Source organism: Viridibacterium curvum (assembly GCF_039544165.1).
Lineage (GTDB): Bacteria > Pseudomonadota > Gammaproteobacteria > Burkholderiales > Rhodocyclaceae > Viridibacterium > Viridibacterium curvum.
Map to the genome: position 1 here is coordinate 561,830 of NZ_BAABLD010000002.1, position 57,671 is coordinate 619,500.

Consider the following 57,671-nt stretch of genomic DNA (forward strand, 5'->3'; position numbering starts at 1 on the left):
TAGCCTCCCCGCTTCCGGTACGCCGCGAGACCATGGAGACCGCCGCGATCGTCACGCGCATGGCGCCGAGTTTTGTGCGCTTCGGCTCCTTCGAGCATTGGGCTTCGCGCGACCGCAACGAAGAACTCAAGACGCTCGCCGACTACGTGATCGACCACTTCCGCCCCGCCCTGCGCGACGAGCCCGAGCCCTACGCCGCCCTGCTCGCCGACGTCGCCCGCAACACCGCCATCATGATTGCGCACTGGCAGGCGATCGGCTTCATGCACGGCGTGATGAACACCGACAACATGAGCATCCTCGGCCTCACGCTCGACTACGGCCCCTTCGGATTCATGGAAGCCTTCGACGCCACCCACATCTGCAACCACTCCGACGAACAGGGTCGCTACGCCTTCCACCGCCAACCCGCCATCGCACACTGGAATCTCTACGCCCTCGGCGGTGCGCTCGCCAGCCTCGTTGGCGAGCACGACAAGATCCGCGACCTCATTGACGGCGCCTACATACCCACCTACGAACAGAAGTTCATGCAGCTCGCCTGCGCCAAACTCGGCCTGGCTATGGCCCACGAAAGCGACGAAGACCTGCTGCGCGCCACATACAGCCTGCTGCAGGACCAACGCATCGACCACACCATTTTCTTCCGCGCACTCAGCGGCCTGCCCGCGCAAGTCGACGAAGCGGATCGATCACGTATCGACGCCCCGCTGCGTGACCACTTCGTCGACCGCGAACAGGGCGATGCCTGGCTCGCCCAATGGCGCGCACGCCTCACACTCGAATCACGCAGCGACGCCGAACGCCAACAAGCCATGCTCGCCACCAACCCGGCATACGTGCTGCGCAACTGGATGGCCGAAGGCGCCATCGTCAAGGCACGCCAAGGCGACTACAGCGAGATCGCCCGCGTGCTCGACTGCCTGCGCCAGCCCTTCACGACGCGCGAAGGTTTTGAGGATTTTGCGAAACTGCCGCCGGATTGGGCGAATGGCATTGAGGTGAGTTGTTCGAGCTGACAACCGCAGTCACGCACTACGTCATTCCCGCGGACGCGGGAATCCATAGGGCCTTTGCATCAGCAAAGGCGGAGGTTGCTGCTTAATGTCCCCAGATGCTCTTGCCTGCGGCAAGCCTGTGAATTCCCGCGTCCGCGGGAATGACGGGTTCGAACGCCTCGGCGTGCTTTGCGTCAGGCTGATGAATCGCCTAACAAGGCCAACAACCCCGCCTCATCCAGCACCGTCACCCCCAACTCACGCGCCTTGTCGAGCTTGCTGCCGGCCTCTTCGCCGGCCACGACATAGCTGGTCTTCTTCGACACCGACCCGCTGACTTTGCCACCGTGCGATTCGATCAACGCGCCCGCTTCATCGCGGCTCATGGTGGGCAGCGTGCCAGTCAGCACGAAGGTCTTGCCGGCCAGTGCGCTGGACGCGGCTTCCATGGCATTCGGATTCGGCAGCTTCAGTCCAGCCGCGACAAGCTGTTCGACGACCTCGCGGTTATGCGACTCGGCAAAGAAATTGACGATGCTCTGCGCGACGATGGGGCCTACATCGGGCACTTCGAGCAGGGCTTCGGGCGTCGCGTTCATGATCGCGTCGATATTGCCAAAGTGGCGTGCGAGATCCTTGGCTGTTGCCTCGCCGACATTGCGGATGCCCAGCGCAAAGATGAAGCGCGCAAGTGGCGCATCCTTGCTCTTCTCGATCGCGGTGAGCAGGTTCGCAGCAGACTTCTCGGCCATGCGCTCAAGATTCGCCAGTGACAGCAGACCCAGCTTGTAGAGATCAGCCGTGGTATTGACGATGCCGCCATCGACGAGCTGGTCGACGAGCTTGTCGCCGAGGCCTTCGATATCCATCGCACGGCGTGCCGCAAAGTGCAGCAAGGCCTGCTTGCGCTGGGCCGGGCAGATCAGGCCGCCAGTGCAACGCGCGACGGCTTCGTCCTCGCCGCGCACGACCCTGGAACCGCACACCGGGCAAACCGGATAACGCGCCAGCAGATCGAAGCGTGGCAACTCGCCTTCGCGACGCTCAAGCACCGGGCCGACGACTTCGGGAATCACGTCGCCCGCGCGACGCACGATGACCCAGTCACCGATGCGCACGTCCTTACGGTCGACTTCGTCCTGGTTGTGCAGGGTCGCATTGGTGACGGTCACGCCGCCAACAAACACCGGCGCGAGCCGTGCCACTGGCGTAATGGCGCCTGTACGACCGACCTGCACCTCGATGTCGAGCAGCTGCGTGATCTCTTCCTGCGCCGGATACTTGTGTGCCACGGCCCAGTTCGGCTCGCGGTTGCGGAAGCCCAGCTCGCGTTGCAGGGCCAGACTGTTGACCTTGTAGACGATGCCGTCGATGTCGAACGGCAGGCTGTCACGCAAACCAGCCATGCGCTGGTGAAATTCGACCAGACCCGCAGCGCCCTTTGCGATGACGCGGTGTTCACACACGGGCAAGCCAAACGTTGCGAGCGCATCTTCGAGTGCCGCGTGGGTCGCTGGCATATCGCTCCAGCCCTGCACTTCGCCGAGACCATAGGCAAAGAACGACAGAGGACGCTGCGCGGTGATCGCCGGGTCAAGCTGGCGGATGGCGCCGGCTGCGGTATTGCGTGGATTGATGAAAGTCTTTTCACCTGCTGCACGCTGGCGCTCGTTGAGCTTCTCGAAGTCATCGCGGCGCATGTACACCTCGCCGCGTACTTCGAGCACCGCCGGCGCGTCGCCCATCAGCTTCAGCGGAATGCCACCAATGGTGCGCACGTTGTGGGTCACATCCTCTCCCACCTCACCATCGCCACGCGTTGCCGCCTGCACCAGCACGCCAGACTCGTAACGGAGATTCATTGCGAGGCCATCGAACTTGAGCTCGGCCGCATATTCGATGGCTGGCGCATCGTCGGCACGCTCCAGCTTGCGACGCACGCGGGCATCGAAAGCAATCGCTCCACCCTCAGTCGTGTCCGTCTCGGTCTCGATGGACAGCATGGGCACGACGTGACGTACCGGCGTCAGCTCCTTGAGCGGGGCGCCACCGACCCGTTGCGTCGGCGAATCAGCGGTGCGCAGCGCAGGATGCGCCGCCTCAATGGCCTGCAGCTCGCGAAACAGGCGGTCGTACTCGGCGTCGGGCACCAGCGGTGCATCGAGCGTGTAGTAGGCGTGTGCGTAGCGGTGGAGGGTGTCGCGTAGCTCGGCAGCGCGTTCAACAACAAACAGATCCGTCATTCAGACCTCAAACTAATGTTGGGCGATGTCGCGCGCGTTAGTTACTCGACCGGCTCTCGGTCAGCGGATTCATCGCGTTTGTGCGAACGCTTGCCGAGCGCGCCGAAGTAGCCAAACAATGCCAGCGCAGGTAGTGCAAACACGCCGTACAAAAACAACCTGGACAAGGTACTGCCGAAAATCCATTGCAGATGCTCGGCCATGAAACGTCAGCGGAACAGACGCAAAGCCACTTCACTCCCCGCCGGAATGCCCTGTGCCTCCATCTGCTGATCGAACTGTGCGATCTGGCCGCGGATGAGGCTCAGCGAGCGGTCGGAGAGCAACACCCGGTTGTCATCGACCATGACGCCCCCCAGCGCGACAGCAAGCTGTTGGGCGAAGGTGGTCACGCGGTCGAACACGGCGACTGGATCGGGGGCACGCGGCACGTCGATCGCGAGCGTGATGCCAGTGGTATGCAGGTGGCGCAGCTGCTCGGCGGAGAACATCGCCGTCTCCTGGTTGGAGAGCGTGAACAGCGTGCGCTCATCGTCATCGCGGGCATGGTATGCCCCGTCGCCCATCAGGACCAGACCGGCGGCCTCGGCCAGACCGCGGATCTTGGTGCCGGGGAAGCTGCCTTCCTTGGCGACGACGTTGACGGCAATCTGAATGTCGACGTCCGCACAGAAACGATCCAGCTCCTGCGCACGACTCATCACTTCGGCGCGGGACGGCAAGCGTGGCACGGCGAGAAACTGGTCGCAGAGCTGCTGTACCTGGTCATAAAAACGGGTCAGGTCGGCCTCGGCGATGGCGCCGCGACGGTCAACCAGCTGCAGGGCGGCACTGGCGCGGTTGAGGCTGGCGCTGCTGCGCGCATCGATCGGCATCCATTGGTTATCGCTGTCGTTCCAGCCGAACCAGCGCAAGGGCTTGGAGAAACCAGCCAGCAAGGCTTGTTGGGCAGTGAACAACGCGCCCGCCGACAAGCCAGCAGGGGCCTCAACAGTGACGACGCAGTCGATGGCTTGCGACTCGACGGGCATGGCCGGCGTCGCAGCCTTGGCGGGAGTTGCGGGCCGTGACTTGCTGACGGCCGGCGACGGTGCGCGCGGGGGCATCGGAGCGGGCGTGGCGTTCGGGCCTTCACCCTCGGCAGCGTTGCCAGGCAAGCTGGGTTCCATGCGACCGCCCGGAGCTGGCGGAATGGGAGCGACGTCGTCACCATCGAGCAGGGCATCGCGCTCGGCGGGGCGGAAGATCTGTTCGGCATGGCGACGCGCACGGCGTTCCTGCCAGAAGTTGTAACCGACAACCACGATGACGACGAGGCCACCGGCGGCGATCAGGGAAAGCTGGAAATCACTCATTCTGTCTGGACGACTTTCAATTAACGGGTTCTGCAGCGACCGGGGCGGCTGGCTCAGCCAGTTTCATTGCCGCGTCGATATCGACTTCGACGATGCGCGACACCCCTTGTTCCTGCATGGTCACGCCCACCAGTTGCTGGGCGCGCTCCATCGTGATCTTGCTGTGGCTGATGAACACGAACTGCGTCACGGCCGACATGCGTTTGACCATGTCGCAGTAGCGTTCGGTATTCGTATCGTCGAGCGGTGCATCCACCTCGTCGAGCATGCAGAAGGGCGCGGGATTGAGCTGGAACATCGCGAACACCAGTGCGATGGCCGTCAGGGCCTTTTCGCCGCCCGACAACAGATGGATCGAGGCGTTCTTCTTGCCTGGCGGGCGGGCCACGATCTGGATGCCGGCATCAAGGATTTCGTCGCCGGTCAGCACCAGTGCGGCTTCACCACCGCCAAACAGCTGCGGGAACAACTCGCCGAAATGACGATTGACCGTATTGTACGTCGCCGACAGCTGTTCACGGGTTTCACGGTCTATGCGCCGGATCGCGGCCTCCAGCGTCTCGATGGCCTGCATGAGGTCGTCGTACTGGGCGTCCAGATAACCCTTTCGCTCGCTTGTGGCGGCCAGTTCATCAAGTGCCGCAAGGTTCACCGGGCCGAGCTCAGCCATTTCGCGCGTCAGGCGCGACACTTCACGCACAAGGGCCGTTTCGCGCACGTCTGCCAGGGCTTCGGGTGCCACGCTGTCAGGCTGTATGGCGAGCTCGGCAAGGCGCTCCTGCGCTTGTGCCACCAGCATTTCGGCTGACTGACGGGCCAATCTGGCCGCCGCCAAAGCCTCGCGCAGGGGTTCCAGCCCCTGTTCTGCGCGCAGGCGCTCTTCATCGCTGCTGCGCAGTTGCGCCCCCAGGGACTCCAGGGCGTCGCGGCGTGATGCCAGCTCGCCTTCGCGTGCCGTACGCAGCTGCAAGGCTGTTTGCAGTGAGGTCTGCAGCGCAGAGTCGTCCAGCGCCGCGGACTCGCTGGCCAGTTGTGCGGCTTCCTGTTCGTTGCGGGCAATTTCTTCCTGCACCAGCGTCTGGTTACGGGTGATGTCAGCCAGTCGGGTACGGCATTCGCGCAGAGCGAATTCCGCTTCCTGCAGACTGCGTTGCTGACGTTCGCTGAGCTCGCGACTGCGCGACCGGCCCTGCTCCGCATCGGCCAAGGCGTGCTCAGCGGCCGAAAGCGCCAGATGTCGGGCATTCACAGCCAGGCGATGCTGCTCCAGCGCTGCCCCACTTTCTGCCTGGCGTGCGGTTTCTGCGGCGAGGGTCCGTTCGATTTCGCTACGCTCCTGCATGAGCTGTGACGAACGCTCCTCGAAGCGCTTCTGCGCCTCCTGCAATCGCACCAGCGAGAGCTGGGCTTCATGCGCTGCCTGCTGCAAGCGAGCGGTTTGCTCGCGCTGTGCGACGAGCCCGGCCTGCGCGGCCTGCACCGCAGCCTCAGCCTGGTGGAGCGCGGTGCGGCGAGCCTCCAGTGCGTGCTGGGCGGTGATGAGTTCGGCGTCCAGTTGGGCGATCTCGCGTTGGCGCTCCAGCACACCATGAGTCTTTGCGTCCGGGGCGAACAACACCAGCTCACCTGCCGTCAGCATCTGCCCACCTGCATTCACCAGCACAACACCGGCAGCCAGCGGGGCCTGCATGAAGGGCGCCAGATCGTCGGCCAGATAGACATTGACCAGCCAGCGATCGAGCACAGCGGCGACGCGTGGCGATGCAGTGCTGACCTGGGCTCGCAGCGGGCGCAATCCTTCTGGCGCCATCTGCACGGACAGTGATGTTTCGCCCTGCTCACGCAGCACAACCGTCGTGGCCGGCACAGGCTGGCCGAGCACCTTGCTCAGGGCGGATTCAGCCAGTGGGCCGCGCGCGGCAAGGCGCTCCCGAAGCACAGCCTCCAGCGCCAGCTCGGCACCGGCTTCAACCTGCACCTGTTGCCAAAGCGGGTCACTGTCGGCGAGGCCACATTGCCACAGCCAGTCCGCCAGATCACCCTGGTCGCGCAGCTTGGCCTGCAAGGCGCGCAAGGCATCCAACCGCGCTTGCAAGCGGGTGGCCAGTTGTCCAGCAGTGTTCAGCTCGCCCTGCGCCGCACGCTGAGTCTGCTGGGCCGTTTCCAGCTCGCCCTGCGCGGCCGCCACAGCCCCATGCAGCGCAGCCTGTTCGGCAGTCAGCTGCTCGACAGCTTCGCGCGCGCTCTGCAAAGCCAGCGTATCAGGCGGGGTCAGCTGTGCCAGCTCGCTGGCCGTGCGCTCCCTGCGCTGTTGCAAACCTTGCAAGGCACGCTCGCTGGCCGCCAGACGCGCCGTCTCGACCTGAACCTGCTGCTCGGCCTGCGCCAGGGCTTGCCGCGTGGCGTCCAGCGCGGCCCTTGCCGCCGCCAGACGCAACTCGGCGTCCGGCAATTCACCCTGGGTGCCCGCCACGGCTTGCTGTGCCGCAGCCAGCGCCTGTTCGGCGGATGCGGACTGGGCCTGCCAATTTTCATGATCGACGGTCAGCGCAGCCGCGCGGCCCTGCCACTGCGCACGCGTTGCGGACAGCTGCTCACTCCGGGCAGTCAGCCTTGCAGCCGCTTCGCGCAAGGCACGCAGCTCGCTCTCGATGCGCGAGACCTCGGCGGCAATCGCATACACGTCGCCTTGCGCCATGCCGACTGCCTCGGCCAGGCGGGTGTGCTGTTCGCGCAGCAGGGCAATGCGGGCCTCACTGAGCCGCAGGGCTTCCTGTGCGGCCTCCAGGCTGCGCCCGCTCTCGGCGATGCGGGTGTCTGCGCCCTGAAGCGCACTCTCGCCTTCACGCAGCTTCCACACCCACAGCAGGGCCTGACGCGCCGAGAGCGTGTCCTGCAGACTACGGTATTTCGTCGCCAGTTCGGCCTGTGACGACAGGCGCACGATCTGCTGGCCGAGCTCGGCGCGCAGGTCTTCGAGGCGTGCGAGGTTGTCGCGCGCATCGGCGAGGCGCCCCTCGGTCTCGCGGCGCCGTTCCTTGTACTTGGTGATGCCGGCGGCTTCTTCGAGGAAAGCGCGGACCTCTTCGGGCCGCGCCTCGATGACGCGCGAGATCATGCCCTGCTCAATGATGGCGTAGGCGCGCGGGCCAAGGCCGGTACCGAGGAACAGGTCGATGACGTCCTTGCGGCGGACGCGGACGTTATTGATGAAGTATTCGGACTCGCCGCTGCGTTCGACAACGCGCTTGACGGCGATTTCGCTGTACTGCGACCACTGACCGGCGGCACGCCCATCAGCGTTGTCGAAGACCAGCTCCACGCTGGCCCGAGACACCGGCTTGCGCGACGTCGAACCATTGAAGATGACGTCCTGCATCGATTCGCCGCGCAAGGCGGACGCGCGCGATTCGCCGAGCACCCAGCGCACGGCATCGATCAGGTTGGACTTGCCGCACCCATTGGGCCCGACAATGCCCACCAGTTGCCCTGGCGTCAGGACCGTTGTCGGGTCAACGAAGGACTTGAAACCGGCCAGTTTGAGCTTGGAGAGACGCACAGCAGCGGGTCGGTAGGGGGCTGGATTGGGGAGAGCGCAGGGGGAGCGCAGCAAGGGCGCTATAATATCGCACCTTGCCCGGCGCCCCTGAGCGGGCGACGGCCAGACCTCCGGGCACACCGTCCCCCGACTTTTCCGGCCCCCGGCCCTGTCAGAGCGAGACCGAATTGAACCCCCTGCTGGACAAGCTGCACCCCTATCCCTTCGAAAAGCTGCGCGCCCTGTTTGCCGGCGCCACACCGCCCGCTGTGGCGCCCATCCGCCTCTCCATCGGCGAGCCGCAGCACGACACGCCCCGGCTGGTGAAAGACGCCCTGACCGCCAATCTGGACGGGCTGTCCACCTACCCGACGACCCTTGGCGTAGAGGCCCTGCGCGAGTCGATTGCCGGCTGGCTGCAGCGCCGTTTCAGCCTCAAGGCCGTCAATCCGGCCAGCCAGGTGTTGCCGGTCAATGGCACCCGCGAGGCCTTGTTTGCGTTTGCCCAGTGTGTGGTCGATGGCAGCAAGCCCGGCGCTCTGGTGGCGAGCCCCAATCCGTTCTACCAGATCTATGAAGGTGCAGCCCTGCTGGCTGGCGCGGAACCCGCATTCCTGAACCAGACGAGCGAAAACGGCTTCGGCCTCGATCTCGACGAGCTGTCGGACGCCCAGTGGGCCCGCGTGCAGCTGATCTACGTATGTTCGCCCGGCAACCCGACTGGTCGCGTGCTGAGCCTCGAAGACTGGCGAACGCTGTTCGAGCTGGCGGACCGGCACGGCTTCGTGATCGCAGCCGACGAGTGCTACTCCGAGATCTACTTTGACGAAGCCGCGCCGCCACTGGGTGCGCTGCAGGCTGCCGAACAGCTTGGTCGCAAGGATTTCGAACGCCTCGTGGTGTTCCATAGCCTGTCCAAGCGTTCCAACGTGCCGGGGCTGCGGTCCGGATTTGTGGCCGGTGACGCCGCCATCCTCAAGAAATTCCTGCTCTATCGCACCTATCATGGCTGCGCCATGAGCCAGAGCGTGCAGCTGGCCAGCATCGCTGCATGGAATGATGAGGCCCACGTTCTCGATAACCGCCGCCTGTACCGGGAGAAATTCGACCGCCTGGTGCCCCTGCTGTCGCCCGTGCTGGGCATCAGCCGACCCGACGCCGGCTTCTATCTGTGGGCTCGTACGCCCGACGACGATGCCGCCTTTGCCCGCGCCCTGTATGCCGCCACCCACGTCACTGTGCTGCCCGGCCAGTACCTGGCACGCGAGGCACATGGGCTCAATCCCGGCGCGGGCTTTGTGCGCATCGCCCTGGTGGCGGGCGTCGAGGAATGCGTCGAAGCCGCCAACCGCATCGTGGATTTCTGCCAGTCTTTCCGCTAAAGACCTGACCTGAACCACAACACTGCTCCAGCAACAGATTCATTGAAAGACGAGGTAGCCATGTCCCACCCCTTGCAAACCCTGATCGAAGAAGCCTTTGAGCGCCGCACGGAAATTTCGCCTGGCTGCAGCGACCCGGCCCTGAACAACGCCATTGCCGCCGTGATCGGCGATCTGGACGCCGGCAAGCTGCGCGTCGCAGAGAAGATCAACGGTGAATGGGTTACGCACCAATGGATCAAGAAGGCCGTGCTGCTGTACTTCCGCACCCATGACAATCGCGTCATCAACAGCGGCGACCTGCGCTACTTCGACAAGGTGCCTACCAAGTTCGACGACTACTCCAGCGACGACTTCCGCGAAGGCGGCTTCCGCGTCGTGCCCTCGGCAGTCGCCCGCAAGGGTTCTTTCATCGGCAAGGGCGCCGTGCTGATGCCGTCCTACGTCAACATCGGCGCCTACGTTGGCGAGAACACCATGGTCGACACTTGGGCGACCGTGGGCTCTTGCGCACAGATCGGCAAGAACGTGCACCTCTCCGGCGGCGTCGGCATCGGCGGCGTGCTGGAGCCGCTGCAAGCCAACCCGACCATCATCGAAGACAACTGCTTCATCGGTGCCCGCTCCGAAGTCGTGGAAGGCGTCATCGTCGAGGAGAACTCGGTGATCTCGATGGGCGTGTACATCGGCAAGAGCACCAAGATCTACGACCGCGCCACGGGTGAAGTGACCTACGGTCGCATTCCGGCCGGTTCGGTCGTGGTGTCGGGCAACCTGCCCTCGGCCGATGGCAAGTATTCGCTGTACTGTGCAGTCATCGTGAAGAAAGTCGACGCGCAAACCCGCGCCAAGACTTCGATCAACGAGCTGTTGCGGGACTGAGCATCCCGTGCTCTGATGCAGAACGGGCACCGTGCAGGGGCTGACCGCCCCGGTGCCCGCTTAGTGCGACCTGACGGAGGCTGTGCATGATTTTCGATCGTCTGTTCCAGTTGATGGCCGAGCGCGAGGCCTCCGACATTTATGTGACAGCTGGCGCGCCGATTCACATCAAGATCAATGGAGCGGTCGTCCCCATCAACCAGCAGGTGATGGAGCCCGTCGTCATCCAGAAGATGGGGTACGAGCTGCTCACACCCGAACAGGGCATGGCCTTCGAGAATGACCGGGAGCTGAACTTCTCGGTGCAGCGTCCGGGGCTCGGCAACTTCCGCGTCAACTTCTTCTGGCAACGCGGCAGCATGGCCATCGTGGTGCGTTACATCCGCACGGAGATCCCGACGCTCAAGGAGCTCGGCGTACCGGAAGTGCTGGCCGACGTGATCATGGAAAAGCGCGGTCTGGTACTGGTCGTCGGCGCCACGGGTTCGGGCAAGTCGACCACCATCGCCTCGATGCTGGATCACCGCTGCACCCACGCCACCGGCCACATCCTGACGGTCGAAGATCCCATCGAGTACCTGTTCCGTCACAAGCGCTCCATCGTCAACCAGCGCGAGATCGGTTTCGACACAAACAGCTGGGGCCAGGCGCTCAAGAACGCCATGCGTCAGGCGCCCGACTGCATCCTGATCGGCGAAATCCGCGATCTGGAAACCATGAAAGCGGCCATTTCGTATTCGCAATCGGGTCACCTTGTCGTCGCCACACTGCACGCCAACAATTCGCACCACGCGCTCAACCGCATCACCAGCTTCTTCCCGCTGGAGAACCGCGAGCTGCTGTATCTCGACCTCTCTGTCTCGCTGAAGTCCATCGTCTCGCAACGTCTCGTGCGCAAGCCCGACGGCTCGCGCATCCCGGCAGTGGAAGTCTTGATGAATACCCGCCACGTCGCCGACCTTATCGAACGTGGCGAGCTCTCCGGCGTCAAGGAAGCCATGGAAAAGGCGCTGGCCCCCGGCTCGCAAACCTTTGAGCAGGATCTCTTCAAGCTCTACAGCGAAGGCACCATCACACTGGATGAAGCCTTGCAGAACTCCGACTCGCCCACCAACTTCTCCTGGCTGGTCAACAACGCCCAGCACAAGGACCAGACCGCCGGCAACACGCAGGAGAAATCGGCCCTAGCCGACTTCGAACCGGCCGAAGACGACGGCGCGTCCTTCAGTTCCTTCACCCTGCACATGGAAGAGCCGAGCTGACAGTTCGGCGTTTTCTCCCTACCAAGACATGACTCAAGACATCCACAGCAGCACGCTGCAACTGGCGCGTGCGCTGATGAGCCGCCGTTCCGTCACACCGCTCGACGAAGGCTGCCTCGAACAGATCGCCAACCGCCTCGCCGCCATCGGCTTCAACTGCGAACGCATCGACAGCAACGGCGTATCGAACCTGTGGGCGCGCCGTGGCACGACGCGGCCTGTCGTCGTGCTCGCCGGCCACACCGACGTGGTGCCGACCGGCCCGCTGGAGCAATGGCATACCGACCCGTTCCAGCCAACCGAGCAGGGAGGCTACCTTTATGGCCGGGGAGCCGCGGACATGAAGACGTCGCTGGCCGCATTCGTCACCGCGGTCGAACGCTTCGTCGCCGCCAGTCCTGATCACAAGGGTTCGATCGCCTTCTTGCTGACCTCGGACGAAGAAGGCGTCGCCACTGATGGCACAGTCAAGGTCGTGCAAGCGCTCAAGGCGCGTGGCGAAGAGATCGACTACTGCATCGTCGGCGAGCCGACCTCGGTCGACAACACCGGCGACATGATCAAGAACGGCCGTCGGGGCTCGCTCAACGGCAAGCTGACGATTCGCGGCATCCAGTGCCACATCGCCTACCCGCACCTCGGCCGCAACCCGATTCACCAGGGCGCCGCGGCACTGGCCGAACTGGCCGCCATCGAGTGGGACAAGGGCAACGAGTTCTTCCCACCGACGAGCTTCCAGATCTCCAATATCAAAGCCGGAACGGGCGCGAATAACGTGATCCCGGGCGCGATGGAGCTATTGTTCAACTTCCGCTTCTCGACCGAAAGCACCGAAGCTGGCCTCAAGGCGCGTGTCCACGAGGTTCTGGATCGCCACGGTCTCGAATACAGTCTCGACTGGAGCCTTTCCGGCAATCCTTTCCTCACGGGTCGCGGCAAGCTGACGCAGGCCATGGAGAGCGCCATTGAAGCGGCGACGGGCCACAAACCTGTGCTGTCCACAACCGGCGGCACTTCTGATGGCCGCTTCATCGCCACGATCTGCCCCGAAGTTGTCGAATTCGGTCCGGTCAATGCCACCATTCACAAGATCAACGAGCGTGTGTTGCTGGCCGACATGGCGCCCCTCTCCAAAGCATACGAAGGCGCCATCGCGGCGTTGCTCAAGTAATGGCACACGATCATCACGAACATGACGACAGCTGCGGCGACGAGTGTGGCCACAACCACGATCACTCGCACGAGCACAATCCCACCGACGAGCTGGTCACCGTCCGCGATCTGATCCGCTACGCCACCAGCCGCTTCAATCGCAACAAGCTGGTGTTCGGCCACGGTCTGCAGGACGCCTACGACGAGGCGGTCTACCTCGTGCTGCATACCCTGCACCTGCCCATCGACCGACTGGAGCCTTTCCTCGACGCCTGCATCCCGACGGATGAACGCACCGAGGTGCTTGAAATCATTCACCGTCGCAGCGATGAACGCATCCCCGCCGCCTATTTGACGGGCGAAGCCTGGCTAGGCGAATTCCGATTCACGGTCGATGAACGCGTGATCATTCCGCGCTCATTCTGCGCTGAAGCGCTCGCTGATGGCCTCTCGCCATGGATTGACGACGCATCGCAAGTCACGCGGGCGCTGGATCTCTGCACCGGCAGCGGCTGTCTGGCCATCGTGATGGCTCACTGTTTCCCCAGCGCACAGATCGACGCCATCGACCTGTCGCCAGATGCGCTCGAAGTCGCTCGCATCAACGTCGAGGACTACGGCCTGCAGGACAGCATCCGCCTCATCCAGTCAGACGTATTCTCGGCACTCAAGGACGAGCGCTACGACTTGATCGTCTCCAATCCGCCTTACGTTACCGCTGCATCAGTGGACGCCCTGCCGCCCGAATACCTGCACGAGCCCGCAATGGCTCTGGGAGCCGGAGAGGACGGCATGGAAATTGTTCGCCGCATTCTCCGCGACGCCCACCAGCGCCTCACGCCCAACGGTATTCTGCTGATCGAAGTAGGCCACAACCGGGCTGAATTCGAGGCGGCATTCCCCGCACTGGAACCCGTCTGGCTGACTACAACCAGCGAAGAAGAAAAACTTCTGTTACTGCGCGCGGACCAGTTGGCAGCTTGAGCATTTTTTGGCGTCGGGCCCCTCAAGTTTTGAGGCCGCGCCGCCGTATCAGTGCCATAGCCGGTTCATAAGAGGCGTCGCAAATCCCTGTGGCGCCTTGTTCCGGCTGAAAACAAGAGGCATTCAGCCTCATGGCACGCTGGAGATACGGGATGTCCATTACCCGCAAGATTCTGTTCCTGGTCTGTACAGCCATGCTGACGACCATCATCGTGCTGGGCGTTGCACTGGCAGGCAGTTCGGGCAGCACAGGGGTGCTGCTCACGGTCGGCATCATTGGACTGGCGGTGATTGGAGGCACTGGTTGGTTCCTTGCCAAAGCGGTGTTGCAACCGCTGAATACCATCCACAAGGCCATCGCCTGCGCGGCAGACAATCTCGACTTCACGGCAGACATCCAGGCACACGGCCAGGATGAGCTCAGCGAAATCATTCAGGCCTACAACCGCCTGATCAGCAAGCTGCGCGCGAGCTTCACTGAAATGCAGGCTTCGACATCGAAAATGCTCGAAGTCACGGAAGACGTCGATCGCTCGTCACGCAAGATTGCCCGAAATTCGGTTATCCAGAGCGATGCCTCCACCAACATGGCAGCCGCTGTCGAGGAAATGACGGTCAGCATCAGCATGGTGGCACAGCAGGCACGCGATGCCAGCCAGCACACAGGCGAATCGCGCAACATTGCCGAGCACAGCTCTGAAGTGCTGCTGACGACGCTCAACGGTATTCAAGCCATCTCTGACTCTGTTCGCGATGCCGCCGGCCGCATCAAAGCCCTGCGTGCCGACTGCGACAGCATTTCTTCGGTGGCCAACATGATCCGCGAGATCGCAGAACAGACCAACCTTCTGGCGCTCAACGCCGCTATCGAAGCAGCACGCGCGGGCGAACAGGGCCGCGGCTTTGCCGTGGTGGCCGATGAGGTGCGCAAGCTTGCCGAGCGCACCGCCAAGTCCACGCAGGAAATCAGCGTACTGCTCGGTCGCATGCAGGAGAGCGCCAAAGTTGCCGTGACGAGCATGGACAAGACCGAGGAAGCCGTCGCCAACGGCGTCACCAATGCGCGCCAGGCGGGGGAATCCATCGAGCGCATCAAGGATGGCTCATCCGCCGCCGCCAGCGTCGTCGAAGACATTTCCGATGCCATCCGCGAACAACAAGCGGGTAGCACCGCCATCGCGCAGAACATCGAGCAGGTCGCTCAAATGAGCGAGCAGAACTCGGCGGCGGCCTCGCAAGCCGCGCAAGCTGTAGTCAGCCTCGCCGGCATGAGTCGCGATGTAGCCCGTCTGCTGTCGCGCTATCGCGTCGACGCCAACGCCGAGAAGAAAGTCTTGCTGCGCGTCGCCGACATCCAGAGCGATGATTTCCCGACCGTGCGCGCCTTGCGCGCCATGGGCGAAGCGCTCAGCCAGCGCACGCAGGGACGCATATCGCTCAAGGTCTATTCGGCGGGCAGCTTCGGCTCGGAGAAGGAAGCGCTTGAACAGACGCGCAGCGGCGCGCTGGACATGGCGCGAGTCAACATCTCGCCACTCAACAAGAGCTGCCCCGAAACCATCATCCCCACCCTGCCCTTCCTGTTCCGTAGCATCGATCACATGCAGCGCGCCATGGATGGCGCACCCGGTGAAGAAATCCTGGCTTCGTGCGCATCAGATGGCTTGATCGGCCTCGCTTTCTACGACAGCGGCGTGCGCTCTATCTATTCAAACAAACCGATCCGCAGCCTCTCTGATGTGCGCGGCATGAAGCTGCGCGTGCCGCAGTCCGACCTGTGGATCGCTGTGGCCAACGCCATGGGCGCTGCAGCAACACCGATGTCGATCGACGAAATCATCGCCGGCAAGCGAACCGGCCTCATTGAAGCTGCAGAAAACAACCTGCTGGCCTTCGAAAGCTTCCGTCACTTCGAAGTGTTCAGCCATTTCTCCAGTACCGAACACTCCATGGCGCCCGACGTGCTGATCTTCTCGAAGAAGATCTGGGACGAACTCAGCGAAGACGATCGCAAGATCGTCAAGGAATGCGCCAAGCAATCCGTGTCGACGATGCGTCGCTACTGGGCCGAAAAAGAAAACGCCGCCCGCAAGAATCTCGCTGCGGCCGGCACAACCTTTGTCGGCAACTGCGACAAGAAGCCCTTCCAGGACGCCATGCGCCCGGTCTACGACAAGTTCGTCATCACCGAAAAGCAGAAGTCGTTGCTGCGCAAGATTCAGGATATGCAGTAGGCGCAGCGAAGACGATCAAGCAAAAAGGCCACCGACTGGTGGCCTTTTTGCTGTCAGCGACCCCACTCAGATCAGGGCTGAGTGATCGTGATGTTCGTGAACACGGTACGGGTCGCCACATTGTTGGCAGCAAACACGCCCGCATGCACCTTGGCAGGCAGGCCAGACAGAGTGCCGATGGCGGAGCCACTGGTGGTCCAGCTCGTACCGCCATCACGCGACACATAGGCCGTAACCGTATTACCGGAACGCACGATGCGCAACTTGGTCAGCGGTACCGATGCTGCGGTACTACCGATCGATACGGCCACACCCGTGAAGTCCTGGTTCAACGATGCGCCACCGACCCCGCTCACCAGCGCAGTCGTGCGCGCCGCGTAAAACGGCTGGTAGTCCGTGCCCGCGCCGGTCGGCGACAAGCCCGACACTACGATGATGGGCGCCGTGCTCGTCGAACCATTCGAGCAATCGCAAAGCATCACGCCAAGACGGTAAGCATCAGACGAATCCACGGTGAAAGGCACCGAAATGCTTGCCACAGTCGCGGTAAAAGTGAAGTCACCCGTGAGCTCCTTGGCCACCACGGCAAAGCTCTCACCGTAGCCAGCGAACTTGCCATTGCTGGTCAGCAAACTGACTTCACTCGCCGTGCCATCGGTCAGCGTGTAGCTCAGCGTCGAATTACCCAGAGTCGTCTGCGAGGTGTCACCACGGAAGTTCCAGGTGCTGCCCAGCCAGGCTGTCGGTGCCGAACCCGAAGAAGTACTAGACGAGGCGGAGGAGGTGCTGGAAGAGCTCGCAACACTGGAAGCGCTGGAACTCGCACTGGACGTCGTGCTCGAACTGCTGGAGCTGCTCGACGCAGATGACGTCGCCGCGCTGCTGGAGGACGACGATGGCGCACTGCTGCTGGCGCTGGTTGTGCCGGCGCTCACACTGCCACCACCTCCACCACCACCGCAGCCTGCAATCATCAGCATCACCAGGCCTAGTGCTGGCGCAACCCCACGCCAGCGGCAAAAGCCGCCGGACTTTCCGTACGTACCCATCATCGACTCCGATCTCTACTTGATTTTGATTCTTGAGGTCGGACGTGTTGCGACAAACACGCAGGAATGCCGCAAAGCACATCGCACTCTTTTTCCTGATTTTTCAGCAGTTTACCCAGCAAACACGAAACCATCCAGCATTACGGTGTGCACTACGCTACACCTGCCTGTTGATCCCCGGTAACGATCTGCCACGCGCCCCCCTGATGCAGTTCCAAGGCACGCTGATGAAACTGCGCCAGGCTTGTGTGATGCCCCACGCTGAGCACGATGCTGTCGGGCAGCGCCTCAATGATCATCGCGTACAAGGCATGCTCCAGCCCTGCATCCAGGGCCGAAGTCGCTTCATCCATGACCAGCAGCCGAGGACGATTGACCAGAACGCGTCCGAAGGCCAGGCGCTGCTGCTCTCCGGGCGACAGGATCTGCGACCAATCACGCTCATCGTCGAGCAAATCGACGAGTTGGGGCAGCTGCACACGCTGCAGGACCTCACGGGCGAGAGCATCATCAAGGGCCTGCCCGGGGTAAGCCAGTGCGAGGCGCAGGCCGCCAACGGGCAAATAGGGCCTCTGGGAGAGGAATAGCGCATTCGCGTCAGTCGGTCGTGCAAGTTCCCCCCGGGTATATGGCCACAAGCCAGCCACAGCGCGCAACAACGTCGTCTTGCCCGCACCGGATGGTCCCCGGACCAGCAAGCGCTCGCCCGCCACTAATGAGAATGACAGCTCACTTATCAGCGGATCCCCCTCGGGATGCAGCACCGAGAAGCGATTGACTGTCAGACGATCTGCCACCGGCACGACACTGGGGACCGGTAGTGCGTTCACCTCGGTCATGTTTTTGACGAATCCGCTCAGGCGATCGAGCACGGCGCGGAAGATCGCGAATTTGTCATAGGACTCGCGGAAGAATGACAGCGCATCCTGCACCTGATTGAAGGCCTCCAGCGTCTGCATCAGATCGCCTAACTTGATTGCACCGCTCAGCACGCGTGGCCCTTGAATCAGCAAGGGAAAGATCACGCCAACCTGGCCAATGGTGAAATTGAATCCATTGAACTTGAGCTCCCGCCACAATGTGGCCCATGAGTTTGCAATTACGTTGCCAAAAGCCCCCTCGAGTCGCGACTTCTCGACCTTTTCCCCGCCATACAACGCAATGCTTTCGCCGTATTCACGAATACGAATCAGCAGATAGCGATAGGTCGCAGAAAACTGTTCCGCAAGGAAGTTCAGACGGATAAGGGGCCGGCCGATCCAGAAAGCGAAAAAGCTGGTGGTCAAGACATAGACATAGACGAGAAAAACCATCGCCCGCGAAACCTCATGACCCATGACGGTCAACGAACCTGACAAGGTCCACAGCAAGGTTGTGAAAGCAACTATCGACACCACGGCCTTGACGCCATCCAGAGCAAGCTCCACCGCCTTCTCGCCCAGGGTTTCTGTATCCTCCTGAATACGCTGTTCGGGGTTGTCCTGCTGCGTTTCAGCGTGTCGAGCGAGATAGTAGGCCCGGGATGACATCCAGGCATTGAGCAATTGCTCGTTGAGCCATACACGCCAGTGAATGCGAAAAGCTTTCCTGATGAAGGCGTCGAGCAGCAGGCGAACGATGTGAAGGCTGGCCAACAATGCAAACAGCCAGACACTGAGCCAGAAGACCTTGGCATCAAGGTTCTGCAAGCTGGTATAGAGGTCGTTGTACCAGAAAGAAAAAACGAGGTTCAGCCGCACGGCCATCAGCGAGACAAGCAGCATGAGCCCCAGCATCAGCAGCGGCCGCAAGCTCGTTCGAGGGGAGAAATAGGCTCCCGTGATCAGGCGAAACTGACGCCCCCAAACGGTCCAGCGCATCAACCCCAGCATGGCAGGCACAAACACAATCAACGTCAAGGCATAGGCCTTGGCTAGCCAGATGCTGCTGGCAATGAGCTCATTTCCCCAGTTCATCAAGCACTTCCAAAAATTGCGTAGGACGGAATCCTACAGAGTTTGCTCACTCCACTGAGACATCGCGCTTAGAAGATATGGCAATGCAGCGTGGAACTTTTTAGTTTGATCGCCATACTAAAGCCTTGGGCAGAGTCAGAGTCCGTCGCTGCCAAAACCAGAACATTCCCAGGAGACAGCAATGAAAATGCGCCATGCCCTCGTCGGCACGCTCGCGCTTGCACTCACAGCCAGTGCGTGGGCCGCCAACCGCCCCAAAGGATGGGTCACCATCTGCACCGAAGGCCAGACCTGCTCGGTCGCCGCCAACACCAATGTCGCCTTCGGGCGTGCCGATCAGTTCTTCTACAAGGTTCTGAGTGGCAGTTTCGCCTGTGCCGAAGCCACCTTCGGCGGCAAGATCGCTGGCGGCAAGAACGAATGTTCGACGGCTACCACCAGTGCCTCATCGTCTAGTGTGGCCAGCAGCTCTTCGTCGACCGCCACTTCGAGCAGCAGCTCCTCGAAGTCGTCCTCCTCGTCAGTGGCAAGCTCCATCAGCTCATCCTCCACGTCTTCGAGCAGTGTGGCCTCCAGCGCAAGTTCCTCGGGCATCCCGGCAGCGACCGGCACCACGATCAACAGCACGACTGTGACGATTCCGGCCAACACCACTAGAGACTATGGCTTCCAGCGCATCGGCATCGTCGCACAGGCATCAAACTGTGATGACGAAGGCCAAAAACCGGTGTTCAAGCTCGAAGATGGCGCTTCGCTGAAGAACGTCATTATCGCCGGAGGCCTGAACGGGTCAGACGGCGTTCATTGCGAGGGCAACTGCACCCTGGAAAACGTGCACTGGGAGGACGTCTGTGAAGACGCTGCCACCATGCTCGGCGGCAGCGGCAAAATCATGAAAGTCATTGGCGGTTCAGCCAGCCACGCGTCGGACAAGATCTTCCAGCACAACGGCAAGGGCAGCACCATCCAGATCACCAACTTCTCAACCTATGGTGACGTACAGCGCTTCTGGGCATCGTGCGGCAACTGCTCCAGCAATGGCGGTCCGCGCTACCTGGTCGCCACTGGTGTGACCATCAACGGCAAGGTCGTCAAGCCGGATGGCAGCGCGGGTTACCTGCTGCGCCTCAACTCCAACTATGGCGACAAAGCCACAATCCGCAGTTGGAAGATCAAGGGCTGGACCAAGGGCAATCCCAAGGTCTGCGTGCAAGCCATCGGCGTGCAGCCGGGCGAAGCCCAGACCAACCAGGGTGAGTTCTGGAACACGGCCTACTGCGACGTCAAGGAGAGCGACATCACCAGCTTCTGATCAAGATGCAGTGTGAAGAAAAACCCGGCCAAGGCCGGGTTTTTAATTGCTGATTGCGCTCAGGCTGCCTTGCGCAATTCGGTGGGCGTGTCAGCGGCTGCCTTGCGACGCGCGGGCTTGCGGCGAACCGCTCCCGGGTCAAATGCTCCATCCAGCCCACGCAATGCGTCCTTGCGGGCTTTCAGCGCCATCTTGAAGGCACCTTCTTCACCATATTTCTTTACCGAGAACTTCACACGTTTGCGACGCCCGTCCGGTAGCGGCCAGGAGGCCACCCAGAACCAGCGCTGCTTGTCTTCGGACAGGTCACGGGTTTCCGATGCGCAATAACGGCACACCCCGACCACGCCGGAGCGGTTGTTCTTCTTGACGATGTTGGAATATTCGCGCATGGAAAAAGGCGGATTGTTGCTGATGACCTCATCACGGTAGCCTTTGGCCGCCGCAAAGGACTTCTGCTTCCCACCATGCACGCCGTCGGAGAAATGCTTGCGATGAATCACGCCACGACGCTGGATAGTTACCAGCCAGCCATGCGTACGGCTGACTTCGTTATCCACGCGGCTGATTCCATAAACACTACCTCTGCTCACGTCGTTCCTCCAGATACTTTGAGGGTTATGGCGGCGATGTGAGGGATTTCGGCAAGTAGGCAGAAAACTTTAGCCAGTTCCGCGTTTCCGGGCAGGGTGCCGACAAGCGCAACACAGGGCGCCGAACCCCTGTCTGGTTCTCAAGTCCTGTGCATTTCTGGTCGGTATAAAACCAGCGGGCATCGCCGCCGGCAAGAATGCAGTGGTGTGAGATGAAGATCGAGCAATCCAGCCTTTCCATGCAGGGCGCCGCGCAGCGGCAAAGCATGGCGCGAAGCGAAACCAACATGCAGTTCACGCTGCGTGCTCCTCGCCAGGAAGCTCCGCCTCCGGCAGAACGCGTCGATATCAGCACGGCTGGACGCGACGCTTTGGGTGCCGCGAATGAAGTTGGCACGACAGAATCGAGCAAATCACCCGCAGACGAGCGTCTAAGCTTGCTGATCGCCGTGATCGAACAGCTGACTGGCCGAAAGGTCGAATTCTTCGACAGCTCCGACCTTGCCAACGTTGCGCAAACAGGTGACGCCTCCGCTGACTCCGCCGCCATTCCACAAGGCCGCACAGCGCAACCCGAACCGGAGTGGTCGTTCCACTTCGAGCATCGGGAAGTGCAAGAAACTACGGAAGCCATGCAGTACTCGGCACGCGGAACGGTCAAGACGGCAGACGGTCGCGAGATCAGTTTCGACTTCGCACTCGAAGTCAGCCGCCATGAACGCCGCAGCAGCGAAACCACCATCGATGCGGGCAACGTACGCAAAGATCCGCTGGTCCTCAACCTCGCAGGCGGCCCTGCCCTGCTGAGCGCCCACCGCATCCAGTTCGACCTGGATAGCGACGGCAAGAAGGAAGCCATAGCCACATTAGGCAGTGGCAGCGCATTTCTGGCCATTGATCGCAACGGCAATGGCGTCATCGACGACGGCAGCGAACTCTTTGGCCCACGCACCGGCAGTGGCTTCAGCGAACTGGCTGATCTCGACAGCGATAACAACGGCTGGATCGACTCCTCCGATCTGCAGTTCTCGCAACTGCAGGTATGGCGACCGGGCGGAACGTTACAGAGTCTGGGGACAGCCGGCATTGGCGCCATAGCCCTGCAGAACGCAGCAACCCCTTTCGCACTGCGCGAGGGCACAGATGACCGAGGCATGATCCGCAGCACAGGGATCTATCTGAACGAAGACGGCACGCCTGGCAGCATCCAGCACGTCGACTTGACGGTCTAGTTGCGGCAGGGCTTGATTCGGGCTTAGTTGTCTACCAGCTGCAAGTCGCCCCCACCCCCAAACCCCAGAGATGTGGTGTCGGTCGGACGCGTAGCAGGTGTTCCGGTTGCAGCAGAAAGCGCCGTTTCGGACTTTGCCAAACGGCGTGACACCGTTGATACCAGACGCTGACGGAAGTGTTCGAGACACTCTTCGGAAGTCAGCGACAAGGCAGCAGGCGAAATATCCAGGTAAGTCACCGGTGTCAGGCTGACCACCGTGGCATGCTGAAGGTGGTCGATCTCATCGAGATAGGCTGTTTCACCGAACGACTCGCCAACGCCCAACTTCGTCACCACACGACCGCCGACCGATACTTCGACCTCACCCTCGAGCAAGATTCCGAAGCGCTGGTCGTTGCTGCCTTCGCGAACCAGCTGGGTCAGTGGCTCCACCTTGCGCCAGACCGCGAAGCGCACGACCTCCCAGATCTCGATGTCGTCGAATTCAGTGAAGAACGACAGCTTGCGCACCGCCGAGAATCTCGAGTTATCAGGGGTACGCTGGTTTTCGTCATAGATCTTGTAACGGACTGCGGTCAGATCCTTGGCAAACTCGGCGCCGTTCTTGTAGCGGGAGTACAGATCTTTTTCCAGCGCTTTACGGATGACCATGTCCATGGACTCCGGGACATCCGGGTTGAGCTGACTTGCAAGTGGTGGATCGGCGTTGATGATCTTGTAGACAAGCTGGGCCGGGTTCTTGGCGCGGAATGGCAGACGCCCCGTGAGCAGGTGAAACAACACGACACCCAGCGAATAGAGGTCGGTCTTCTGGTTGAGCGGGTAGCTCTTGATCTGCTCGGGCGACATGTAGGCTGGTGAGCCCACACCCATGATGAAGGTCGAATCCTGATCGCTCTTCTTGTTCACGTTCATGGCGAGCCCGAAGTCCGTGATCTTCACGTTGTCGTTCTCATCCATGAGGATGTTGGCGGGCTTGATGTCGCGATGGACGATTCCCTGCCGGTAGGCGTAGTCCAGCGCCATGCAGCACTTGAAGACGATGCTGACCGTGCGATGCAGCGGTAGCATGCGCTCGTAGCTGCAGTACTCCTCCAGCGATTTGCCGTTGAAGAACTCCATGACGATGTACGCCTCTTCCTTCTCGATCACCGCCTCGAAGATCTTGATGATGTGCGGGTGATCGAGCTTGCGGGCAACGCCTTCTTCGGCGCGCAGCAGTTTGAGGAGGCGCCGGTTCCACTTGGCCTCGTCTTTGCCTTTTTCCTTGAATGAGATGTGTTTCAGCGCAACCGGTTCAGGGTAGAAGGGATTCTCGGCGAGATAGACCGTCGCCGTAGCGCCTTTACCCAGCTCGCGGATGATGCGGTACTTGCCAATTTTCTCAGGAAGGCTGGACATCGCGACTCTGTCAGAAAATTTCCTACAAGCAGTGTAAACCGGCCAGGCGATCCGCAATGCAAAAAAGTTCAGGAAGCTGGCTTGAAATACCTACAACGGCCCCAATGTGGCCCAGCTGAACCCGAAAGGCATAGCTGAGGATACTTCATGCAAGACACACAAGAGCCGGTACAGCCCACGGAACCGATGGATGGTGCCCCACAAGACGGCGCGGACAGTGTTTCCCCTGCCGACGAGCTGGAAACCCGCCTTCGCGAGGCAGAGCAGAAAGCAGGCGAGCACCACGACGCGTGGCTGCGGGCCAAGGCCGAGACAGAGAACGTGCGTCGTCGGGCACAGGAAGATGTGGCCAAGGCAGCCAAGTTCGCCATCGAGAAGTTCGCCAATGAACTGCTGGTGGTAAAGGATGGACTCGAACAGACCCTGTCAGTCGAGGGAGCCACGCCTGAAGCACTGCGCGAAGGCGTCGAGCTGACCCTGCGCAACCTGGTCAAGGCCTTCGAAAAGAGCGGCCTCGAAGAAGTTGCACCGGTCGGCGAAAAATTCGATCCGCACAAGCACCAGGCCATCAGCCAGATCCCGTCGGAACACCCGGCCAACACGGTCGCCCAGGTCTTCCAGAAGGGTTACCTGCTCGAAGGTCGGGTTCTGCGTCCGGCCCTCGTCGCGGTGTCCAGCGGTAGTGGCGCCTGAAACCCTATTGAAATCCGGGGCATCGGCCCTAAATGGAATCCAGGTTCCCGGTGCTGCATGAGCGGGCCGGACTACAGATTGAATTGACGGAGTATTGAACATGGCAAAGATCATCGGTATCGACCTCGGTACGACCAACAGCTGCGTGGCCATCATGGAAGGCGGCACGCCGAAAGTCATCGAAAACTCGGAAGGCGCACGTACCACGCCCTCCATCGTCGCCTACCAGGAAGATGGCGAGATCCTCTGTGGCGCACCGGCCAAGCGCCAGGCCGTGACCAACGCCAAGAACACGCTGTACGCCGTCAAGCGCCTGATCGGCCGTCGCTTCGAAGAGAAGGAAGTGCAGAAGGACATCAACCTGATGCCCTACACCATCACCAAGGCTGACAACGGCGACGCCTGGGTCGAAGTGCGCGGCAAGAAGATGGCTCCGCCGCAGATTTCGGCCGAAGTGCTGCGCAAGATGAAGAAGACTGCGGAAGACTACCTGGGTGAAGAAGTCACCGAGGCCGTCATCACCGTGCCCGCCTACTTCAACGACAGCCAGCGCCAAGCCACCAAGGACGCCGGCCGCATCGCCGGTCTGGAAGTCAAGCGCATCATCAACGAACCGACCGCAGCGGCCCTCGCCTTCGGTCTGGACAAGGTCGGCAAGAAAGACCAGAAGATCGCCGTGTTCGACCTTGGCGGCGGTACCTTCGATATCTCCATCATCGAAATCGCCGACGTCGATGGCGACAAGCAGTTCGAAGTGCTGGCCACCAATGGCGACACCTTCCTTGGCGGTGAAGACTTCGACCAGCGCCTGATCGACCACATCGTGGCCGAGTTCAAGACCATCAACGGCATCGACCTGTCGAAAGACGCGATCGCTCTGCAGCGCATCAAGGCGGCTGCCGAGCGCGCCAAGATCGAGCTGTCGTCCGGCCAGCAAACCGAAATCAACGAGCCTTACATCACCATGGTCAATGGCGCTCCGGCCCACTTGACGATGAAAATCACGCGCGCCAAGTTCGAGTCGCTGGTCGACGAACTGGTCAACGCCACCATCGAACCCTGCCGCAAGGCCCTCAAGGACGCCGGCCTGTCGGTGTCGGACATTGACGACGTCATCCTCGTCGGTGGTCAGACGCGCATGCCCAAGGTGCAGGAGAAGGTGAAGGAATTCTTCGGCAAGGAACCGCGCAAGGACGTGAACCCTGACGAAGCCGTTGCCGTGGGCGCGGCCGTGCAAGGTGGCGTGCTGCAAGGCGATGTGAAGGACGTGCTGCTGCTTGACGTTTCGCCACTGACGCTCGGCATCGAAACCCTGGGTGGTGTGATGACGCCTATGATCAAGCGCAACACCACCATCCCGACCAAGCACTCGCAGGTGTTCTCGACGGCTGACGACAACCAGCCCGCCGTGACCATCAAGGTCTACCAGGGCGAACGCGAAATGGCGGCCGGCAACAAGCTGCTCGGCGAGTTCAACCTCGAAGGCATTCCGCCCGCACCGCGTGGCACGCCGCAGATCGAAGTGTCGTTCGACGTGGACGCCAACGGCATCCTGCACGTGAAGGCCGCCGACAAGGCAACCGGCAAGGAAAACAAGATCACCATCAAGGCCAACTCCGGCCTGTCGGAAGATGAAATCCAGAAGATGGTGAACGACGCAGCAGCCCACGCCGAAGAAGACAAGCGCCAGCACGAGCTGATCGACGCGCGCAACCAGGCTGAAGCCCTGGTGCATTCGACGAAGAAGGCGCTTGCCGAACACGGCGACAAAGTCAGCGCTGAAGAGAAAGGCAAGATCGAAGCCGCACTCAAGGAGACGGAAGAAGTCCTCAAGAGTGACGACAAGGCCACCATCGAAGCCAAGGCCCAGGCGCTTGCAATGGCCAGCCAGAAGCTGGGCGAAGCCATGTATGCCCAGCAACAGGCTGCCGGGGCAGGTGCTACGGCAGAAGCCGCTGGCAAACCCGCTGACGACAACGTGGTGGACGCCGAGTTCACCGAGGTGAAGGACGCCAAGTAAGCGCCCCTCCCCGCCGACGGGCGCGCCGCCGGTTCTCGGTTGCGCGCCCGTCGTCGTATCATGGGCTGTTGTTTTTCACCGGTAGAAATCGTCATGAACGCTACGCCAGCGAACACCTCCGGCACCCTCAGCTTTGCGCCTCGCAGCGAGTTCTTCAACACGCTGAAGTCACGCGTTGATGCCTACTTCACCGACAACGGAGTGAGCACCAACGGCAACGCCCTGCTCTACAGCAAGGCGCTATTGGGTTACGGACTCATCATCGGCGGCTACATCAGCCTGGTCTGGGGGGTGAGCAGCCTGTGGGCCGCACTCGTCGCGGGTTTCCTGCTCGCACAGGGCTACATCATCGTCGCCTTCAACGTAATGCACGATGGCGCGCACGGCAGCTATTCGAAGAAGCGCTGGGTGAACTGGCTGGCTGGCGCAACGATGGATGTCATCGGCAGCAGCCAGATGCTGTGGCGGCAGAAACACAACCTGCTGCACCACACCTATCCCAACATCGACGGGAAAGACGACGACATCTCGATCGGCGCCCTGATGCGCCTGTCGCCCAACCAGCGCTGGTATCCCTGGCACCGTCTGCAGGCGCTTTATGCGCCGGTGCTGTACGCCATGCTGACCATGTACCTCGGGCTGTTCAGCGATTTCCACAAACTCATCAGCAATCGCATCGGCACCACGCCGTTGCAACAGAAGGCCGGCTGGGAGATCCCCTGGTTCATCGTGCACAAGGCCGCCTATCTGGGCTACACCCTTGTATTACCGAGCTTTTTCCACCCTTTCTCGCATGTCGTGCTGGCTTTTGTCGGCGTGCATGCGGTGTTCGGTCTGGTGCTATCGCTGGTCTTCCAGCTTGCGCACACGGTCGAAGGCACGGACTTCCCGTTGCCTGACGCGCAGCGCAAGATGGAAAACGAGTGGGCCGTGCACCAGATGAATACGACGGCCGACTTTGCGCCGACCAACTGGCTGGCGACCTACTACATGGGCGGCCTCAATTACCAGGTCGAGCATCACCTTTTCCACAAGATCAGCCATGTGCACTACCCGCAGATTGCGGCAATCGTGCGCAAGACCTGCGACGAGTTCTCGGTGCGTTACCTGTGCTTCCCCAGCGTCACGGCGGCACTCAAGGCGCATTTCAAATTCCTGCACCGACTCGGGCGACGACCCATTACGACATGACGCGTGGGCACGCCGTGCCCACTCAACCCAACAGCAGAGATACTGAAGAATGGCCAAGCGGGATTTTTACGAAGTACTGGGCGTGAACAAGGATGCGTCGGACGACGACATCAAGAAGGCCTATCGCAAGCTCGCCATGAAGTACCACCCGGATCGCAATCCGGACAGCAAGGAGGCCGAAGAGAAATTCAAGGAGGCCAAGGAAGCCTACGAAATTCTCTCTGACGGCAACAAGCGCGCCGCCTACGACCGCTACGGTCACGCAGGCGTCGACCCCTCGGCGGGCGGCGGCGGTTTCGGCGGCGGCGGTCAGGGCTTCGGTGACTTTGGCGACGCGTTCGGGGGCATCTTCGACGAAATCTTCGGCGGCGGTCGTGGCGGTGGCGGCGGACAACGTGTCTATCGCGGCGCCGACCTGCGCTACAACCTCGAGATCACACTTGAGGAAGCCGCACGCGGCGTCGACAAGACCATCCGCATCCCGGTCATGGAAAGCTGCGAGACCTGCCATGGCTCCGGCGCCAAGCCCGGCACACAGCCGAAGACCTGCTCCACCTGCGGTGGCGCCGGTCAGGTGCGTGTGCAACAAGGCTTCTTCTCGATCCAGCAGACCTGCCCCAAGTGCCATGGCTCGGGTCGCATGATCACCGACCCCTGTGGCAGCTGCCACGGCGCAGGTCGCGTCAAGAAGCAAAAGACGCTGGAAGTGAAGATTCCCGCCGGTATCGACGAAGGCATGCGCCTGCGTCACAGCGGCTACGGCGAAGCCGGCGTGAATGGTGGCCCGGCGGGCGACCTTTACGTCGAAATCCACATCAAGCAACACGCTGTCTTCGAACGTGAAGGTGACGATCTGCACTGCGAGATGCCGATCAGCTTTGCTACAGCAGCACTTGGGGGCGAAATCCAGATCCCGACGCTGGATGGCGCAGCCAGTATCAAGATCCCTGCCGAAACTCAGACAGGCAAAGTGTTCCGCCTGCGTGGCAAGGGCATCAAGAACCTGCGTAGCCACATGACGGGCGACCTGCATTGCCATGTGGTCGTCGAAACACCCGTCAAGCTGACAGACCGTCAGCGTGAGCTGCTACGTGAGTTCGAGGAGATCGGGCGCGGTGAAGGTGATCGCCAGAACCCCAAAGCTCAGAGCTGGATGGACAAGGTGCGAGACTTCTTCGCAAGCTGAGTCATGCTTCACCAGCACATCATGGCCGGCCCCGGCAGCATCAGTTGCGGGGCCGCCAGATCTGCTCAAAATTGATGTTCAGCATTGTCGACTCCCGGGGTAGCAAGGTGACAATCTTGAACTCCGGCGCTGCCGAGGTATCACGTCGCGTGGGTTCCATCTGAGCCAGCCCCTTGGCATTGATGAGCGTCGCGACAACGGGCGTGTTGGCTTGCTGCCCGCGCTTCCACACGACGCCAACCTCCCCATTGGCAAGCTTGACCAGACTCCCCGGCGGATACATGCCGACTTCCTTGATCAACAGCCCGGGAAAGGGACATTCCCTGCCCTGCCCCAAATTGATGTACACCTGTTTGGCGGCTTCTGCCGCTGGCACAGCCTTGCGGTAGGAGCGCTGGCTGAGCATCGCGGCATAGACATCTGCCGTGTGCAGGAGACTTGCCAGCAAACTTGGCGAGCGGATGCCTCTCGGGTAGCCGCCCCCCTCCTCGTCCTCATGGTGCTCCAACACCGCACGCAACCATTCTTCGTCTGGAACACCCAGCGACATCAGTAGCCTGGCTCCCTCCTCGGGATGCCCCACGATGCCCGCCCGCTGCTCCTCCGTGAGGGGCGACTTCTGGTTTGTCAGCAACTGCTGAAGCTCGATGATCGCAATGTTCTGTGTCAGTGCAGCACAGCACAAAGACATGCGTGAGTCTTCATCGAAATCGCCTCGCCGCGCCACGAGCTCACATAGCACTGCCACATGCAGGCTGTGTGCGATCGGGTAACGTTTGAACTCCTTGAGCTGAATCGCCGCCAAAGCCAGGTCAGGACTCCGCTCGCACAGATCCATGACGAGCCGCGCGAAGACCTTTACCGAATGGAAGAAGCTGCCGTCTCGAGGCTGATCTCTCATGAGCGCAGACATGCCGGCTTGCACCCCTTGCCAGACTGACAAGGGATCATAGGCCTGACGCACAGGGGCAGACTCGGCCGCCGTGTAGGCCTTGTAGATGTCGGCATCGACAAACATCCCGCGCTCCAGGAGGCGTTCGATCTGCTCATCCCGCTGTATCACGTAACCTTTGCGCAGCAAAAGCTGCCCTGAGGCGTCCAGAACGTCCCAAGGCAAAGCTTCATTCACGCGAAGCTGACTGGCGCTCAAGCGATGCATTGCAGCCACCTGGCCCTCCCGAACAATACGGTCTCTCAGCGGACTATCGGTCGAACAGGCTGACTGTTGAGAACATATTGCATGCTCAGGTGAGGCACATCACGCCACATTGCCTCGCTCCCCGTCAACGCAAATGAAAAGCGTTGATTTCCGGCGGTAAAAGCAGCACCTGTCAAAGCTTGCGCAACACGGGGAGCGGCCGAAACCAGTCCAGCCCTCCGGGCCTCAGGCCGTCACGGCGCAGGATGTCGCACAGCACCATCTTCTTCAAGCAGGACCTCCCCATTCGGCCCCCAATCCACAGAGAGAATGCCGGGCTCCTTCAGCGCGATCTCCGCACGTGCCAGCTGCTCGCGATATTGCGGATCCTGCTCGGCGCGACGCTCATCCGCCAGACGCTGCTCTTCGCGCTTCAGGCGGGTGATGGCAATACCCTCCTGCACGGCACGCACCACCTCCGACTCGTCCCAGGGCTTGGTCAAAAACCGCACGATCCCGACGTCGTTGATCGCCGCCATCAGTACGTCAAAGTCTGTCGCACCCGAGAGAATCATCCTTGTCGTATCCGGCTGCAATGTACGAAACGCATGCAAGAAGCTCAGTCCATCCATGAAGGGCATGCGGTAATCGCTCAGCACCAGATCGAAGCTGACCTGGCTGGCACGCTGCAAAGCAGCGGCTGCACTCTCAGCCGTCTCCACGACCACGTTCATCGAGACCAGCGCTGGATCGCGGCGCAACAGGCGCTGAAGCGCGGCAAGTACGTGGGCCTCGTCATCAACAATCAGGATTCTCGAACTCATGCGGCCTCCTACTTTTCCGTCCTGATCCAGACACTCAGATCTTCGTCCCGCTCTGCGTGCTCATGGAACTGACGAGCCAGCAGCTCGTCAATCACATAGTCTGCTGCGAGGAGCAAAAGCCCTTCCCGGCTCAAAATATCGCGTGCCAGCACCATCCCGGGCTCCAGCTCCGACATGCGGAGACAACGCTCTGCAGGCTGCGGGCTCTTGCCCGCCAGGCCGAGAAATGCATCGACGACCTCGGGGTCGTAGCGCGAGCCTCTCCCTGCAATGAGGTGCTCACGCGCTTCCTCAACGGTCAGACGACGGCCGAACAAGGTACCAATCTGCGCAGCGTCATAGTCGTTTGCCACCGCAAGGATGCGCGCTCCTTGTGGAATCGACAGCCCCGTTAACCCGTCAGGGTAGCCCTGCCCATCAAAGCGCTCATGATGGGACTTGATCATCGCGGCCACGTTGCGCAGATGCGGCAACGGCGTCAGTGCCAGGGCGCCATTGGCGGCATGCTTGCGCATTGAGCCCAGCATGTCTCCCGACATCTTCGAGACAGGCACGCTCATCACTGCATCGGGCAAACCAATCTTGCCAATGTCGTGAAGCAAGCCTCCGACCATGACCTCCTGTGCCTCATGCGCGGCAAGCCCAAGCTTAAGCGCGATGCGCCTTCCTGCTTCCGCAACGCGACGCGAGTGCCCAGCCAGGTGCGGGGCCCGCAGCTCAAGCAGGTTGGAGAACACCTGAATGGTCGTGAAAAGGCTCTTCTTCAGCTTCTCCTGCGCCAGCACCAACTCCTGATTCGCTGACTGCAGCTCACCAGTACGTTCGACAACGCGAGCCTCAAGGGTCTGGTTCAATGAACGCAGCTCTGCATTCTGTGCCTCCGTAAGTGCCTGCAAGCGCTCACGCTCACGCGCCAGACCGCGCAATTCGACACCCTGCCGAATGACTTGCAACAGCTCATCTTCCTGCCAGGGTTTGGTCACATACCGATAGATTCCACCCTCGTTCACGGCGGAAATCGTGGACTGCATGTCTGCATAGCCGGTCAGCAGCACACGCACCGTCTGCGGCCACTGGCGCCTCACTTCGGCAAGAAGCGTCGCCCCATTCATGCCTGGCATGCGCATGTCCGAAATGATCAGATCCGCTGGCGCCTCCGCCATCATCGCCAGGGCTTCCGGCCCGTCGTTGGCCAGACGCACCGCATATCCCAATGGGCGCAACATACGACGCAGCGACTGCAGGATGTTTGCCTCATCATCAACCAACAAGAGCGCAGGCGCAGAATCAAACCCCATTGGCCAATTGCTCGTCGACGGCGGTGTTGCCACCTCGCTCATACCCCCACCTCCTGCAAGGCCGGCGCTTCATCCGGCTGACGGCGTGGCAGCACGACACGGAACCGTGTCCCCTGTCCCACGCGTGAATCAACCTCAATGCGCCCGTTGTGCTTCTGCACGATGCCATACGAGAGCGACAGACCCAAACCCGTTCCCCTCCCTATCGGCTTGGTCGTGAAGAACGGATCGAAGATGCGGCCCAGTGTTTCCTCGCTCATTCCGCAACCGTTATCTTCGATCTCGACCCACACCTCGCTCTGATCACAGCCCGTCCGCACGACAATGCGTCCGCCCTGACGTCCCTCAAGTGCATGACCGGCATTGACCAGAAGGTTCATGAATACCTGGTTGAGCTGCGACAGCAGGCAATGCACCAGCGGCAAAGTCCCATACTCCCGCACTACCTCAGCGTGATATTTGAGCTCATTGCGTACGATATTGAGCGTGGAATCGAGCCCCTGATGCAGATCCGCCTCTTGCCACTCGGAGTTGGCATCAACGTGCGAGAAATCCTTCAGATCCTGAACAATTTTCCGGACGCGCTCAATGCCTTCACGCGACTCACGCATGAGCGCCTGGGCATCCTCCTCAAGAAAATCCAGATCAAGCTTCTCGCGCAGATCAGCGAGGCCAGCGCGCAATCCGGGATCCGATATCTGTGGCTCGGCGGTACGGTAGCGCGCAATAAGTGTCAGCATCTCGTTGATGTACTTCTCGAGACTGCCGAAGTTCGAGAACACGTAACCGATCGGATTATTGATCTCGTGTGCGACACCTGCCGCCAGCTGGCCAATGGATGCCAGTTTTTCATTCTGCACGAGCTGATTCTGTGCAGCCTGAATCTGCGCGTTAGCCTCCGCAAGCTTCATGTTGAGATCGGTCAATTCGGTGTAGCGCGTTCGCAATGACTGCTCAGCCTCTTCCCGCTTGGCGATGTCCTCTTCCAGCGCGCGTTTGGCGACCACTAGCTGTTCGGTACGCTGGCTGACCAACTCTTCGAGTTGATTGCGAGAATCACGCAGCGCCTGCTCGGCACGCTTGATCTCCGTAATGTCCACAACTGTTTCGATTGCGCCCATCACACCGCCCTGTGCGTTGCGAACCGGCGCAGCCGTGAAAAGCAGCCATCGCCCGCCATCGCCCATTTCGGGAAAGTAACTGAACGACTCCAACCCACCCTCTACGCGATCAGAGCGACTCAACGGGCCTGGGTAGACCTTGCAAGCATCCTCATACGAGAGACCATCCACAATCATGTCAGCCAGCACGGGCTGGGCATGGTCATAGAACGGCTTCCAGTGATTGCGCGTCCCGATCATGCCACTCGCCGGATACCCCACCACAGCCTCGCAAGCCCTGCTCCAATGCATCACGACATGATCGGTACTGATCAGGAATGCGGCGACCGGGTTGGCATCGAGCAGATTGCGCACCGTGCGCCGTAACTCCATCGCCTGCACCTCGGTAGCGGGGGCTGTCTCGGCCTGCGCGGCCGTCAGGACGATGGCCCGTGTGTGCTGCGAACCGCCGTCAAGCTCGTGCAGCAGAATTCGCCAACAGCGCCCCATGCCATCTGGCCGTGTCAGCAGCTCGCGCGAAGCCGAACCCACAGGCGCGTCATAGGCTGAGACCAACCACGCACGCAGGCGCGCAATGTCATCGCCGTCCGCAAGCAGGGTCAACAGATCTCGACCAATCAGTCGCTCAGCGTCTTGTCCCAACATGCGTCCAACGCGATCCGAGGCACGAATGATCGTGCTGCCATGGACAGCCACCACGCCAAACCCCAGACGATCAAGCAGATTGTCCTCACCCGTGACGGGACGACTCATTATGGTCGTCGGAGCATTCATAAGTATGACTCCATCGTCATGGCTGAACGGAGGGACCGCCAAGCCTCACACATTCGATCGGGGGCAGAGAGCATCAAGCGAAGTGATGGCTCATCGATGAAACCGACCTGCTCCAGTTCGCCCGAAGCAACAGCATTGCAGCGTGCGATGACATCGGCGACATGCACAATGCGGACAAGCAAGTCTGCGTCGGCAGGAGGAGCTGCGTGCTGTGCAATCGCCCGAACAAGGGACGGAGGAAAATGCCAGCGCACAGCCAGCGCTTCGCCAATCGCCGCATAGTGCGGCAACTCAAGCTCTGCGGCAGCGCTCGCCCAGTCACAACGCCTTGCATCGCAATATGCCGAAATTGCAGCCTGCTGATCAGGCATGCCAACACACAACGCCAAGCGCCCCAGACCATGCAATAGACCCGCGACAAATGCGTGTTCTGCAGCAGCCCCTCTCCCACCTGCCAAGGCGCGGCAGCAAACTGCACTTGCCAAAGCCTCGCGCCAGAATCCATCTGTCGCAGCAGCCACCGCACCGCTGCCACGCAGCGCTTGTGACATGGAGGCCGCGAGTATCACCGAGCGCAGACTACGCAGGCCGATCACTGTCGCGGCTTCCTGCAATGACTGCACTCGTCCGGCAAGTCCGTAGAAAGGCGAGTTGGCCACGCGCAATACCTTGCTGACCAACGCAGGGTCGCGCCCCAGTCTCGCGGCAAGCTTTGACAGGTCTACCTCGTCCGGATCGAGATCGGCAAGCAGCTCGCTTACCAACGCAGGTACGCTGGGCAAGTCACGCAGCGCGTTCAGGACGTCCTCAACCGTTGTCGGTCTCATTGTCCTCTCCGCCCAACGTCAACTGCGCCAGCTCAAGCAAGGCCCGCTCCAGATCAGCTGACAATCCCGGAGGTAACCCGCGCGACAAGCGTGAAGTAACCTCAGCCAGATCAACCTGCCCGTTCAATGACCCAACGGAAGCTGCAGGTGTACTGGAGGCAGTATTCATTTCAGACCTCCTTCGCGAAGAAAGCCAGCAGGCGCCCACGCGGTTCGCGCCCATGCCGCAGGTAGGCAGAAAGCACGCGATACCTGCAGCCCCCGCGTTCAAACATTGCCTCTGCACGCTCAATGCCTGGAGCGAGCAACCCAGAGAGTTCGGAGGGCAGCACCGCCATCGCATCCATTCCGACCATGGGCAGTTCAAGCAAAGACTCCATCGCATCGTTGGCGACGACCACCAGGCCATCTCCGTCGACACCAAGAACCGGCAAAGGCAAGTCCGCGAGCAATTCGTGTGCAAACTGCAGCGAGACTTCATCCAGCAGCAACGCCTCTTGCCGCTCATCGAGCAATGCAGTCATGCGCTGGTTGGCCGCACGCAGCTGTTCTTGCAACTTCAGATTCTCGTCTTCAACGCGCTTATGTCTGACAGCCTCCAGGATATGCCGGCGCAGCTGCTCGTCATCCCACGGCTTCGTAAGAAAGCGATAGACCGAACCTTCGTTGATCGCACGGGTTACGCTCTCCAGCTCGGTATATCCAGACAGAACGATCCGGACGGTGGACGGATAAAGCCGACAGGCTTCCTTGAGAAACTCAGTCCCGGTCATGCCCGGCATGCGCTGGTCGGAGACGATGACGTCGATCTCGACCTGCTTCAGGATCTCCAGGCCCTCTGCCCCGCTGCCTGCCACGCGGATCTCATAGCCGTCTCGCCGCAGCAGACGACGCAGGGATGAAAGGATGTTCTCCTCATCATCCACGAGCAGGAGACGCCCCGCCGTCGTGGCTTCGCTACGTTCCATGCTGCAGGTCATCAAGCCCATGCTGCACTCCCTGGCCCCGCTTTGCCTCAGGCTGCGGAACCGTTGTGAATCCGGCAGGTAGCGGAAGCGTCGGGGGGTGCGCTTGCCGATCAGGCTGCCCTGACCGTATCAACGGGCGAAATGCAGATGTCTTGAGTAAAAATGTGTAGCGATGACTCAGGCGTGACGACGCTGATGCGTACGCAACACCGCAAGAAACGCCTCGCCATAGGCAGCCAGCTTGCGGTCGCCGACTCCAGAGAGCTCGTACAGCTCGTCCTCGGTCTGCGGCCGTTTCTCCAGCATTTGTTTAAGCGTTGCGTCGCCAAAGATGACGTAAGCCGGCACGTTCTGCGCCTCTGCCAGATCTCGCCGGCACTGCCGCAATGCCGCCCACAGCGTACGCGCCTCGTCGGATTCAAACTCGATCTCGCGCCGCACGCTGGCGGCCCCGCTGGGCGCGGATTCGCGCACCTTGCGCGCCATGAAGCCAGTCTCACCACGCAGCACCGGCCGACAGGCCTCCTGCAGGATCAGGCCGCCATGCTCGTTCACGCCGATGAAGCCCTGCGCCACCATCTGTCGCAGCAAGGAGCTCCATTGAGCATCCGACACACTCTTGCCAATGCCGAAGGTCGTCAGGTGCTGATGACCGCGCTCCGTCACCTTGGCCGTCTCACGCCCCTGCAAGATGTCGATGAGGTGACCCGCGCCATAACGCTGTCCGCTGCGATAGATCGTAGACAACGCCTGTTGAGCTGCCACACTGGCATCGAAGGTCTGGGGCGGCGTCAGGCACATGTCGCAGTTGCCGCAGGGTGTAGAGGCCTCACCGAAATAACGCAGCAGCACCTCGCGACGGCAAGCCGGTGCCTCCGCATAGCCGAGCAGCGCATCAAGCTTCTGCCGCTCGACACGCTTGATTTCATCCGGCGCCTGCGACTGCTCGATCATCTCGCGCAAAAGCACCATGTCCTGCAGGCCATAGGCCATCCAGGCATTCGAAGGCAAACCATCGCGCCCTGCGCGACCGGTCTCCTGGTAATAGGCCTCCAGTGACTTGGGCAGATCGAGGTGCGCAACAAAGCGTACGTCCGGCTTGTCGATCCCCATGCCGAAAGCAATGGTGGCGCACATCACGATGCCATCACCCCGCACGAACTGAGTCTGGTGCGATTCACGCACAGCAGCATCGAAACCCGCGTGGTAAGGCAAGGCACGGATGCCCTCACTTTTGAGCCAGGCAGCGGTCTCTTCCACCTTCTTGCGCGACAGGCAATAGACGATGCCCGCGTCGCCATCGTGATTGGCGCGGATGAAGCGCAGCAACTGCTTGCGCGGATTGTCCTTCTCAACAACGGTGTAGCGGATGTTGGGCCGGTCGAAGCTGGAGAGGAAAACGCGTGCATCGTGCAGCGCCAGGCGCTCGACGATCTCCTGGCGCGTTGCTGCATCGGCTGTCGCCGTCAGCGCCACCCGCGGCACATCGGGGAAGCGCTCATGCAGGATGGAAAGCTGGATGTACTCCGGCCGGAAATCGTGTCCCCACTGCGACACGCAATGCGCTTCATCGATAGCAAACAGGCCGATCCGGGCGCGTGTCAGCAGATTCTGAAAACGTGGCGTCAGCAGGCGCTCCGGAGCCACGTAGAGGAGTTCCAGGCTGCCATCCACAAGCTGACGCTCGATCTCGTTGGCCTCATCAGGCGTCAGTGTCGAATTGAGATAGGCCGCCTTCACGCCCAATTGGCGCAAGGCCTGCACCTGGTCCTGCATCAGCGCGATCAGGGGTGACACCACGAGGCCGCAGCCGGGACGCAACAACGACGGGATCTGGTAGCAAAGTGATTTGCCACCCCCGGTCGGCATCAGTACCAGCGCGTCACCGCCCCCCTGAAGGTGCGCCACGATGGCCGCCTGCTCGCCACGAAACGCTGCATAGCCAAAGGTGTGGCGCAGCACGTGCAGCGCGGGGTCTTGTTCGGGGGAGGACACGAAAGCTTCAGGGGAATGCATTGCCCGGCATTTTGCCAGCAATCGGCCGCCACGCAGCGAGGGCGTCAGCCGCGGCTTCGCGTCACCACTTCAGCAAGCTTGGCCCCCAGTAACAAGCCCAGTCCCATTGCGCCGACCACGAAACCCGACTTGAACAGACTGGCCAGCGTGCTCGCCACCAGCTCGGGCGTGGCGGCAGTGCCTGCCATCGCGATATCCATGGCACCGCCGATGCCGCGGAACATCAATACACCCGGCATCATCGGCACGGCGCCCGCAAACGCCACCGCCGCAAACGGCACGCGCAGCTGGCGCACCATCTGCGCCGCCATCATGCCGATAGCCAGGCAGGCAAAGAAGGTCGCCATCTCCAGCGACACATTGTGAGCCAGGCAAAGGTAGCGAATGCCATGACCGACCATGCCGCACGCAATCGAAGTCCACAGCACGCGCCAGGGTGCGTTGTAGAACGCACCAAAGCTGCACGCAGCGATACCCGCCAAAAGCACATCCAGCCACAGCGGAATGGCATCTGCCGGCGTGTGCCAGGGCGGTACGGTGCTCATGCCCAAAGTAATCCACCCGCCCAGAAAAATCCCCATCGCCGCGGCAAGAAGGATGGTGCAAGCCAATGCCAGGCGCGGCACGCCGGTCTGCATGTGATTCTCGACCACATCGTAGAGTGCGTTGATCAGATGTGGCCCCGGCACCAGCATCAGGGCCGGCACGATGAGGCAGATGCCTGGTGTCGTCGTCCAGCCCAGGGCAATGACTGAGCCCCCCAGCAGCGAGCCGATCAAGGCTGCGGTGAAAGGCAGGGCGAACAGCATGACGTGACGCTTGGCGAGCTCTTGGCGCACCAACAATCCCAGGGCCGACGACAGGGCAATCACACTCATCGCAACGGCATCGCCATTGAACAGGGCCGCCAACGCTGCGGCACCGGCACCGAAGATCGTTGCCAGCAGCCAGCGATTATGGCGCCCAGCCTCGCGCTCCACAGACTCCAATGCAGTTTGCGCAGCGGGCAACGACAGCTGCCCGGCGGCGAGTTCGTCGAGCAGGCCATTGACCTTGCCGCTCACCGCGATGTTGATCCTGAACTCCGGCGCCTGCGCATGCACATGGCTGCCCTGCGCCGTGTAAATCGTCACCGTGCGGTATCCCACGGCCACCGTCACCGGCAGGCCCAGCACTTTTGCGGCTTCGGCCAGCCGGCGACGGATCAGCTCGGTGCGGATGTTGTACTCGAGCAGAAGGCGCGCTGCGAGCTGCAGGAAGCGCAGGACATCTGCGGAATCACCCGGAAAAATACTGGAGAGCGGGCTCGTGTCAGGAGGCATGACATACACCGGAGCAATGACAAACGTGGTTGATGATAGCCCCCACCCTTGACGAAGAAGACTGACGCAACGCAACAAACCACGTTCTGCCAACTGAGACATTGGCGTCCGCGTCCGCCAAGCACTTGAAATCGCGGCAGCTTTGCCGCAGCGCAGGATGGTAAAATCGCCGGCTAACCGCCACCTGGCTTCGCGCCCTGCTCCATGACCCTCTCCACCACGCTCAAGCGCCTTTTCGCCCTGCTATGCAGCGCCGCGCTGATCGCCTGGTTCGTGCTCGGCGGTGACCGCGAAGCCCAATTGGCCGCGCTGGGGCAAAGGCTTGCGCGCATCGACGGGCTCCAGCTGGCCGGGCTGATCGCCGCGTTCGCAGCGACCTACCTGCTACGCGCCGGGCGCATCTTCGATGAGTTCAGCCACTTTGCTGCACCCCCGACTCAGCCCTTACGGGCCGATCCGCCCGCCGAGGGGGCCGGAAAAGTCTTGGGGCGGCCCGGCGACTTTTCCGCGGGCCACGTCCGCTTCGCCAGCATCCTGCGCCTTTCGCTGATCCACAACGCCATGGTCAATGTGCTGCCTTTCCGCAGCGGTGAGGCGACCTTCCCCATCCTGCTCAACCGCTGGTTCGGGGTGCCTACCGCACGCGCCATCGCCGCCCTGCTGTGGCTGCGCCTGCAGGACGCTTTCGTCGTATTGGCCCTTGCCGCCCTCGTCTGGCCTGACTTGCCTGCTGCCTTGCGTGCGATGTGGATCGCGGCCGTGCTGCTGGCCGCCTGGGGCATTCCGCACTGGGCGCGTAATCATGACGCCCTGCTCGACCAGGCCAGCCATAGCAAGTTCGGCCGACTGGTCACAAAGTTCCGCAGCGCCCTGGCCGAGTCGACCCACGGCGCCGGCCGCTCATGGCTGTGGACCCTCGCCAACTGGTCGCTGAAGCTCGTCGCACAGGCCTGGGCGCTATCGCTGCTGCTCGGCGCCAGCCTGCAGTCCGGCCTTGCCGGCGCCATGGGGGTGGAACTCGCCGCCATACTGCCGATCCAGGGGGTAGCCGGATTCGGCACCTATGAAGCCGGCGGTGCGGCCTTGCTGCGTACGCACGGCATAATGCTGGCCGACGGCCTGCAAGCCTGCCTGATCCTGCACCTCTTCGTCATCGCCTGCGCCCTCAGCGCTGGCGCGCTGGCCGCCGTGCTGCTGCCCGGCCAGTCCCCCGCATCGTCTTCAACTACCGAAAATACCCACGCATGAGCCTTGCACTCGAAACCCTGCCGCCCCACACCCTGTCGGTCGTGGTGCCCATGTACAACGAGGAAGAAAGCGTCGACCCCATGGTCGCCCGCGTTCACGAAGGGCTGGCCGACTACCCCTGGCCCTGGGAGCTGGTGATCGTCGATGACGGCAGCTCTGACGAGACCGTCACCCGCCTGCGCGCCGCAGCACAGAAGTACGGCCCTCACGTGCGCCCCATCGAGCTGATGCGCAACTTCAAGCAGACCGCCGCCATGCAGGCCGGCATCGACGCGGCGCGTGGCGACGTCATCGTCACGCTCGACGGCGACCTGCAGAACGACCCCGTCGACATCCCGCGCATGGTCGCCCGCCTCTTGCGCGAAGACCTCGACCTCGTCGCCGGCTGGCGCAAGAACCGTCAGGATGGCCTCTGGCTACGCAAGATCCCGTCACGCATCGCCAACCGCCTGATCGCGCGCATTACCGGCGTCAAGCTCAACGACTACGGCTGCAGCCTCAAGGCCTTCCGTGGCAGCGTCATCAAGAGCGTGCGCCTCTACGGCGAAATGCACCGCTTCATCCCCGCCTGGCTGGCCACCGTCACCACGCCTCGCCGCATCAAGGAAGAAGTCGTCGAGCACCATGCGCGCCAGTTCGGTCAGAGCAAGTACGGCATCTCGCGCACTTTCCGCGTGATCCTCGACCTCATCTCGGTCTACTTCTTCATGCGCTTCCGCACCCGCCCGGGCCATTTCTTCGGCAGCGTGGGCCTTGCTGCCGGCAGCGTCGGGGGCCTCATCCTCGCCTACCTCGCCGTGCTCAAGTTCGTCATGGGCGAATCCATCGGCGGCCGGCCACTCCTCATGGCAGGCTTCTTCGCTGTCGTCATGGGCGTGCAGTTCGTGCTGACCGGGGTGCTGTCCGAGACGCTGGCGCGCATCTACTTCGAGACTGGCGCCGCTCGCCAGTACGAAGTGCGGAACCCGCAGACCTTTGCACAGGACGAAGCCTGGAAGCGCTGATGGCAATTTGGGCGCTGCCCATTATCATCGCCCTGTCACGCTGATCCACGGAGAAAGCCATGATCGACACCTCGCGCATCACCCTCGACGCCGGCAAACGCGGCGGCAAGCCATGCATCCGGGGCTTGCGCATCACGGTGTATGACGTGCTGGGCTGGCTCGCCGACGGCATGAGCGAAGCAGAGATCCTCGCTGACTACCCCGAGCTGGAGCCGGAAGATATCCGCGCGGTTCTGGGCTTCGCTGCCCAGCGCGAGCGTGACATCAGCAGTCTGCGTACTTGATGAAGCTGCTGCTTGACGAAAACCTGTCGCGCAGGATGATTCCTTTCCTGCTCAATGATTACCCCGCCAGCAGTCAGGTCGCCCTGCTTGGGCTCGAACGTTTTTCCGATCGCGAACTGTGGGAACACGCGCGGAACAACGACTACGTACTGGTCAGTCGTGACGCCGACTTTCATGAATTGAGCCTGATCCAAGGACAACCACCCAAGCTGATCTGGCTGCGCCTCGGCAACTGCGACAAGGCAAGCGTCATCCGGGCCTTGACGGAATTCCGCGACGCCATCGAACAAGCCCTGATTGCCGAAAACAAAGCCTGCATAGAGATCGGCTGAGCCGCCCCACACCATGACACTCCGTTTTTCCGACCGCCAGCTCAAGTGGCTGCTGTTCCTGCTGCCGCTGGCGGCATTCCTGCTCAACCTGGGCGGCATGCCGCTGTTCGACGTTGACGAAGGCGCCTTCTCGGAAGCCACGCGCGAGATGTTCGAGCGCCACGACTTCCTGTCGACCTGGCTCAATGGCGCGCCGCGCTTCGACAAGCCCATCCTTGTTTACTGGTTCCAGGCGATCTTCGTCGCGCTGATCGGCGTGAACGAATGGGCGTTCCGCCTGCCCTCGGTCATCTCGGCAGCGCTGTGGGCCTGGGCGACGGCGATGTTCGTGTGGCCGCGTGTAGGCCGCAACGGCGCCATCTTCGCCGCCACCATCGTGACCACCTCGCTGGGCGTGCTGATCATTGGCCGCGCGGCGACCGCCGACTCGCTGCTCAACGTGCTCATCGCACTCGCGCTGTTCGACAGCTGGCGCCATCTCGAATCGGGCCAGCGTGCACCGCTGCTGCGCAGCTACGTCTGGATCGGCCTCGGGGTGCTCACCAAGGGCCCCATCGCCCTGCTGGTGCCGGGCGCGACGACACTGATCTACTGCCTCACCGCCAGGCGTTTCAGCGACTGGTTGCGCAGCGTCTTCGACTGGCGCGGCTGGCTGATCCTGCTCGCCATCACCGTGCCCTGGTATGCGGCTGCGCTGGCCATCCATGGTCAGGCTTTCATCGATGGCTTCATCCTGAAGCACAATGTCGAACGCTTCTCGGGTTCGATGGAAGGCCACTCCGGCAGCATCTTCTACTACGTCGCCATCGTGCCGGCGCTGCTGCTGCCCTGGCTGACCTGGCTGTTGCGCAGCGTGCGCGACATCCGCAGTGACTTCAGCGATCCGCTGCGTCGCTTCCTGTGGATCTGGTCGCTGTTCGTCATCGCCTTCTTTTCGCTGTCCGGCACCAAGCTGCCGCACTACGCGTTGTATGGCTGCACGCCCCTGTTCGCACTCATCGCCCTCAACATCGACAAGCTCGGCACCGCAACACGCAGCGTGCGTCTGGCCGTGCTGCCTGCCATCCTGCTGCTGTGCATCTTCGTCGGCCTGCCCTCCCTGCTCGAAGACGCCCTGCAACGCGGCTGGGTCAAGGACGCCTACTACCAGCTGCAGCTCGGTCGCGTCAGCGAGCTGAAACTGCTGGGGTATCACGTCATCGTTCTGCTGTGCTTCGCCATCTCGCTGCAGTCCCTGTTCACCCTGCATTCCGAAGCCTGGAAGCGCAGCGCCATCGCGGCAAGCGTCTGCGCCCTGGCTGTTGTCGCCGCCGTCGGCCCGCTGACTTCCGAACTGTTGCAAGGCCCGGTCAAGCGCGCCGGCATCGCCGCACGCCAATACGCTGGCGAGCCCATGGTGCTGTGGAACTTCCACGCGCCCAGCTTCAGCGTCTATCGCGAAGGCGTCACGCCCACGGTGCAGGCCGAAGCTGGCCAGATCGCACTGACCCGCGTCGACCGCCTCCCCAAGGATCGCAAGATCGAAGAGCTGTTCCGCGAAGGTGGCGTGATCCTCCTGAGGGTCAAGGAATGATGGCCGCCGGCAGCAAAGGCACGGGCCGCGCACGCCTGCTGTTTGCCTGGCTGGTCGCACTCACCTGCTACCGCATGTGGGTCGCGGGCGGTCTGGGCGTCTCACTCTACGTCGACGAAGCACAGTACTGGACCTGGGCGCAGGATCTCGACTGGGGCTACTTCTCCAAGCCACCCGTGATCGGCTGGTTGATCGCACTGAGCACGGCCGTGTTCGGCGACGGCCTGCTCGCCGTCAAGCTGCCTGCCCTGCTGCTGTATGCCGGCACGAGCTGGCTGGTGTTCCTGCTCGGTCGCCAGCTCTTTGACGAACGCATCGGCCTGCGCTGCGCGCTGACGTTCTCGCTGCTGCCTTTCACTGCCATCTTCAGCCTGTTCGTGTCGACCGATGCGCCCTTGCTGTTCTGCTGGGCGCTGGGCGTGCTGGCTTTTTCGCGGGCAATAGCGCTGGATCGCTGGCGCGACTGGCTGCTGATGGGTGTGGCAGTGGGCCTCGGCACCCTGTCGAAGTACACCATGCTGTCGTTCGGCGCCTGCGCCCTGCTCTACTTGCTGGTGGACCCCGAGCGTCGCCGCCAGCTCGGCAATCCGCGCCTGTGGACGGCGGTCGGTCTGGCCTGCCTGCTGATCCTGCCCAACATCCTGTGGAACTGGGCGCATGACTTCCCGACCCTGCATCACACTGCCGACATCACCCACGTCGACGGCCACAACGACAAGAGCGGCAATGCGCTCGAATTCATCGCCGGGCAGATCGGCTCTCTCGGGCCGCTGCTTGCCATCGCCTTCATCGCCACCATCGTGGTGCTGATCCGTCATCCACGTGACGACAGGTATCAACTTCTGCACGCCTTCAGCCTGCCCCTGCTGGGCATCGTGCTGCTGCAAGCCTTCCGCTCCGAGGCCAACGGCAACTGGGCCGCGCCTGCCTTCATCACGGCTTGCGTGCTGGCGGTGCACTGGCTGTCGCGCTTCAAGGCGCGCTGGTGGATGGCGGCCGTCGCGATCAACGCGTTCGCGATGGTCATGCTCTATCACTACCAGGACATCTTCCGCTGGATGGACAAACCGCTCACCGCCAAGCTCGACCCGCTCAAGCGCGCACGCGGCTGGCCACAGCTTGCCCAGCAGCTGCGCCCCATTCTCGCAGCGCATCCCGATGCCATCGTGGTCGCCGAGAACCGCACGCTGATTGCCCACATGCGCTACGAACTGCGCGACATGCGCACCGACTTCCTCGCCTGGAAGCCGCAGCCGCGCGCGCAGGACCATTACCAGCTCACCACGCCATTCAGCGCGGACGAGATGAGCCGCACTGTGATCTTCATTACCCAGTCCGACCCCGCGCCGGTGGCCGAGCGCTTCGCCTCGCAGGAGAAACTCGCCTACCTCACCGTGCAGGGCGCCAGTTTCCGCCGTGAGATGAGCGTCGTGCTGCTCAAGGGTTTCCGCGGGTATCAGTAATGAAACCGCAGGAAATCCAGCGCGATGGCTGGATCAGCATTCCTGCCGTACTGGTGCAGGAATCCGGCGTGCTGCGTCTGCGCGAACCTGCCACAGCGGATCGCCAGCGCCTGATCCACCAGCTGCAGGACAACATCTACCCGCGCCCCTTCGTGCTCGACGACGGTGAGGTGCGCCGCCTGCAGTTCAGCCTCAAGCTCGTGCAGAGCGAGATGCGCATCGCCGACCCCACAGCCCTGGCCCTCGCCTACACGCGGGCCATGACGGGCTTCCTGCTGTTCCACCCCAATCCGCGTCATCTTGTCATCGTGGGTCTGGGCGGCGGCTCGCTGGCCAAATGGTGCCATCGCCATCTCGCACGCAGCCGCATCACGGCACTCGAATACTCTGCGGACGTGATTGCCTGCCGCGACTGGTTCGCCCTGCCGCCCGACGACGAGCGCCTGCAGGTCATCGAAGCCGAAGCGGCCGGGTGGTTCACGCAGCACGCCGGTGACACGCGTGCCGACGTGATCCTGCTCGACGCCTACGACGAGGACGGTCTCGCGCCACAGCTGTGCACCGAGCCCTTCTATGTCGACCTGCGCGCGGCCCTCAAACCCGACGGCGTGCTCGTCGCCAACATCTCCGGCTACGGCCCGCTGACCGAGACCCACATCGCGCTGATGCAGCGCGTGTTCAATGATCGCGTCGTCGTCATCGACGTCAGCAGCGAAGGCAACCGCATCGCCTACGCCTTCAACAACCCGGCACATCCCCCCGCTTGGGGCAGCCTGCTGCGCCCGGCCAAAGCGCTCGACGAACGCCATGATCTGGATCTCGCCACGCTGCTGCGGGACATGGAAAAATCAGCCCGTCGCCAGAAGCGCAAGTCACGATGATCTTCGCTGAGCCCGCATGAGCTTCGTCCCCATCATTCCCGCCACACTCGAACTCGACCCGCAAGGCGTGCCGGTGTCCTCGCAGTTCGGCGACGTGTACCACTCCGCCAGCGGCGCGCTGGATCAGGCCCGTCACGTCTTTCTGCGTGGCAACGGCCTGCCGGCACGCTGGCAAGGGCGCCAGCAATTCGTCGTCGTCGAGACCGGCTTCGGCCTTGGCCACAATTTTCTCGCCACCTGGGAAGCCTGGCGCGACGATCCCGCCGCCTGCACACGCCTGCATTTCGTATCGGTCGAAAAGCATCCCTTCAACGCGCACGACATGGCAGCGGCACATGCCAAGGCTGGCGCGCCCGCCGACCTGTCGGCACGACTCATCCGCCATTGGCCCATGTTGCTACCCGGCTTTCATCGGCTGGAGTTCAGCGAAGCCAACGGCCGCAGCGTATGCCTGACCCTTATGTTCGGCGAAGCCAGCGATTGGCTTGCGCAGTGTGTCGCCACGGCGGACGCGATCTACCTCGACGGCTTTGCGCCCGCGAAGAATCCTGCGATGTGGTCGCCGGAAGTTTTCAATGCGCTGGCGCGACTCGCCGATAGCGTGACCACACTGGCCACCTGGTCCGTATCGTCGGCAGTACGCAAGGCACTCACCGATGCGGGCTTTGCCGTCGAGAAGACACAAGGCTTCACGGGCAAGCGCGAAATGCTGACAGGGCGTTTCGAGACAACGCGAACCGCCCGCAGCAGCGAGCCACGCGACGCCATCGTCATCGGCGCCGGTCTCGCCGGCACGGCGCTCTGCGAGCGGCTCGCCGCACGCGGTTGGCGCCTCCAGTTGCTTGAATCCCGTAGTGCGCCAGCGCAGGGCGCGTCGGGCAATCTCGCGGGCGCGTTCCGCCCCCTGCCCAGCCGTGATGACAACCTCATGGCCCGCATCACTCGCGCTGGCTTCCTGTTCGGCCTGCACGATCTCGCCCGGCTTGCCGAAGTCGGCGAGCCAGTGCGCTGGGCGCAATGCGGCGTGCTGCACCTGGCGCGCGATGCGGCCCAGGCGCGCAAGCAGGCGGACACCGTTGCAACGCTCGACGCCCCCGGCGAATACCTGCAGTGGTGCGATGTCGCTGCAGCCACCGCACACGCCGGGCAAACCACAGCGCAAGGTGGCTGGTGGTTCCCCCAAGCGGGCTGGATCAATCCTCCCAGCCTCTGCGCCGCCCACCTCGCAATCGCCTCACGCCATCCATTGTTCAGCGCCCGCTTCGACCAGCACGTCGACGCCGTACGCAAGGTGGCGGGCCAATGGGAAGCGCTGGGCACAGACGGCCAGGTCATCGCGCGCGCGCCGCAACTGGTCTTTGCCAACGCGCACGACGCCAGTCGCTTGCTGCGGAATCTAGGCAATGGCGAGTGGCTGCCGCTCTTCAGTGCGCGCGGTCAGGTCAGCCACCTCGACGCCGCACACTGCGCGCCACTGAACACCGTGGTCTGCGGCAGCGGGTACGTGACCCCTGCCATCGACGGCTGGCAGCCCACGGGCGCCACCTTCGTGGTCAATGATCCGGACAGCGCACTGCGCGAAAGCGAACACGCCGAAAACCTCGACAAACTCGCGCGCATGTTGCCCGATGCCTTCACGACGGCAGACGCCATCCCCGTGCGAGGCCGGGTGGGCCATCGCCCTGTCACGCCCGACCGCCTGCCCGTTGTCGGCGCCCTGCCCGATCACACCCGGCTGTGGCTGCTGTCAGGCTTCGGCGCACGCGGACTGGTCTGGGGCGCCCTGTGCGCCGAGCTGCTCGCCAGCCTCATGAGTGGCGAACCGCTGCCGCTGGAACGTCCACTGACCGACGCTCTGTCCCCCTTGCGATACCGCTCGTCGCAGTCTTGACGCGATTACGTGATGTTTTACGCAACTTATCGGTTTTGTCATTTCTGTTGATTCAGGCAGCTGATAGGCTTCGTTCCATGGTTTCGTTTCATTGCGAACCATGGTGGTCCTGGATCTGCCTTGCAGCCGGATCATGCATCGACTCTCTCCTTGAGCCCCGCCGCAAGCGGGGCTTTTTTCTTGTCCGGCGCCATCGCTCCGAGCTGCACTGAATCAATCGTCATTCATGACAATGAAGTGACAGAGGCCCGCAAAGTCACTGAAATCAACAGCCGTCCGCCGCATATCTGGAAACTCTACAAACGACTCGCCAGCCAGAACGCGCGTGCTAGTTTCCAGACGCCGCTAACGACGCAACTTTTCTTCCGTGCTTCTCGGGTAGCGGTTGCCGCCGCACAGCGTGCAGACGGCATGTACTCTCTCCATTCAGAACCCCGTGCCTGGCACGGGGTCTTTTTTTGGCGACGACCTCCTCAAGCCGTCATTCCCGCGAAGGCGGGAATCCAGCGTCGTACGAAAAGGCACTGGATTCCCGCCTTCGCGGGAATGACGGTGTTGATCGACTCAGGCCCGAGGTTTTCAGGAGCGCGCGCCCTCCGCAATGATTCTTTTCTTCTGACTTACCCGCCCGTATTCCTGAAAGAATTTCGTCCCCTTGCGGGCATGAACGGTCGGAATCCGCGCTGAACGGCTAAAATCCGTCGCTTCCCCAGCCACGCAGCCAAGGCGCGCAGCACGCAGCCCGCCAGCCATGTTCGAAACGAATTCCTCCATTGATCTGCAGAAGCAGATGGCCGAACGCCAAAGCGACACGGCCGGCGCCAGCAGCAATGCCCGTTACGCGATCTTCTATGCGCCCGAACCCGGCTCGCCGCTCGACGATCTCGGCAGCCACTGGGTCGGCCGCGACGCGATGATCGGCATACCCCTGCCCCAACCTGAAGTGCCGGGCATTCCGCCCAGCCAGCTCGAAACGCTCACCGAGGCGCCACGCCACTACGGCTTGCACGCGACCATCAAGTCGCCGTTCCGCCTCAAGAGCGACGAATCGGCGCAGAACCTCATCGCTGCGCTTGAAGACTTCGCCAGCCGGCAGGCCCCCGTCAAGGTTCCACTGACCCTGCACGAGCGCGAAGGCCTCATCGCGCTGCGCCCTGCCGCCCCGTCGGCAGCACTCTCCGCCCTGGCCTGGGACTGCGTGCGCGCCCTGGACAACTTCCGCCAGCCCATGAGCGAACGCGAAATCCAGCGTCGCGCCGTGGGATTCACACGCCGCCAGCGCGAGCTGCTCGAAGCCTGGGGCACAGCCCAGGTCGACGACCTTTTCCGCTTCCACATCACCCTGTGTGCCCGCGCCAGTGCGGCGGAGTCGGCAGCCATCCTGCGCTTTCTCGAGCATTACCTCGAACCCGCCTGCAGAGCACCGCTGTCTATAGACAACCTCTGTGTGTTCGAAGAACGCGACAACGAACCCATGCGCTGCCGCGCACGCTTCCGCCTCGGTGGTGGCTGAGCGCCCGACTGCTAAACTGCGCCTCTCTGCACACGGGAAGCACAGTCATGGAATGCAAGATCAAATGGGCCGGTGAGGCCAAGTTCATCGCCGAAACCGGCAGCGGCCATGCCATCCTCATGGAAGGCGCAGGCGACCTCGGTGGCCAGAACCACGCTCCGCGCCCCATGGAAATGATCCTCGCCGGCGCCGGCGGCTGCACCGCTTACGACGTCGTGCTCATCCTCAAGCGCGGCCGCCACGCCATCGACGGCTGCGAAGTCGAACTCAAGGCCGAACGCGCCGAGACCGACCCCAAGGTGTTTACGAAGATCCACTACCACTACACGGTGCGTGGGAAGAACCTCAAGCACGAGGTCGTCGAGCGCGCTATCAAGCTGTCAGCCGACAAGTACTGCTCGGCGTCGATCATGCTGGGCAAGACGGCGGAGATTACGCATGACTTCAGTATTGTGGATAGAGCTGACTGACTTAACCAATCTGCTCATGCGTACCAGCGTTTTCTGGCTGAGCATTGGTTCAGCCTTGGCGGGAATGGGGTTTTTAACCGCAGCACTTGCATTGACTGGGTTTGGCAGCCAATCGTCCTGCGGAACGTGGGGTCTGAACTGTACTTTCAAAGCACTTGTCTGGCTGTTCGGTTTTGAGGGGGCCGCAGTTGTGCCGCTATGGCTGGGTGTCGCCGAGACATCAAGGGGCTCAACAATGAGATATGTCGCTCTGGGGCTTGCCTACACGACAACGCTGATGCTGGGAGTCTCGGTATTCGCCGGCTTTTGGGTGTTTGTTGCGGCAGCCTGATACGAACATGGGGCGCAATAAACATTGGGCATTGCGCCGCGTGTGTCACCAAGCATCCAGCCCGGTAACGTAAGCTCGGAAGGCGCACGCGTCGTGTTCCCGCAAACCGCGTGGGCACGCTGTTCCTGCCCGAGGACGCAATATCCGCTGGGGATTGCGTCGCTCTCGTTGAGGCGCATACCTGACGGCGCAATGCGCTTCGCTTATTGACGCCCTACCTGAACACCTGAAAACTCCACCACCCCAACGCACTCACCGCTCCACGTTGGGCTCCGCTTTGCTCAGCGCCAACCTACTCAACGATCTACCGGATCGCCTGAAAACTCCACCACCCCAGCCCCGTCATCGCCAGCGAACCGCACACGTGCAGGGCGATTGCCGCGAGCGCCCAACCGAGCGCCCCGCGCTGGAGCATCTGGAACACCTCGCCGGAGAAGCTGGAAAAGGTCGTGAGTCCGCCGAGGAAGCCGGTCGTGACGAGCAGGCGTATCGCCGGTGACAGCTCGGGCAGGGCGTTGATCCAGGCGAGCGCCAGCCCCATCAGGAATCCGCCGATCAGGTTCGCCGCCAGCGTACCGAGCGGCATGGCGGCGAGCAGAGGGTTGAGGAAGAGGCCGAGCCCCCAGCGCGCCCAGGCACCCAAGGCAGCTCCGGCGCCAATCACGCCCAGATGGATTGCAAGTGTCACTGACTTCTCTCCCCGATTGATGCGGCCCCGTGTCGTGTGATGCAGGTGCGGATGTAGGTGCGGCTTCAGCCGCACATGTCCGGCTGAAGCCGCACCTACGGAACCCGCAAGTTACTGTTCGCAGGGCGGATCAGAACTGCTTGTTGACTCAAGTCGCAATGATGGCATGTAAGCTTTGCCCCGTCCGCCCGGTCTATCGCTGCATGAGCCCCACAATCCGCCCCTCGACATGCTAGCCCGCCTCCGTCAGAAGCACTTCGACCAGGTCGTGCGCGCCTACAGCGCCGAGATGTATCGCTTCGCCTGGTGGCTGTGCCGCGACCGCCATGTGGCCGAAGATATCGTCCAGGAAGCCTTCACCCGCGCCTGGCACAGCTGGGACAGCCTGCGCGAGCCGGACAATCCCAAGCCCTGGCTGATGCGCATCCTGCGCAACGAACATGCGCGGCTCTACGAGCGCAAGCAGTTCGACTACGTCGACGAAGCCCCTGAAGACCTGGAAATCGCCGCCGACCACGCCCCCATTGAATTGCTGGAGCTCGAAAACCTCATCGGCAGTCTGCCGCTCTCGCTGCGAGAACCCTTTCTGCTGCAGGTGCTGGGCGGCTTTTCATGCGCCGAGATCGCTGCCGAACTCGACACCAGCGAAGGCGCCATCATGGTCCGCCTGACGCGCGCCCGTCAGGCTCTGCGCCAGTCACTCAGCGGTGAATCCAGCGCATCGGCAAGGAAGTCGTCATGAATACCCAGCTCCATCTCGTCTCTGGCAGCGCTTTCGGCTGCCTCGACTTTCGCCGCGAAAAGCTGGCTGATCCGCGTCACGTATCACCAGCCGCTACAGCCCACCTGCGCGAATGCGAAGCCTGCCAGCGCTTTGCGGCGCGCACCGACCAGCTCGAATCGCAGATCGCCGAAGCTCTTGCCGTCCCTGTGCCCGAGGGCCTTAACGACCGCATCATCCTGCGCGCTCGCCGCGAGCAACAGAGGCCCTGGCGCATGCTGGCGCTGGCCGCCAGCGTGGTGCTGACCGTCGCATTGGGCGTCAGCCACTTGCGTTCCGAATCAGGCTCCCACAACGCATCTCACCTCGCGCTGTCAGCCGCCGCACATGCCGGCGACGAAGCCGCCGAAATGCGCCAGCACCCCTCGCTGGCCGCCAGCCAGTTCGGCCTGATCCTGTCGAACTTCGGCGGCGACCTGCAGGCGCCCATCGGCCGCGTCGACTACATCCACTTCTGCCCTATCGATGGCTTCGGCATGGGTTGGCACATCCGCATGCAGACACCGTCAGGCGGCGTCACGCTGCTATTGGTGCCCGGCGCCAAAGCTGAAGTCGATAGCCAGACCGTCACGGTGAATGGCATGCAGGTGCTGATCCAGCGCGCCGGCCAGGGCTATTACGCGCTGATTGCCGATGACCGCAAGGCACTGGACGCTGCCGGCGCCGCCATGCAACGACAGGTGCGCTGGAAGAGCTGAGACTTGCCACGACGGGCACCGCAAACTAGACTAGTCATCTAACTAGTCATCTGGAGCCGCACATGCAAACCTGGCCCGTACAGGATGCCAAGGCCCGCCTCAGCGAGCTGCTCGATGCCTGCCTGCAGGAAGGGCCGCAAGTGCTCACGCGGCGTGGCGTGGAGACCGCCGTGCTGGTGCCGCTGGCCGAATGGCAACGCCTCAACGCCGCTGCACGTCCGTCCATCAAAGCCCTGCTGCTTGCCGGCAGCGCACGCGCCGAGATCCCCGTACCTGCCCGTGGCAAGGCGCAACGACGCACGCCGTCGGCCCTGTGATGTACCTGCTCGACACCAACATCGTCTCAGAGCTGCGCAAGCCACGCCCGCATGGCGCAGTTGTCACCTGGCTCAATGCACAGGCAGAAGCCGACCTGACCCTCTCTGCAGTCACGCTGGGCGAAATCCAGGCCGGCATCGAAATCACCCGCGAGCAGGATCCGCACAAAGCCGCCGAGCTGGATGCCTGGGCCAATCAGCTCGCCTGCGCCTGGAATGTGCTGCCCATGGACGCCGACACCTTCCGGCAATGGGCGCGGCTCATGCACCGTCACCGTCAATCCGACACCGTGTACGAAGACGCCATGATCGCCGCCACAGCCCTACAGCATCGACTCACGGTAGTGACGCGCAACGTGCGCGACTTCGCGCGCTTCGGGGTGCCACTGCTCAATCCCTTTGAAAGCTGAGCGACTGCGGCAAACCTGCCGTGTTGCGCCGCGCCGCAGCAGGGCGGGCTAAAATGTCGGCCTTCCAGCCGCCTGCGGGCGGCGCTTCACCCAGGACCGGGCACGTGACCGACAACAGCAACAAGCCGATACCGGCAGCCAACTTCCTCCGCAACATCATCGACGCCGACCTCGCGGCGAACAAGTTCGCGCAGCGCCGCTTTGCCGGCACGCCCGGCGACGCTGCCCACCATGCCGCGGGCCCGCTCGACACGGCGAAGATCCGCACGCGCTTTCCGCCGGAACCCAATGGCTATCTCCACATCGGCCACGCCAAGTCGATCTGCCTGAACTTCGGCCTGGCGCGCGACTACGGTGGCGTCTGCCACATGCGCTTCGACGACACCAATCCGGAGAAGGAAGACCAGGAGTTCGTCGACTCCATCCTCGACGCCGTGCAGTGGCTGGGCTTCGGCTGGAACGCCAACGGCACCGAACATCTCTATCACGCCAGCGATTACTTCGAGTTCATGTACCGCGCGGCCCAGTACCTCATCACGGCTGGCCACGCCTACGTCGATGCACAGAGCGCTGATGAGATGCGCGCCAACCGCGGCACGCTGACCGAGCCCGGCAAGGATTCGCCCTGGCGCAACCGCCCGGCCGCCGAATCACTGGCCCTGTTCGAGGAAATGCGCGACGGCAAGCACGCGGACGGCAGCATGGTGTTGCGCGCCAAGGTCGACATGGCGTCGCCCAACATCAACCTGCGCGACCCGGCGATCTATCGAATCCGCCACGCCGAGCATCACCGCACCGGCAACAAGTGGTGCGTCTATCCGATGTATGCCTACGCACACCCCATTGAGGACGCGCTGGAACAGATCACCCACTCCATCTGTACGCTGGAATTCGAAGATCAGCGTCCGTGGTATGACTGGCTGCTCGCACGCCTCGTCGAAGGCGGCCTGCTCGCCGCGCCCCTGCCGCACCAGTACGAGTTCGCGCGCCTCAACGTCACCTACGTCATCACCAGCAAGCGCAAGCTCAAGCAACTGGTGGACGACAAACATGTCGACGGCTGGGACGACCCGCGCATGCCCACCATCGTCGGCCTGCGTCGCCGCGGCTACACGCCCGAAGCCATGCGCCTGTTCTGCGAGCGCACCGGCACCACCAAATCGCACAGCCTCATCGACTACAGCAGCCTTGAAATCGCCCTGCGCGAAGACCTCGACGAAAAAGCCCCGCGCGCCATGGCCGTGCTGGACCCCGTCAAGCTCAAGCTCACCAACTGGGACGCCGTGTTCGGCGCCGGCCACGTCGAGCCCTGCTCGGCACCGGTGCACCCGCACCATGAAGACATGGGCCGCCGCAGCTTCAACCTCACGCCCGAGGTGTGGATCGAGCGCGAAGACTTCATGGAAGAGCCGCCCAAGGGCTATCACCGTCTCACTCCGCCGCGCACCGACGCGGCGGGCCTAGAACTTGCCGGTAACAAAGCGCGCCTCAAGTACGGCTACGTCATCGAGTGCAAGGGCTGCGAAAAAGACGCCGCCGGCAACATCACCGCCGTGCTGGCCGAGATCGTGCCCGACACCAAGAGCGGAACGCCCGGCGCCGACAGCGTCAAGGTCAAGGGCGTCATCACCTGGGTCAGCGTCAGCGAAGGCCTCTCTGCCGAAGTGCGCCTCTATGACCGCTTGTTCAAGGAAGAACACCCTGACGCCGGTGGCCGCGACTTCCTCGAAGCCATCAATCCGGACTCGAAGAAAGTCGTCACCGCCTTCGTCGAACCCGGTCTTGCCACCACGGAGGCCGGGACCAGCTTCCAGTTCGAGCGCCACGGCTACTTCGTCGCCGACCGCAAGGATCACGTCGCGGGCAAAGCTGTCTTCAACCGCAGTTGTACTTTGAAGGACAGCTGGGCCAAGTGACCCTGGTTCGTGGTACCACCACACTCCGTCATTCCCGCGAAGGCTGGAATCCAGTGGCTTTGCTAACGACGCTGGATTCCCGCCTTCGCGGGAATGACGTCCATCGGCGCGCATGACGCCACAAACACCACGCCATGCCCCCATCGGCTGGCTGCGCCGCCTGTGGGCGCACGACAAGACACTGGACAGTCTCAAGGTTGCCATCGCCTTCGCCGGCGTGGTGTTGCCCTGCCTTCTGCTCAATCGTGACGACTGGCTGATCGGTCTGGTACTGGGCGTCATCGCCTGTGCTTTGGCTGAAACCGAAGACCGCGTGCCGGGCCGCCTGCGCGCACTGGCGGTCACCCTTGTCTGCTTCGCGGTCGCCGCATTCTCGGTGCGCCTGCTCTTCCCCTGGCCTCTGCTGTTTGCAACAGGGCTCGCCCTGTCGACTTTCGGCTTCGTCATGCTCGGTGCAATGGGCGAGCGCTACGCGGCCATCGCCGTCGCCTCGCTGATTCTCGCCGTGTATTGCATGCTCGTGGCCTACGCGCGCCACGTCTCGCACAGCACGCTGCAAAGCATCTGGTTCGAACCCTTGCTGCTGCTCACTGGCGCTGCCTGGTTCGGGCTTGTGTCGGTGATGGCTGCCGCCATGGTGTCAACGCGAGCCGTGCGCCGCAGCCTCGCCAGTCTCTACCTGTCACTCGGCCGCTACCTCGCGCTCAAAGCACGCCTGTTCGAACCCGTTGGCGGGCGCGACATCGAGGCCCAGCGTCGCGAGCTCGCGGCGCAGAACAGTGCCCTCGTCGGCCAGTTCAACCGCACGCGCGAAGTGCTGATCCGCTGGGTGCAGGAAGGCCGCCCCAGGGCGCGCAACGAGCGCTTTCTCAAGTGGTACTTCCTCGCGCAGGACATCCACGAGCGCGCCAGCTCATCGCACCAGCCCTACGAGCAACTCGCCGAAGCCTTCGCGCGCAGCGACATCCTGTACCGCTGTCAGCACCTCATGCAGAGTCAGGCGCGCGGCTGCCGTGCACTGGCCGAGGCCATCCTGCGCAACGACCCCTTTGCGCGCGTCGGCGAAGCAAGACACGCACTGGATGCCCTGCTTGCCTCCCGCGATCATGTTGTTGCCAGCGACAACCCCACCTGGCAAGCGCTGCGCGACGCGCTCGAGGACCTGTGCCGCAACGTCACCCGCATCGAGACCCAGCTCGCGCTCGCCGGCACGCCTGACGCCCTGCCGCTCGATGCCGACACCAACCTGCGCGACAACGCGCCGCGCAGCCTCGCAGAAAAGCTCGAACGCCTGCGTGCCGACTTCTCGCCACGCTCGGCGCGCTTCCGACACGGCATCCGCCTTGCCTGCGCGCTCACCATCGGTTACGCCTTGCTGCATGTTTTCGACATCCCGCAAGGCTACTGGGTGCTGCTGACTACGGTCTTCGTCTGCCAGCCCAGCTACAGCAGCACGTGGCGACGCATGGGCCAGCGCGTTGGCGGCACCGTGCTGGGCCTTGTCGCGGCCTGGGCCTTCATCGATCTCTTCCCCCACCCCTACGCGCAATCTGCGCTGGCCGTTGCGGCTGGCGTCGCCTTCTTCGCACTGCGGCACGACCGTTACCTGCTCGCCACCAGTTGCATCACGGTGCTGGTGTTCGCCTGCTTCAGTCAGCTTGGCGACAGCTACGTGCTGCTGTGGCCGCGTCTGTTCGACACACTGATTGGCGCCGTGATCGCCGGCGGCGCAGTCGCCGTCATCCTGCCGGACTGGCAAGGCCAACGCCTGCATGGCGTGATGGCCGACACGATCGAAAAATCGCGCCTCTACCTTGCCGAGATTCTTGGTCAATACGCCTCGGGCAAGCGCGACGACCTGCCCTACCGCATTGCCCGCCGCGAAGCCCACAACGCCGACGCCGAGCTCTCGCGCACCATTGCCGGCATGCTTGATGAGCCGGACCGCCACCACGTCGCCCCCGAGCTCGCCTGGGAATTCCTCAACGCCAGCCACAGCCTGCTGGCCTACGCCTCCGCACTCGGCGCCCACCGCGAACGCATCGACAACTTCGCCCTGCTGCGCGAACTGCAACCTCTGGCCGACGCACTCGACAAAGCCCTGGCACAGCTCGCCCACGAACTGCAAGGCGAGCGCCCGCCTGAACCCTCAGCACCACTCCCCGCCTCACTCACCACCGCAGAACCTGATCGCGAAGCGTCGCCCACAGAACGCCGCCTGCTGCGTCAACTGCGACTCATGGCCTCGGCCCTGGTCACGCTGCGCGACGTTTCGCAGCGCCTGGCAGAGCGCCGCAGCCAGAAGTAGCGCGAATCCGCAATTTCGTCACACTTTCTGGCAAACATTCTTCCCACCGGTGAAGGAGGTCATACCTCGTCCGACACGGCGCGCGCTACATTGCCCGACAGACCTGCACAAGCAAGGCGAAACAGGCAGCAATGCCCAAGACCACAAAAGTTCCGAATCAGGTGCGAGCGTGCGAATACTGGATCTGTTCAAAAAGAAGAAGCCGGCCAACGCCGAGAGAAACGAATACGTTGTGCCGCAAACCGAGATCATCGTCCCGGTGAATCGTCGCGAACGCTTGCGGGTCAATGCGCGTGCCGGCACACAAGTGCTGATCATCGATGACTCCGCCACCGTGCAGGGCGCGCTGGGCAAGATCCTGCAGTCCGCCGGCTACATCATCCACACGGCCGACAATGCCGAAGCCGGTCTGGAGATGGCGCGCGGCGACAAGCCCAACCTGATCTTCCTCGACATCATGCTGCCCGGCATGCACGGCTTCTCGGCCCTGCGCAAGATCCGCCGCGACGCCCAGCTGATGGACATCCCGGTCATCGTCATGAGCGGCCACGAAAAAGCCACCGAGCATTTCTTCAGCAGCCAGGTCGCTGCAGAAGACTTCATGAAGAAGC

50 protein-coding genes (2 of these 50 running past the window's edge) are annotated in these 57,671 nt (G+C 62.4%); 32 read left to right on the forward strand and 18 right to left on the reverse strand.

Going from position 1 to position 57,671, the window contains the following annotated elements:
* Positions 1–1,019 carry the 3' portion of a protein adenylyltransferase SelO gene (locus tag ABEA02_RS03880; RefSeq protein WP_345531514.1) on the forward strand. Its footprint begins 499 nt before the window's first position, so only the last 1,019 of its 1,518 coding nucleotides appear in the window; its start codon lies off the left edge, out of view; the stop codon is at positions 1,017–1,019.
* A gap of 173 nt (positions 1,020–1,192) precedes the next feature.
* Here the strand turns inward: ABEA02_RS03880 and ligA are convergent, their stop codons facing one another.
* Genes ligA through smc form a run of 4 tightly spaced genes read right to left on the reverse strand, consistent with a single transcriptional unit; the run spans position 1,193 to position 8,155 of the window.
* Positions 1,193–3,241, reverse strand: a complete 2,049-nt coding sequence (gene ligA, locus ABEA02_RS03885) for an NAD-dependent DNA ligase LigA (RefSeq protein ID WP_345531515.1) — start codon at positions 3,239–3,241, stop codon at positions 1,193–1,195.
* Between the two features lie 41 nt (positions 3,242–3,282).
* Entirely contained in the window at positions 3,283–3,444 is a 162-nt protein-coding gene (locus tag ABEA02_RS03890) for a hypothetical protein (RefSeq protein ID WP_345531516.1), read from the reverse strand.
* A gap of 6 nt (positions 3,445–3,450) precedes the next feature.
* Positions 3,451–4,596, reverse strand: a complete 1,146-nt coding sequence (locus ABEA02_RS03895; protein ID WP_345531517.1) for a cell division protein ZipA C-terminal FtsZ-binding domain-containing protein — start codon at positions 4,594–4,596, stop codon at positions 3,451–3,453.
* Between the two features lie 16 nt (positions 4,597–4,612).
* On the reverse strand, positions 4,613–8,155 hold the full coding sequence (smc, locus tag ABEA02_RS03900) for a chromosome segregation protein SMC (RefSeq protein ID WP_345531518.1): 3,543 nt from the start codon (positions 8,153–8,155) through the stop codon (positions 4,613–4,615).
* 167 nt (positions 8,156–8,322) lie between these two features.
* Here smc and dapC point away from each other — a divergent pair, with 167 nt between their 5' ends.
* The 6 genes from dapC (at position 8,323) to dctP (ending at position 16,030) form a co-directional block, all read left to right on the forward strand.
* Complete coding sequence (dapC, locus tag ABEA02_RS03905) at positions 8,323–9,516, forward strand: succinyldiaminopimelate transaminase (protein ID WP_345531519.1); 1,194 nt, start codon at positions 8,323–8,325, stop codon at positions 9,514–9,516.
* A 60-nt stretch (positions 9,517–9,576) separates the two neighbouring features.
* Complete coding sequence (gene dapD, locus ABEA02_RS03910) at positions 9,577–10,398, forward strand: 2,3,4,5-tetrahydropyridine-2,6-dicarboxylate N-succinyltransferase (protein ID WP_345531520.1); 822 nt, start codon at positions 9,577–9,579, stop codon at positions 10,396–10,398.
* An 86-nt stretch (positions 10,399–10,484) separates the two neighbouring features.
* Entirely contained in the window at positions 10,485–11,660 is a 1,176-nt protein-coding gene (locus ABEA02_RS03915; protein WP_345531521.1) for a PilT/PilU family type 4a pilus ATPase, read from the forward strand.
* 28 nt (positions 11,661–11,688) lie between these two features.
* Positions 11,689–12,831, forward strand: coding sequence for a succinyl-diaminopimelate desuccinylase (dapE, locus tag ABEA02_RS03920; RefSeq protein WP_345531522.1), 1,143 nt, complete (start codon positions 11,689–11,691; stop codon positions 12,829–12,831).
* Positions 12,831–13,796, forward strand: a complete 966-nt coding sequence (gene prmB, locus ABEA02_RS03925; protein WP_345531523.1) for a 50S ribosomal protein L3 N(5)-glutamine methyltransferase — start codon at positions 12,831–12,833, stop codon at positions 13,794–13,796. Before dapE ends, prmB begins: the two co-directional genes overlap by 1 nt.
* Before the next feature lie 152 nt (positions 13,797–13,948).
* Complete coding sequence (gene dctP, locus ABEA02_RS03930) at positions 13,949–16,030, forward strand: TRAP transporter substrate-binding protein DctP (protein WP_345531524.1); 2,082 nt, start codon at positions 13,949–13,951, stop codon at positions 16,028–16,030.
* Between the two features lie 71 nt (positions 16,031–16,101).
* Here dctP and ABEA02_RS03935 read toward each other — a convergent pair whose 3' ends face one another.
* Positions 16,102–17,079 (reverse strand): hypothetical protein, encoded by a 978-nt coding sequence (locus tag ABEA02_RS03935; protein ID WP_345531525.1) that lies wholly within the window; start codon positions 17,077–17,079, stop codon positions 16,102–16,104.
* Positions 17,080–17,231: 152 nt separating this feature from the next.
* Complete coding sequence (locus tag ABEA02_RS03940) at positions 17,232–19,034, reverse strand: ABC transporter ATP-binding protein/permease (protein WP_345531526.1); 1,803 nt, start codon at positions 19,032–19,034, stop codon at positions 17,232–17,234.
* A gap of 181 nt (positions 19,035–19,215) precedes the next feature.
* On the opposite strand from ABEA02_RS03940, the gene ABEA02_RS03945 reads away from it, so the two are divergent.
* A complete protein-coding gene (locus ABEA02_RS03945) occupies positions 19,216–20,346 on the forward strand; it encodes a pectate lyase (RefSeq protein ID WP_345531527.1) in 1,131 nt (376 codons plus the stop codon).
* 59 nt (positions 20,347–20,405) lie between these two features.
* Here the strand turns inward: ABEA02_RS03945 and ABEA02_RS03950 are convergent, their stop codons facing one another.
* Complete coding sequence (locus tag ABEA02_RS03950; RefSeq protein ID WP_345531528.1) at positions 20,406–20,939, reverse strand: AP2 domain-containing protein; 534 nt, start codon at positions 20,937–20,939, stop codon at positions 20,406–20,408.
* Positions 20,940–21,151: 212 nt separating this feature from the next.
* Between ABEA02_RS03950 and ABEA02_RS03955 the strand changes: the two genes are divergently transcribed.
* Positions 21,152–22,171, forward strand: coding sequence for a hypothetical protein (locus ABEA02_RS03955; protein WP_345531529.1), 1,020 nt, complete (start codon positions 21,152–21,154; stop codon positions 22,169–22,171).
* A 23-nt stretch (positions 22,172–22,194) separates the two neighbouring features.
* On the opposite strand, the gene ABEA02_RS03960 is transcribed toward ABEA02_RS03955, so the two are convergent.
* Positions 22,195–23,574 carry a serine/threonine protein kinase gene (locus tag ABEA02_RS03960; protein WP_345531530.1) on the reverse strand — a complete coding sequence of 460 codons (1,380 nt, stop codon included), beginning with the start codon at positions 23,572–23,574 and terminating at the stop codon, positions 22,195–22,197.
* A 147-nt stretch (positions 23,575–23,721) separates the two neighbouring features.
* Here ABEA02_RS03960 and grpE point away from each other — a divergent pair, with 147 nt between their 5' ends.
* The 4 genes from grpE to dnaJ all read left to right on the forward strand — a co-directional run bounded on the left by grpE (position 23,722) and on the right by dnaJ (position 28,664).
* Positions 23,722–24,267: a nucleotide exchange factor GrpE gene (grpE, locus tag ABEA02_RS03965; RefSeq protein ID WP_425584655.1), complete on the forward strand. Its 546-nt coding sequence runs from the start codon at positions 23,722–23,724 to the stop codon at positions 24,265–24,267.
* 100 nt (positions 24,268–24,367) lie between these two features.
* Complete coding sequence (dnaK, locus tag ABEA02_RS03970) at positions 24,368–26,287, forward strand: molecular chaperone DnaK (protein ID WP_345531531.1); 1,920 nt, start codon at positions 24,368–24,370, stop codon at positions 26,285–26,287.
* Positions 26,288–26,380: 93 nt separating this feature from the next.
* On the forward strand, positions 26,381–27,478 hold the full coding sequence (locus ABEA02_RS03975) for a fatty acid desaturase family protein (RefSeq protein ID WP_345531532.1): 1,098 nt from the start codon (positions 26,381–26,383) through the stop codon (positions 27,476–27,478).
* Positions 27,479–27,527: 49 nt separating this feature from the next.
* On the forward strand, positions 27,528–28,664 hold the full coding sequence (gene dnaJ, locus ABEA02_RS03980) for a molecular chaperone DnaJ (RefSeq protein WP_345531533.1): 1,137 nt from the start codon (positions 27,528–27,530) through the stop codon (positions 28,662–28,664).
* A 40-nt stretch (positions 28,665–28,704) separates the two neighbouring features.
* On the opposite strand, the gene ABEA02_RS03985 is transcribed toward dnaJ, so the two are convergent.
* From ABEA02_RS03985 to ABEA02_RS04025, 9 genes are all read right to left on the reverse strand, one after another.
* Positions 28,705–29,577 (reverse strand): HD-GYP domain-containing protein, encoded by an 873-nt coding sequence (locus ABEA02_RS03985; protein WP_345531534.1) that lies wholly within the window; start codon positions 29,575–29,577, stop codon positions 28,705–28,707.
* A 479-nt stretch (positions 29,578–30,056) separates the two neighbouring features.
* Positions 30,057–30,626 (reverse strand): response regulator, encoded by a 570-nt coding sequence (locus tag ABEA02_RS03990; protein ID WP_345531535.1) that lies wholly within the window; start codon positions 30,624–30,626, stop codon positions 30,057–30,059.
* 8 nt (positions 30,627–30,634) lie between these two features.
* A complete protein-coding gene (gene nosR / locus ABEA02_RS03995; RefSeq protein ID WP_345531536.1) occupies positions 30,635–31,966 on the reverse strand; it encodes a response regulator c-di-GMP phosphodiesterase, NosR family in 1,332 nt (443 codons plus the stop codon).
* Complete coding sequence (locus ABEA02_RS04000; RefSeq protein WP_345531537.1) at positions 31,963–33,798, reverse strand: ATP-binding protein; 1,836 nt, start codon at positions 33,796–33,798, stop codon at positions 31,963–31,965. Before ABEA02_RS04000 ends, nosR begins: the two co-directional genes overlap by 4 nt.
* Positions 33,799–33,815: 17 nt before the next feature.
* Positions 33,816–34,646 carry an HDOD domain-containing protein gene (locus ABEA02_RS04005; RefSeq protein ID WP_345531538.1) on the reverse strand — a complete coding sequence of 277 codons (831 nt, stop codon included), beginning with the start codon at positions 34,644–34,646 and terminating at the stop codon, positions 33,816–33,818.
* The gene (locus ABEA02_RS04010; protein ID WP_345531539.1) at positions 34,627–34,815 is read right to left on the reverse strand and encodes a hypothetical protein; all 189 of its coding nucleotides are present in this window, start codon (positions 34,813–34,815) and stop codon (positions 34,627–34,629) included. The genes ABEA02_RS04005 and ABEA02_RS04010 overlap by 20 nt, the downstream gene beginning before the upstream one ends.
* Position 34,816: 1 nt before the next feature.
* Positions 34,817–35,635, reverse strand: coding sequence for an ATP-binding response regulator (locus ABEA02_RS04015; RefSeq protein ID WP_345531540.1), 819 nt, complete (start codon positions 35,633–35,635; stop codon positions 34,817–34,819).
* Between the two features lie 156 nt (positions 35,636–35,791).
* Positions 35,792–37,630 carry a DNA helicase RecQ gene (gene recQ, locus ABEA02_RS04020; RefSeq protein ID WP_425584656.1) on the reverse strand — a complete coding sequence of 613 codons (1,839 nt, stop codon included), beginning with the start codon at positions 37,628–37,630 and terminating at the stop codon, positions 35,792–35,794.
* Positions 37,631–37,674: 44 nt separating this feature from the next.
* On the reverse strand, positions 37,675–38,952 hold the full coding sequence (locus ABEA02_RS04025; protein WP_345531542.1) for a threonine/serine exporter family protein: 1,278 nt from the start codon (positions 38,950–38,952) through the stop codon (positions 37,675–37,677).
* Positions 38,953–39,156: 204 nt separating this feature from the next.
* Between ABEA02_RS04025 and ABEA02_RS04030 the strand changes: the two genes are divergently transcribed.
* From ABEA02_RS04030 to ABEA02_RS04085, 12 genes are all read left to right on the forward strand, one after another.
* The gene (locus tag ABEA02_RS04030; RefSeq protein WP_345531543.1) at positions 39,157–40,200 is read left to right on the forward strand and encodes a lysylphosphatidylglycerol synthase domain-containing protein; all 1,044 of its coding nucleotides are present in this window, start codon (positions 39,157–39,159) and stop codon (positions 40,198–40,200) included.
* On the forward strand, positions 40,197–41,204 hold the full coding sequence (locus tag ABEA02_RS04035; RefSeq protein ID WP_345531544.1) for a glycosyltransferase family 2 protein: 1,008 nt from the start codon (positions 40,197–40,199) through the stop codon (positions 41,202–41,204). Before ABEA02_RS04030 ends, ABEA02_RS04035 begins: the two co-directional genes overlap by 4 nt.
* A gap of 59 nt (positions 41,205–41,263) precedes the next feature.
* Entirely contained in the window at positions 41,264–41,488 is a 225-nt protein-coding gene (locus ABEA02_RS04040) for a DUF433 domain-containing protein (RefSeq protein ID WP_345531545.1), read from the forward strand.
* Positions 41,488–41,820: a DUF5615 family PIN-like protein gene (locus ABEA02_RS04045; RefSeq protein WP_345531546.1), complete on the forward strand. Its 333-nt coding sequence runs from the start codon at positions 41,488–41,490 to the stop codon at positions 41,818–41,820. Before ABEA02_RS04040 ends, ABEA02_RS04045 begins: the two co-directional genes overlap by 1 nt.
* 13 nt (positions 41,821–41,833) lie before the next feature.
* On the forward strand, positions 41,834–43,393 hold the full coding sequence (locus tag ABEA02_RS04050) for an ArnT family glycosyltransferase (RefSeq protein WP_345531547.1): 1,560 nt from the start codon (positions 41,834–41,836) through the stop codon (positions 43,391–43,393).
* Entirely contained in the window at positions 43,390–44,856 is a 1,467-nt protein-coding gene (locus tag ABEA02_RS04055) for an ArnT family glycosyltransferase (protein ID WP_345531548.1), read from the forward strand. The genes ABEA02_RS04050 and ABEA02_RS04055 overlap by 4 nt, the downstream gene beginning before the upstream one ends.
* Complete coding sequence (locus ABEA02_RS04060) at positions 44,856–45,737, forward strand: spermine/spermidine synthase domain-containing protein (protein WP_345531549.1); 882 nt, start codon at positions 44,856–44,858, stop codon at positions 45,735–45,737. The genes ABEA02_RS04055 and ABEA02_RS04060 overlap by 1 nt, the downstream gene beginning before the upstream one ends.
* A gap of 16 nt (positions 45,738–45,753) precedes the next feature.
* Positions 45,754–47,628: a bifunctional tRNA (5-methylaminomethyl-2-thiouridine)(34)-methyltransferase MnmC2/FAD-dependent 5-carboxymethylaminomethyl-2-thiouridine(34) oxidoreductase MnmC1 gene (gene mnmC, locus ABEA02_RS04065; RefSeq protein WP_345531550.1), complete on the forward strand. Its 1,875-nt coding sequence runs from the start codon at positions 45,754–45,756 to the stop codon at positions 47,626–47,628.
* A 180-nt stretch (positions 47,629–47,808) separates the two neighbouring features.
* A complete protein-coding gene (locus ABEA02_RS04070; protein ID WP_345531551.1) occupies positions 47,809–48,315 on the forward strand; it encodes a hypothetical protein in 507 nt (168 codons plus the stop codon).
* Positions 48,316–48,379: 64 nt separating this feature from the next.
* Complete coding sequence (locus ABEA02_RS04075; protein WP_345531552.1) at positions 48,380–49,141, forward strand: DUF1045 domain-containing protein; 762 nt, start codon at positions 48,380–48,382, stop codon at positions 49,139–49,141.
* A gap of 47 nt (positions 49,142–49,188) precedes the next feature.
* The gene (locus ABEA02_RS04080) at positions 49,189–49,611 is read left to right on the forward strand and encodes an OsmC family protein (protein WP_345531553.1); all 423 of its coding nucleotides are present in this window, start codon (positions 49,189–49,191) and stop codon (positions 49,609–49,611) included.
* Positions 49,580–49,942: a hypothetical protein gene (locus ABEA02_RS04085; RefSeq protein ID WP_345531554.1), complete on the forward strand. Its 363-nt coding sequence runs from the start codon at positions 49,580–49,582 to the stop codon at positions 49,940–49,942. The genes ABEA02_RS04080 and ABEA02_RS04085 overlap by 32 nt, the downstream gene beginning before the upstream one ends.
* A 304-nt stretch (positions 49,943–50,246) precedes the next feature.
* Here ABEA02_RS04085 and crcB read toward each other — a convergent pair whose 3' ends face one another.
* Positions 50,247–50,630, reverse strand: coding sequence for a fluoride efflux transporter CrcB (crcB, locus tag ABEA02_RS04090; RefSeq protein WP_345531555.1), 384 nt, complete (start codon positions 50,628–50,630; stop codon positions 50,247–50,249).
* A gap of 229 nt (positions 50,631–50,859) precedes the next feature.
* On the opposite strand from crcB, the gene ABEA02_RS04095 reads away from it, so the two are divergent.
* The 7 genes from ABEA02_RS04095 to ABEA02_RS04125 all read left to right on the forward strand — a co-directional run.
* Positions 50,860–51,372, forward strand: coding sequence for a sigma-70 family RNA polymerase sigma factor (locus ABEA02_RS04095; RefSeq protein WP_345531556.1), 513 nt, complete (start codon positions 50,860–50,862; stop codon positions 51,370–51,372).
* Positions 51,369–52,109: a DUF3379 family protein gene (locus ABEA02_RS04100; RefSeq protein ID WP_345531557.1), complete on the forward strand. Its 741-nt coding sequence runs from the start codon at positions 51,369–51,371 to the stop codon at positions 52,107–52,109. Before ABEA02_RS04095 ends, ABEA02_RS04100 begins: the two co-directional genes overlap by 4 nt.
* A 62-nt stretch (positions 52,110–52,171) precedes the next feature.
* Complete coding sequence (locus ABEA02_RS04105) at positions 52,172–52,426, forward strand: type II toxin-antitoxin system Phd/YefM family antitoxin (RefSeq protein ID WP_345531558.1); 255 nt, start codon at positions 52,172–52,174, stop codon at positions 52,424–52,426.
* Positions 52,426–52,836: a type II toxin-antitoxin system VapC family toxin gene (locus ABEA02_RS04110; protein WP_345531559.1), complete on the forward strand. Its 411-nt coding sequence runs from the start codon at positions 52,426–52,428 to the stop codon at positions 52,834–52,836. The genes ABEA02_RS04105 and ABEA02_RS04110 overlap by 1 nt, the downstream gene beginning before the upstream one ends.
* A 104-nt stretch (positions 52,837–52,940) precedes the next feature.
* A complete protein-coding gene (locus tag ABEA02_RS04115; protein ID WP_345531560.1) occupies positions 52,941–54,752 on the forward strand; it encodes a glutamine--tRNA ligase/YqeY domain fusion protein in 1,812 nt (603 codons plus the stop codon).
* A 112-nt stretch (positions 54,753–54,864) separates the two neighbouring features.
* Entirely contained in the window at positions 54,865–57,060 is a 2,196-nt protein-coding gene (gene yccS / locus ABEA02_RS04120) for a YccS family putative transporter (protein ID WP_345531561.1), read from the forward strand.
* 169 nt (positions 57,061–57,229) lie between these two features.
* Positions 57,230–57,671, forward strand: partial view of a response regulator gene (locus tag ABEA02_RS04125; RefSeq protein WP_345531562.1) — the 5' portion only. It continues 107 nt past the right edge of the window; 442 of the gene's 549 nt are visible here — the first part of the coding sequence; the start codon lies at positions 57,230–57,232; its stop codon lies off the right edge, out of view.

Coding starts and splice junctions, on each gene's coding strand:
- dnaK (WP_345531531.1), top strand. CDS start 24,368: ATGGCAAAGATCATCGGTATCGACCTCGGTACGACCAACAGCTGCGTG.
- ABEA02_RS04075 (WP_345531552.1), top strand. CDS start 48,380: ATGTTCGAAACGAATTCCTCCATTGATCTGCAGAAGCAGATGGCCGAA.
- ABEA02_RS04030 (WP_345531543.1), top strand. CDS start 39,157: ATGACCCTCTCCACCACGCTCAAGCGCCTTTTCGCCCTGCTATGCAGC.
- ABEA02_RS03935 (WP_345531525.1), bottom strand. CDS start 17,079: ATGGGTACGTACGGAAAGTCCGGCGGCTTTTGCCGCTGGCGTGGGGTT.
- mnmC (WP_345531550.1), top strand. CDS start 45,754: ATGAGCTTCGTCCCCATCATTCCCGCCACACTCGAACTCGACCCGCAA.
- ABEA02_RS04015 (WP_345531540.1), bottom strand. CDS start 35,635: ATGGGCTTGATGACCTGCAGCATGGAACGTAGCGAAGCCACGACGGCG.
- dnaJ (WP_345531533.1), top strand. CDS start 27,528: ATGGCCAAGCGGGATTTTTACGAAGTACTGGGCGTGAACAAGGATGCG.
- prmB (WP_345531523.1), top strand. CDS start 12,831: ATGGCACACGATCATCACGAACATGACGACAGCTGCGGCGACGAGTGT.
- ABEA02_RS03955 (WP_345531529.1), top strand. CDS start 21,152: ATGAAGATCGAGCAATCCAGCCTTTCCATGCAGGGCGCCGCGCAGCGG.
- ABEA02_RS04085 (WP_345531554.1), top strand. CDS start 49,580: ATGACTTCAGTATTGTGGATAGAGCTGACTGACTTAACCAATCTGCTC.
- ABEA02_RS03990 (WP_345531535.1), bottom strand. CDS start 30,626: ATGAGTTCGAGAATCCTGATTGTTGATGACGAGGCCCACGTACTTGCC.
- ABEA02_RS03975 (WP_345531532.1), top strand. CDS start 26,381: ATGAACGCTACGCCAGCGAACACCTCCGGCACCCTCAGCTTTGCGCCT.
- ABEA02_RS04025 (WP_345531542.1), bottom strand. CDS start 38,952: ATGCCTCCTGACACGAGCCCGCTCTCCAGTATTTTTCCGGGTGATTCC.
- ABEA02_RS04005 (WP_345531538.1), bottom strand. CDS start 34,646: ATGAGACCGACAACGGTTGAGGACGTCCTGAACGCGCTGCGTGACTTG.
- ABEA02_RS04035 (WP_345531544.1), top strand. CDS start 40,197: ATGAGCCTTGCACTCGAAACCCTGCCGCCCCACACCCTGTCGGTCGTG.
- ABEA02_RS03985 (WP_345531534.1), bottom strand. CDS start 29,577: ATGTCTGCGCTCATGAGAGATCAGCCTCGAGACGGCAGCTTCTTCCAT.
- dapD (WP_345531520.1), top strand. CDS start 9,577: ATGTCCCACCCCTTGCAAACCCTGATCGAAGAAGCCTTTGAGCGCCGC.
- ABEA02_RS04010 (WP_345531539.1), bottom strand. CDS start 34,815: ATGAATACTGCCTCCAGTACACCTGCAGCTTCCGTTGGGTCATTGAAC.
- ABEA02_RS04110 (WP_345531559.1), top strand. CDS start 52,426: ATGTACCTGCTCGACACCAACATCGTCTCAGAGCTGCGCAAGCCACGC.
- ABEA02_RS03915 (WP_345531521.1), top strand. CDS start 10,485: ATGATTTTCGATCGTCTGTTCCAGTTGATGGCCGAGCGCGAGGCCTCC.
- dctP (WP_345531524.1), top strand. CDS start 13,949: ATGTCCATTACCCGCAAGATTCTGTTCCTGGTCTGTACAGCCATGCTG.
- ABEA02_RS04055 (WP_345531548.1), top strand. CDS start 43,390: ATGATGGCCGCCGGCAGCAAAGGCACGGGCCGCGCACGCCTGCTGTTT.
- dapE (WP_345531522.1), top strand. CDS start 11,689: ATGACTCAAGACATCCACAGCAGCACGCTGCAACTGGCGCGTGCGCTG.
- ABEA02_RS03945 (WP_345531527.1), top strand. CDS start 19,216: ATGAAAATGCGCCATGCCCTCGTCGGCACGCTCGCGCTTGCACTCACA.
- ABEA02_RS03890 (WP_345531516.1), bottom strand. CDS start 3,444: ATGGCCGAGCATCTGCAATGGATTTTCGGCAGTACCTTGTCCAGGTTG.
- ABEA02_RS04095 (WP_345531556.1), top strand. CDS start 50,860: ATGCTAGCCCGCCTCCGTCAGAAGCACTTCGACCAGGTCGTGCGCGCC.
- ligA (WP_345531515.1), bottom strand. CDS start 3,241: ATGACGGATCTGTTTGTTGTTGAACGCGCTGCCGAGCTACGCGACACC.
- yccS (WP_345531561.1), top strand. CDS start 54,865: ATGACGCCACAAACACCACGCCATGCCCCCATCGGCTGGCTGCGCCGC.
- ABEA02_RS03940 (WP_345531526.1), bottom strand. CDS start 19,034: ATGAACTGGGGAAATGAGCTCATTGCCAGCAGCATCTGGCTAGCCAAG.
- ABEA02_RS04060 (WP_345531549.1), top strand. CDS start 44,856: ATGAAACCGCAGGAAATCCAGCGCGATGGCTGGATCAGCATTCCTGCC.
- ABEA02_RS04040 (WP_345531545.1), top strand. CDS start 41,264: ATGATCGACACCTCGCGCATCACCCTCGACGCCGGCAAACGCGGCGGC.
- ABEA02_RS04000 (WP_345531537.1), bottom strand. CDS start 33,798: ATGAGTCGTCCCGTCACGGGTGAGGACAATCTGCTTGATCGTCTGGGG.
- ABEA02_RS04105 (WP_345531558.1), top strand. CDS start 52,172: ATGCAAACCTGGCCCGTACAGGATGCCAAGGCCCGCCTCAGCGAGCTG.
- recQ (WP_425584656.1), bottom strand. CDS start 37,630: ATGCATTCCCCTGAAGCTTTCGTGTCCTCCCCCGAACAAGACCCCGCG.
- nosR (WP_345531536.1), bottom strand. CDS start 31,966: ATGAGCGAGGTGGCAACACCGCCGTCGACGAGCAATTGGCCAATGGGG.
- ABEA02_RS03895 (WP_345531517.1), bottom strand. CDS start 4,596: ATGAGTGATTTCCAGCTTTCCCTGATCGCCGCCGGTGGCCTCGTCGTC.
- ABEA02_RS04050 (WP_345531547.1), top strand. CDS start 41,834: ATGACACTCCGTTTTTCCGACCGCCAGCTCAAGTGGCTGCTGTTCCTG.
- ABEA02_RS04045 (WP_345531546.1), top strand. CDS start 41,488: ATGAAGCTGCTGCTTGACGAAAACCTGTCGCGCAGGATGATTCCTTTC.
- ABEA02_RS03960 (WP_345531530.1), bottom strand. CDS start 23,574: ATGTCCAGCCTTCCTGAGAAAATTGGCAAGTACCGCATCATCCGCGAG.
- grpE (WP_425584655.1), top strand. CDS start 23,722: ATGCAAGACACACAAGAGCCGGTACAGCCCACGGAACCGATGGATGGT.
- ABEA02_RS04080 (WP_345531553.1), top strand. CDS start 49,189: ATGGAATGCAAGATCAAATGGGCCGGTGAGGCCAAGTTCATCGCCGAA.
- ABEA02_RS04100 (WP_345531557.1), top strand. CDS start 51,369: ATGAATACCCAGCTCCATCTCGTCTCTGGCAGCGCTTTCGGCTGCCTC.